Here is a 43,600-nt window from a genome sequence, read left to right on the forward strand (position 1 = left end):
CCGAGCGAACCGAGCTTGGGTACCGTCAGCGCTGCGGCGTCACCCACGGCGAAAACCTCGGGATGGTCGGGGTTGCGCATGTCGGTGCCGGTGAGCACGAAACCGTACTCGTCGGTGATCGCCAGATCCTTCAGAAACGCATGCGGCACCCAGTCGGGCATGAGGATCTTCAATTCGGCTTCCACGCTGTGGCCGTTGGCGAACTCGATGCCGTCGGCAGTGAGTCGCGAAACGTCCTGGGTGTCGGACAGGTATCCGAAACCCATGTCGGTGGCCAGACCCAGGAACTCCTTCACGATCTCTTCACCGGCGTCCTCGGCGATCGTTCCGCCCGGGGTGAACAACGTGATCTTGTGGGCGTCGCCCATCGAGTGCTCACCGAGCCAGTGCGCCATCGACAACGCCAACTCCAGCGGCGGCCCTTCGCAGGCGGCCTCGGCGACCGGCAGCCAGTCGGGCTTGTGCTCGAGGCCCTGGTGAAACCGGGCAGACCCGATGGCGATCGGGCCGCCCTTGTAAGCACCACCAAAAAGCTTGCGCCGCAGTTTATTACCGTAGTGTCCGCTGGAGACGGTGTCGCCGAACTCGCCGAAACCCTCGATCCGGTCATAGGCCAGTTGGTTGCCCAGTGCCACGACGAGATAGTCGTAGGCGATTGTCTCGGGCGCCGAGCCGGCGCGATCGGCCGGAGTGAAAACCACCCGCTTGGCGTCGGGGTCGATGGCGGTGACCGAGGCGTTGATGAACGCGTTGCCGTCGCGGTCATGGAACTGGACGGTTTCCATGTGCATCGTCACCAGCGGATCGTGATCGGCGAACACCTCCATCGGAATGTTCGGCACGAAAATCAGGTACGGGTTGCGGTCGATCACCGTGATGTCGACCGCGTCGCCGCACTGTGCCCGGATAAAGCGTGCGGTGGTCAGCCCCGCGAAGCTGCTGCCCAGGATCACCACCCGAGGACGCGCGCGGCTCATGGCGCCACCGCCCCTGCGGTGCTGTCGTCTGTGACGTCCAGCGTTGGCGTCACGGTCTCAGGCATGTGCATCATGTTCCGACTCCTCAATGTTCACTGATGGCCTCGACGGCTCTTCAATGCCGGACGCCCGAAGCGACTCGTCCGGCACGCATTTCATCTGTGTGTGGGCTAAACGCCGCAGCCCGAAGCCCGCTCGGCCGTAGTGGGGATGCCGAGTCGATGCAGTAGCACACTGGTGGGGCACCATCCCACGGCCGCATCGAGCAGCAGGTTGGCTCCCACGAAACCGGTGAGGATCCTCCACCGGGCCGAATATTTGCGCCCCAGAGCCAGAGTCGCCAGCACCATGGCACCCGCCAACAGGTTGATGGTGCGCTCCAGTGGCCAACCTTGTGGCCGGGGCATTCCGAACGCTCCCCGCTCGATCGGTGCTGTGCGTTGGTCGATCTGCATCAAAACCTCACTCCTCCCGAGTCGACATCACCAACGGGTGATCCGAATTGCCCAACTACCGCCGTCGGCATACCCACGCGAGTACGAAGCAAACCCCAGCCAGCGCCTGTGTCAGCCGCCAATGCGCGCTGAGGGCCAGCTAGCAGATGCGCCGACAGGAGATCTCGCGGGGAAAATGCAAACGCGTCAAGCTTTGCTCTCCAGGTTTTTCACCGCGGCGGGATCGTTGTCGGTGAGTCCGACTCTGGCCGCACCGCCGGGTGAGCCGAGTTCCGCGAAGAAGTCGGCGTTGAACTGGATGTAGTCGGTCCACTCCTCTGGCACGTCTTCTTCGGTATAGATGGCCTCGACCGGGCATACCGGCTCGCAGGCACCGCAGTCGATGCATTCGTCGGGCTGGATGTAGAGCATCCGGGTCCCCTCATAGATACAGTCGACCGGACATTCGTCGATGCACGATTTGTCTTTGACGTCGACACAGGGTTCGGCGATCACATAGGTCACAAGACGTCTCCTAACTTGTTGATTACCAGGACATCCAACGCGGATACGTTGATGTTCGCAGGTCAGCCGTGGGCAGCCCGCAGTAGTTCATCGAGGGTCGCGAGCTTGGCGCGGGGCCGCCCGAACGGCTCACCGGCCGAGCGCTCGTAGTCGTCGATAAGCTGCCAATGCGCACGGGTGACCAGCTGGGGCCGTCACGTGAGGTGCAGGCCGCATTCGGTCTTAGTGAATCCTGCAAACCGACCGCTGCGCTTGTCTTCTCCCGGAGCCGGTTTGGTGGTGTTGGGCGCGCACCCGATCGACGGGTAGCCTTCGTCAACCAGCGGATTGACCAGCACGTTGTGCTCTGTGATGTAGTCGGTCATATCTTGGTCGGACCATACGGCCAGCGGGTTGACCTTCACCAACTTGAACTTTTCGTCGAAGCTGATCAGCGGGGCGTCTGAGCGGGTCGACGCATCGCTGCGGCGCAGCCCGGTCACCCACGCGCGATACTCGGGCAGTGCTTTGGCCAGCGGGACGACCTTGCGCAGCCGGCAGCACTCGTCGGGGTCGGTGTGGCACAGGCTCGTACCCAGCGCCAACACCGAAGGCTCGGGGGTGATGGTCACCATGCGGATGTCGTAAGTCGCCGCGACCGCATCGCGCATGCCGATAGTCTCGGGGAACTCGTTGCCGGTGTCGATGAACATCACCGGCACGCCCGGGCGCACCGTCGCCGCCAGATCAATGAGGACGGCGTCTTGCATGTTGGAGGCGACCACCCATCTTCCGGGAAAGGTTTGATCGGTCCAGCGCAGCAGGTCGATGGCGCCGGCGCCGTCGAGTTCGGCGGCGCCCCGCGCGGCGAGCTCTCGAAGTTCGGCCTCGGTCACCGGGTCATCCGTTGCACTCATCTGATACTCCTGTCCTCATCGAAGATCATCCTCTTCGGCGCGCAACGCCCAGTTCGCGAAACGCTCGCCGGGATCACGCTTGGTGACGAAGTTGAGTAGACCTTGTGCGCACGCAGTTTGCGGCCAAACCCAGCCTCGTGGCCAAGACCTCCGCCCAGGTGAACCTGGAAACCCTCGACCGACCGGTGATCGGCACATCGAGCCCGTCGTTGATGTCGGCCAAGCGGGATTCCAGCTCGCACACCAGCCGACCGAAGGGGTGATACCCACATTGTTCACGCCGTAACCCGCAGCGGCATGAGATTTCCTGGATTCGTTGTCGGTACGGAATGGCCGTCTGAAATCGAAACCTTCCGCCGTTGGCAGTGTTTCGATGGCAATCTCGTTAAGCGGCGTTTGCTTGGCGATGCGATGCGCGACCGCTCGCGAGCAACCGGAAATCGGGCACATGGGATCGCAGCGAAGCCGCGCACCCGGTCCGCCGGCCGGGCCAGCACGACCGACGTACCCAGATAGCTGCCGCCCAGCAGACTCGCCAACCGCCTGCGTCACATGAGACCGGCGGCGTCCATCCCGCGCAGTTCCTTCTTCAGATCGGCGATCTCGTCTCGGAACCGGGCGGCCAACTCGAACTGCAGATCGCGCGCGGCGGCCGTCATCTGCGCGGTGAGGTCCTTGATGAGGTCGGCCAACTCGGCGCGGGGCATGTTGGCGGTGTCGCGACCTTCGAACACGCCGGCGCTCACCGCACGTCCCGGTTCGCCCTGCGCGCGCCGGCCGCGGGATGCGTTGCGGCCTGACCCGCCGATCCCGATGTCGGTGTCGTCTGCCTCGCGGTAGACCTGGTCGAGGATGTCGGCGATCTTCTTGCGTAGCGGTTGCGGGTCGATGCCGTGGGCCTCGTTGTAGGCGATTTGTTTGGCCCGCCGCCGCTCGGTCTCGTCGATGGCCTCTTTCATCGAATCGGTGATGGTGTCGGCATACATGTGCACTTCCCCGGAGACGTTGCGGGCGGCGCGCCCGATCGTCTGGATCAGGCTGCGCGACGAGCGCAGAAACCCTTCCTTGTCGGCGTCGAGGATCGCCACCAGCGCCACCTCCGGCAGGTCCAGGCCCTCGCGGAGCAGGTTGATGCCCACCAGCACGTCGTATTCGCCCAACCGCAGCTGGCGCAGCAGTTCGACGCGGCGCAACGTGTCGACCTCGGAGTGCAGGTAGCGCACCCGGATGCCCATCTCGAGCAGATAATCGGTGAGGTCCTCGGCCATCTTTTTGGTCAGGGTGGTCACCAGCACCCGCTGGTCGGCGTCGGTGCGTTTGCGGATCTCGCCGATGAGGTCGTCGATCTGGCCCTTGGTCGGCTTGACCACCACCTTGGGGTCCACCAGGCCGGTGGGGCGGATCACCTGCTCGACGAACTCGCCGCCGGACTGACTCAGCTCGTAGGGGCCGGGCGTCGCCGACAGATACACCGTCTGCCCGATCCGGCTGGCGAACTCCTCCCAGGTCAGCGGTCGATTGTCGACTGCGGAGGGCAACCGGAACCCGTATTCCACCAGGTTTCGTTTGCGGGACATGTCGCCCTCGTACATGCCGCCGATCTGCGGCACGGTGACGTGCGACTCGTCGATGACGAGCAGGAAGTCCTCCGGGAAGTAGTCCAGTAGCGTCGCCGGCGCCGAACCCGCCGGCCGGCCGTCGATATGGCGGGAGTAGTTCTCGATTCCGGAGCAGAAACCGACCTGGCGCATCATCTCGATGTCGTAGTTGGTGCGCATCCGCAGCCGCTGGGCCTCCAGCAGCTTGCCCTGCCCTTCCAGCTCGGCGAGCCGCTCGGCGAGCTCCTCCTCGATGGTGCAGATCGCCTGGGACATCCGCTCGGGACCGGCCACGTAGTGGGTGGCCGGGAAGATGCGCAACGAGTCGACCTGGCGGATCACCTCACCGGTCAGCGGGTGCAGGTAGTACAGCGCCTCGATCTCGTCGCCGAAGAATTCGACCCGGACCGCCAGCTCCTCGTAGGACGGGATGATCTCCATCGTGTCGCCCCGCACCCGGAACGAGCCACGGGTGAACGACAGGTCGTTGCGGGTGTACTGGACGTCGACCAGCAGCCGCAGCAGGGCGTCGCGGGCCACCTCGGTGCCGACCTCCAATTCCACGGAGCGGTCCAGGTAGGACTGCGGCGTCCCCAGGCCGTAGATGCATGACACCGACGCCACCACCACCACGTCGCGTCGCGACAGCAGCGACGACGTCGCGGAGTGCCGCAACCGCTCGACGTCGTCGTTGATGGAGCTGTCCTTCTCGATGTAGGTGTCGGTCTGCGCGATGTAGGCCTCCGGCTGGTAGTAGTCGTAGTACGACACGAAGTACTCGACGGCGTTGTGCGGAAACATCTCTCGCAGCTCGTTGGCGAGCTGCGCGGCCAGCGTCTTGTTCGGCGCCATCACCAGGGTGGGCCGCTGCAGCCGCTCGATGAGCCAGGCGGTGGTTGCCGATTTACCCGTGCCGGTGGCGCCGAGCAGCACCACGTCGCGTTCGCCGGCCCGGATGCGCCGTTCCAGCTCGTTGATGGCCGCCGGCTGATCGCCGGCCGGCTCGTGCGGACTGACCACCTCGAAGCGCGCCCCGCTGCGCACCACGTCTTCGACCGCGCGGTATTGCGAGTGCGCGACGACCGGGTGCTCGGTAGCAAAAGCCATATGGCCAGGGTAGAGCGCCCCTCCGACATCTGGCCGCGGCGATCCGCGGACGGGTGTCCCGTCGCTGGTCCGGTCCAATGATCAGCTCGTGCCGCGGACCGTTAGGGTCAAACCATCCACGCGCCCAAGCACGAGACGTTCGACCTGATCGCCCGCACCAACACCGACCCCAAGGGCATCGTGCGGGCCGTCGACGAGTACGCGGTGCACCCGTGGGGCCTGTATGTCGCCCGGCCCACCCCGGGCCGGGCCCAGTTCTCCTACCTCGAGTCATGGTTGCTGCCGTCACTGGGGCTGCGCGCCACCGTGTTCCACTTCAATCCCGGCTACGAACGCGACCAGGACTACTACCTCGACGTGGGCGACTGCGTCCCCGGCCCGCAGGTGTGGCATTGCGAGGACCACTACCTCGACATCGAGGTCCGCACCGGGGCGCGGGCGGAGTTGCTCGATGTCGACGAACTGCTCGACGCGGTCCGCCACGGCCTGCTGAGCCCGGAGGCCGCCGAGCGGGCGGTGCGACACGCGGTGGACGCCGTCGACGGGCTGGCCCGCAACGGCTATGACCTGTCCCGCTGGGTGGCCGGCAAAGGCATGCGCCTCACCTGGCGCGGGAGTTCACGATGACTTCCCCGCCCAGCACCGCCAGGACCACTAGCGCCTAGGTCGAGGCCGCCAGCTGACACCGTCGGCCCACGCCCATGCCCGCGGGTAGGCGTCGAAAAGCCAGGGCTGCCTGGCGTCGGCGTAGCGCGCGACGTCCCCGTGCGCGCCGCTCTCGGCCGCACGCGTGACATCCAGGTACTCCTCGCGCACGCCGGGATTGGCCGCCAGCCAGTCGGCGAACAGCAGGGCGAACTGCTGTCCAGGCCACCCGTCCACCCGGATGTGCACGGTGGTCGGCCGGCCGGGATCGGCCGAGCCGTGAAGCCGCTTCTGCCACAGAGCCGGATCGTCGCTGTGATCGAAACGCTCCATGGTGCTGCGAGCCTCGCCGTCGGCGACATCGGCGGTGACGTCCTCGATGCGCGGGTAGCCGGCAGACAACAACGGCTCAGCGAGCTCGTCGGCCACGGCGAGCGACTCGACGGTGATCTGCATGTCGATGACGTCCGTGGCGTACCAGGCGGGATCCCCGGACAACGCCGTGGACCCGACGTGGTCGACCCGCAACGCCTTGTGGCCGCACGTGGTCTTCAGGCGGTTGGCAATCCGCCGAGCCTGTTCCGGCCACGTCGGGTCGGCCGGTACCAACCGCGCGGGGGCGCACACGGTTCGGCGCGCGGTCAGGTTGTGGGCGAACGGCAGGATCCGGTCATTCCAGACGTCGCGAGCCCGTCGCTTCAGGTCCGCCGGATTGCCGGAGTTGTCCAGCCAGACATCGGCGACCGCGCGGCGCTGCTCGTCGTCGGCCTGCGCGGCGATCCGGGCGCGGGCGTCCTGTTCAGCCATGCCGCGCTGCTCCACCAGCCGCCGCACCCGCACCTCGACGTCCGCGTGCACCACGACGACCAGCGGGAACAGCGGCGCCAGACCGGATTCCACCAGCAGCGGGATGTCCTCGACGACGACGGCATCGTCGGGCACCGCCGCGATGATCTCCGATCGCCGCCGGCCGACCAGCGGGTGCACGATCCCGTTGAGCGTCTTGCGTGCGTCGTCGTCACGAAAAGCCTTGGCAGCTAAGGCCGCACGGTCCAGTGCGCCGTCGGGCAGCAGGATGTCCGCCCCGAATGCGTCGACGAGGTCGGCCAAGCCCTCGGTGCCCGGTTCGACCACCTCGCGCGCAACCACGTCCCCGTCGACGATGACCGCGCCGCACTGGGCGAACGTAGCGGACAGCGCCGACTTGCCGGCGCCGATGCCGCCGGTCAACCCGATGCGCAGCATCAGCGAGCGCTGTCAGGCGTTGCCGGCGAGCTTTTCCCGCAGGGCGGCCAACTGGGCGTCGCTGGCCAGCGACCCGCCAGCGGACTTCGCCGAGGACGTACCGGTGCCCGGCGACTGGTCGCCACCGGCGTGACCGGCCTCCTCGGCCGCGGCGAACTTCTCCATCTGCGCGGTGTGCATCTTGTGCTGGCGCTCGGCCTCGGCGTAACGGGCCTCCCACTCGGCGCGTTGCTTGTCGAATCCCTCGAGCCACTCGTTGGTGTCGGCGTCGAAGCCCTCCGGGAAGATGTAGTTGCCCTGCTCGTCGTAGCTGTCGGCCATGCCGTACTTCGCCGGGTCGAACTCCTCGGTGTAATCCTCGTTGGCCTGTTTGAGCGACAACGAGATCCGACGGCGCTCCAGGTCGATGTCGATGACCTTGACCATCGCGTCGTCGCCGACGGAGACCACCTGGTCGGGCACCTCGACATGGCGCTCGGCCAGCTCGGAGATGTGCACCAGGCCCTCGATGCCCTCCTCGACGCGGACGAACGCACCGAACGGCACCAGCTTGGTGACCTTGCCCGGCACGATCTGACCGATGGCGTGGGTGCGGGCGAAGTGGCGCCACGGGTCTTCTTGGGTCGCCTTGAGCGACAACGAAACCCGCTCGCGGTCCATGTCGACGTCGAGCACCTCGACGGTGACCTCGTCGCCGACCTGGACCACCTCCGACGGGTGGTCGATGTGCTTCCAGGACAGTTCGGAGACGTGCACCAGACCGTCGACACCGCCGAGGTCGACGAACGCGCCGAAGTTGACGATGGAGGAGATCACACCCTTGCGGATGGTGCCCTTCTGCAGTGCGTTGAGGAACTCGCTGCGCACCTCGGACTGGGTCTGCTCGAGCCAGGCCCGCCGCGACAGCACCACGTTGTTGCGGTTCTTGTCCAGCTCGATGATCTTGGCCTCGATCTCCTTGCCGATGTAGGGCTGCAGATCGCGGACTCGGCGCATCTCGACCAGCGAGGCGGGCAGGAAGCCGCGCAGCCCGATGTCGAGGATCAGGCCGCCCTTGACGACCTCGATGACGGTGCCCTTGACGGCCTCGTCCTTCTCCTTGAGCGCCTCGATGGTGCCCCAGGCGCGCTCGTACTGCGCGCGCTTCTTGGACAGGATCAGCCGGCCCTCTTTGTCCTCCTTGGTGAGAACCAGGGCCTCGACCTCGTCGCCGACGGAAACGACCTCGCTGGGGTCGACGTCGTGCTTGATGGAGAGCTCGCGGGCGGGGATCACGCCCTCGGTCTTGTAGCCGATGTCGAGGAGGACCTCGTCCCGGTCAACTTTGACAATGGTGCCTTCGACGATGTCGCCATCGTTGAAGTATTTGATCGTTTTGTCGATGGCGGCGAGAAAATCCTCGCTGGAGCCTATGTCGTTGACGGCTACTTGCGGCGAGGTGACGGCGGGACTCGGCATGTGGTGGGTTGCTCCGGACAGGTTGGGTCGTAGGGACAATGTGAGATTTACCCGTCGAGGCTACTCGACAGGGCGCACGCTGGACAAACCGGTTAGTGCCCGCATTAGGTCAGGGGCGCATCTGGTGCCGTCCTCTTGGCAGTGATCCCCCGGGCGCTACATCGAGTCGCTGATCAGCGGCGGTACGTGCCCGCCCCGTGCAGGGCTCCTGATACGACGTGGCGGCCGCCGCCCCGCGCTAGCAGGGCGAAAGCCGGCAAGCAATTGACACTCGACGCGGTAGGTGATGCGCGGCACGATGGCCTTGAGGATTCAATCCTGCTTGGCAAGTCACGACAGCTCCAGTACTTGGAAGCCTGGCCGAACAGCCGCTATCCGCTTGTAGTCGCGGTCCCGGTGCAACACGCCGACCTCGTGGTGGATTGCAGTTTCGGCGATAAAGAGGTCGGGGATCGGCGTTCGGTGCCACATGCCGCGGTGGTGGGCTAGGTCGCGCTGAAGCCGGCGAACTCGCTCGAAGATGTCCGCGGGCGCGCGAAGCACATGGTAGGCACGCAACGACGTCTGCTGGTTGTCGTAGTCTGTCGCCGACCGGGCCGAATACAACCATTCGAGTTCACCGATATCACAGATAGCAAGGTCGGCTAGATCAATGCCCGCTGGTGGCGTCTCGCCGGCGAGGAGTCGCACGTGAGCACTCTTGTCGAGAATCCACGTCGTCATCGCCATGCCTGATCCGACAGCAGCACATCGACATCTATGTGCTTGCCGGCGTGCGCGATGTGCTCGACGATCCGTCCGCGCCTCGCCGCCGCGGAGTCCTCGGCCCGGGTCACCAGTTGACGGAGTGCGCGCTCGACAGTTGCCCGCAAGGTTTCCCCGGTGATGGCCTGGGCGGCTTCTACGAGATCTTCGTCAAGCTCGATTGTGGTCCTTTTTACCGACATGATGTACATATTATCAAATTAGATGTACATATAGCGGTGGTCCCCGTCAGACTTCAGGTTCCGTCCGGCGTGGGGCACCGCGGGCCCGTACGACCCGATCTGGACCCAACGGCCATCCTTCACCGGTGGGGCACCTCCTCGTCGCTGTGAGCCGGTCAACTGTGAGCAGTATCGGCTACGACACCGACAATTTTGCCGGCGCGTTCGGTGCGGGTGAATACCCGCACCACGACTGCGCGATCCTCGTCAGAACCTGGCGATCAGGACGACCCCGCACACCATGAGCGCGCCCCCGACAGCCCGCCAGAGGTTGATGGGGTGGGGATCGAGCCGCAGCCAGCCGAAATGGTCGACAACCAAGGACATGATGAGCGCCGACGTGACCGTGATGCCCATGAACGTTCCGGCCCCGACCCTGTTGACCAGCGTGAGGCCCGCGTAGACCTGGACGGCACCGACGAGCCCGCCGATGACCGCCCACCAGGGCATCGACGCGACGTCCTCGGCGCTCGGCAGCGGCCTGCGCATGATCAGGAACGCCGCCACGAAGAAGACCGTGATCACCGCGAACGACACCGCCGAGGCCAGCCACGGGTTGATGAGATGCTTGAAAAGCTGCCCGTTCATGGCGGCGCCGCAGGTCTGCAACGCGCCGCCGAGAACGATGAGCGGAATCATCCAGATCGGGTTCATGGGGCCCCTAATGCGCGGCGGCATCCCACGAGCGACCGTAGCCCACCGACACCTCCAGGGGGACGTCCAGCGGGTAGGCGCCGCCCATGTGCTCGCGCGCCAGCGCCTCGACCCGTTCGCGCTCGCCGGGGGCGATCTCGAACAGCAGCTCGTCGTGTACCTGCAGCAGCATCCGCGACGACAGGCCGGCCTCCTTGAGCGCCTTGTCCATGCGGATCATCGCCACTTTGATGATGTCGGCCGCGCTGCCCTGGATCGGCGCGTTCAGCGCGGCGCGTTCGGCGGCCTCCCGCACCTGACGATTGCTGCTGTCCAATTCGGGCAGGTAGCGCCGGCGGCCGAACACGGTGGAGGTGTAGCCGTCCTTGCGGGCTTGTTCGACGACGGCGTGCAGGTAGTCGCGCACCCCGCCGAAGCGGGCGAAGTACTGGTCCATCTGGACCTTCGCCTCCTCGGTGGAGATTTTGAGCTGAGCGGACAGCCCGTAGGCGCTCAGCCCGTAGGCCAGCCCGTAGGACATGGCCTTGACCCGGCGGCGCAACTCGGCGGTGACCTCCTCGATCGGCACGCCGAACGCGCGGGAGGCCACGAACGAATGCAGGTCCTCGCCGGTGTTGAACGCCTCGATCAGTCCCTCGTCGCGGGACAGGTGCGCCATGATCCGCATCTCGATCTGGCTGTAGTCGGCGGTCATCAGTTCGGCGAACGGCCCGTCCGGGCCGTTCCCGACGACGAACGCCTCACGGATCTGGCGGCCGGCGTCGGTGCGGATCGGGATGTTCTGCAGGTTGGGTTCGGTCGATGACAGCCGGCCAGTGGCCGCGATCGTCTGGTTGAACGTGGTATGGATCCGGCCGTCGGCGGCCACCGCGTTCAGCAGCCCGTCGACCGTCACCTTCAGCCGGGTGACGTCCCGGTGGGCCAGCAGGTGCTGCAGGAACGGGTGGCCGGTCTTTTCGAAAAGACCCTGCACAGCGTCCGCATCCGTGGTGTAGCCGGTCTTGGTCCGCTTGGTCTTGGGCATGCCCAGCTCGTCGAACAGCACGACCTGCAGCTGTTTGGGCGAGCCCAGGTTGATCTGCTTGCCGATCACGGCGTAGGCAGCCTCGGCGGCGCCGCGGATCTGGTCACCGAACCGGCTTTGCAAATCGTGCAGCATGTCCAGGTCCACGGCGATGCCGGCGCGTTCCATCTCGGCGAGCACCTGCTGCACCGGCAACTCCATGCCGGCCAGCAGTGTGATGGAGTCGATGCGTTCCAGCTCGGCGTCCAGCGCGTCGGCGAGGTCCATCACCGCCCGGGCGCGCACGATCAGGGCCTGAACGGCCTGCTCGTCGACGGCCTCGACGTCATCGAGAAGTGACAGTTGCTGCTGCTCAGCGGTTTCCGAGCGCAGTTCACGACGCAGGTAGCGAAGCGAGAGGTCGTCCAGGGTGAAGCTGCGCTGCCCCGGGCGTACCAGGTAGGCCGCCAGCGCGGTGTCGGAGGTGACACCGCGCAACGTCCACCCCCGGCCCACGAGGTCGTGCAGGGCCAGTTTCGCCTCGTGCAGCGCCTTGGGCTGGGCCGGGTCTGCCAGCCAGGCCGCCAGCGCGGCGTCGTCCTCGGGGGTCATCGCCGCGGTGTCGATGAAGCAGCCTTCCCCGTCGGCGGCGGCGATCGCGAGCGCGGTGGCGTCCCCGCCGTGCGGAAGATGGGTGCCCGCGACGGCCAGCCCGGCCCGACGCCCATCGTGGGCGTGCCCGGCCAGCCACCGCCCCACCGTGCCGGGCTCCAGCGCGCCGCCGTGCACGTCGAAACCCTCGTCGACCTCGGGCTCGACCGCGGCCAGGGTGTCGAACAGCCGGTCCCGCAGCACCCGGAACTCGAGGTCGTCGAAGAGCCGGTGGATGTGGTCGCGATCCCATGGCTGCAGCCGTAGCGTGTCCGGCGTCTGGGCCAGCGGTACGTCGCGCACCAGCTCAGTGAGTTCGCGGTTACGCACCACGGAGGCCAGGTTGGCCCGCAGCGCGTCGCCCACCTTCCCGCGCACCGCATCGACGTTGTCGACCAGGCCCTGCAGCGAGCTGTATTCGGTGATCCACTTGGTGGCGGTCTTCTCCCCCACCCCGGGAATGCCGGGCAGGTTGTCGCTGGGGTCGCCGCGCAGCGCGGCGAAGTCGGGATACTGCGCGGGTGTGAGCCCGTACTTCTCGACGACGGCCGCAGGCGTGAAGCGGGTCAGTTCGCTGACCCCCTTGCGCGGGTACAGAACGGTCACGTCGTCGGTGACCAGCTGCAGGGAGTCACGGTCCCCGGTGACCACCAACACCCGGTAGCCCTCGTCAGCCGCCTGGGTGGCCAGCGTCGCGATGATGTCGTCGGCCTCGAACCCCGGCTCGGCGACGACTGTGATGCCCAGCGCCCCCAGCACTTCCTTGGTGATGTCGATCTGGCCCCGGAATTCGTCGGGGGTCGCCGAACGGTTGGCCTTGTATTCGGGATAGCGCTCAGACCGGAACGTCTCCCGGGACACGTCGAACGCCGCGGCGATATGCGTCGGCGCCTCGGCGCGCAGCAGGTTGATCAGCATGGCGGTGAAGCCGTACACCGCGTTGGTGGTGAGCCCGCCGCGGGTTTTGAAGTTCTCGGCGGGCAGCGCGTAGAACGCCCGGTACGCCAGCGAATTGCTGTCGAGCAACATCAGCGTCGGCCTGGTTTCGTCCTCGCCGGCGACACTCACGAGTCACACTCTAGGCATCCGGGGTGACGCGGCCCCGCCCCGCCACAGAACTGCAACACGTTTCAGTTTCATGCCCGCCCTGGGTACGCTGGCACGGTGTCAGAGGTCATCCGCCAAGAACCGGCGATCGATGGATGGTTTGCCACCGACAGCTCCGGCAACGCCTATCTGATCGGCTCCAGGTGCCCCGACTGCGGCACCTACGTCTTCCCGCCTGCTCCATCGGAGGGCCGGACCGACAACTGCCCCAACCCGGCGTGCACCGGCGACACACTGGAGTCGGTCGCGCTGTCCAGGCGGGGAACGCTGTGGAGCTACACCGAGAACCGGTACGCCCCGCCCCCGCCCTATCCCGCCCCGGACCCCTTCGAGCCGTTCGCCATCGCCGCGGTGCAGCTGGCGGACGAGGGACTGATCGTGCTGGGCAAGGTCGTCGAGGGCACACTGGCAGCCGACCTCAAGGTCGGCATGGAGATGGAGCTGACCACGATGCCGCTGTTCACCGACGACGACGGCGTCGAGCGCGTCGTCCACGCGTGGAAGATCGCGCCCCGATGAGCGTTCCCGAACCCGTCTACATCCTGGGCGCCGGGATGCACCCCTGGGGCAAATGGGGCCGCGACTTCACCGAATACGGGGTGCGCGCCGCTCGGGCCGCTCTCGACGAAGCGGGCCTGGACTGGCGCCAGATCCAGCTGGTGGCCGGCGCGGACACCATTCGCAACGGCTACCCGGGCTTCATCGCCGGGTCGACGTTCGCGCAGAAGCTGGGGTGGACCGGGATCCCGGTCAGCTCCAGCTACGCCGCGTGTGCCAGCGGCTCGCAGGCCCTGCAGAGCGCCCGCGCCCACATCTTGGCCGGCTTCTGCGACGTCGCGCTGGTGATCGGCGCCGACACCACCCCCAAGGGCGCGTTCGCCCCGGTCGGCGGGGAACGCAGGAACGACCCCGACTGGCAGCGTTTTCACCTGATCGGGGCGAGCAACCCGGTGTATTTCGCGCTGCTCGCGCGGCGACGCATGGACCTTTACGGCGCCACGCTCGAGGACTTCGCCCAGGTGAAGGTCAAGAACTCCCGGCACGGACTGCAGAACCCCAACGCCCGGTACCGCAAAGAGGTGTCGGTCGAGGACGTGCTGGCCAGCGCGGTGGTCGCCGACCCGCTGCGGCTGCTGGACATCTGCGCGACCTCCGACGGCGCCGCGGCCCTGGTCGTGGCCGGCGCCGACTTCGCGCGCAAGCACCTCGGCTCGCTCGACGGCGTGCCGTCAGTGCGCGCGGTCAGCACGGTGACCCCGCGCTACCCCCAGCATCTGCCCGAATTGCCCGACATCGCAACGGATTCCACGGCGGTGGCGCCGGCTCCGGAGCGGGTGTTCAAGGACCAGATCCTCGATGCGGCCTACGCCGAAGCGGGCATCGGCCCCCAGGACGTCAGCCTGGCCGAGGTCTACGACCTGTCCACCGCGCTGGAGCTCGACTGGTACGAGCACTTGGGGTTGTGCCCTCGAGGCGAAGCCGAGGCGCTGCTGCGCAGCGGCGCGACGACCCTCGGCGGCAGGGTCCCGGTCAACCCCTCAGGCGGCCTGGCCTGCTTCGGCGAAGCCATCCCCGCCCAGGCGATCGCGCAGGTCTGCGAGCTGACCTGGCAGCTGCGGGGTCAGGCGACGGGCCGGCAGGTGGAGAACGCCACGGTCGGCATCACCGCCAACCAGGGGCTGTTCGGGCACGGCTCCTCGGTGATCGTGGCCCGCTGACCTCGGCCCGCCGGAAGAAGTTCGCCGGCGGAAACTAGTCCTGGGTGTCGAGGGTTTCCAGCACCACTTCGGCGACCCGCTTCATCGTCGTGCGCCGGTCCATGGCGGCACGCTGGATCCACGTGAACGCCTCGGGTTCGGTCATGCCCTGCTTGGCCTGGAGCAGGCCCTTGGCACGCTCCACGAGCTTGCGCGTCTCCAGCCGGTCGGACAACGACGCCACTTCGGTTTCGAGCGCGGTGATCTCGCCGAACCGGCTGACGGCCAATTCGATGGCCGGAACCAGGTCGCTGGCGGTGAACGGCTTCACCAGGTAGGCCATGGCCCCGGCGTCGCGGGCCCGCTCGACGAGGTCGCGCTGGCTGAACGCGGTCAGTACCACGATGGGGGCGATGCGCTTGCTGGCGATCTCCGACGCCGCGTCGATGCCGTCGCGACGCGGCATCTTGACGTCCATGATGACCAGGTCGGGCTTGCACCGTTCGGCCAGTTCGACGGCCTCCTGGCCGTCGCCTGCCTCGCCGACGATCTCGTAACCCTCCTCCCGCAACATCTCGGCCAGGTCCATCCGGATGAGCGCCTCGTCTTCGGCGATGAGCACCCGGCGCGGCACTGCGGCGTGGTGGTCGGTCGTGCGGCCTGTCATGACCGTCATTCTGTCGTGGCCTGCTGTGCTCACCGACGTCGGGGCGTCGAGAACCTGGGGCGGCACCGATCCTCTAGGGTGAGACGCTCCCTTAAGGTAGAACACTGATCTTCGCTGAACGACACGCCCTCGTATCCCAACTGGCAGAGGAAACGGACTCAAAACCCGTCCAGTGTGGGTTCGAATCCCACCGAGGGCACTCGGGCCTCGAAGGCTCGGCCCTGGGCTTTTGCCCGCTACGACGGTTAGGCTTCGAACGTGGTGCCCAAGAAATGCGGCGCCCCACGGCCGTCGGATGGGACGTCGCGACGCCCGGACTGTGTGGCCGCAGTGCGGGCGCAGAACCGCGACCGCAGCCGGCACTACGCCGACAGCGCCGCGCGACGGGCGCGGGTGCTCAAGATCACCGCCGCGCTGGCTGTGCTGGTCAGCGCGAGCTTCGCCCTCGTGCAAGTGCTCAGCGGGACCTGGAGCTGGCAGGTCAGCGGCATCAACCTCGCCGCCGCCGCCGTGTTCGCGTTCGTGCCGTGGTTGCACCGCTTCGGCGACGTGGTCGCACCGCTTACCTTTATCGGCGCGGCCTACGTGTCGGTCTTCGCGACGTGCTGGGACGTGGGCACCGGTTCGGGGTCCCAGCTGTTCTTCCTGGTCGGCGCCTGTCTGGTGGTGCTGATGCTGGGCATCGAGCACATCGTGCTGGCCTCGGGCGTGGCCGCGGTCTCCGCCGGCCTGATCATCGCCCTGGAGTTCCTCGTCCCGGACGACACCGGGTTGCAGCCCGAATGGGTGCAGTCGATGGGCTTCGTCGTCACGTCCGTCGCCGCCGTGGTGATGGTGGTCGTGACCGTCTGGTTCGCCTTGCGTGACACCGCACGTGCCGAGGTCGCCATGGAAGCCGAGTACGAGCGCTCCGAGGCCCTGCTGGCCAACATGCTGCCGGTCAGCATCGCCGACCGGCTCAAAGAGCCCGGGCACGGCGTCATCGCCGACAAGTACGACGACGCCTCGGTCCTGTTCGCGGACATCGTCGGCTTCACCGAACGCGCAAGTAGCACCGCGCCGGCCGACCTGGTGCGCTTCCTGGACCGTCTGTACAGCGCCTTCGACGCGCTGGTGGACAAGCACGGGCTGGAAAAGATCAAAGTCAGCGGCGACTCCTACATGGTGGTGAGCGGCGTCCCGCGGCCTCGGCCCGATCACGTTCGGGCGCTGGCGGATTGCGCGCTCGAGATGTCCGGTATCGCCGCCGGGATGAAGGATCCGCACGGCATGCCGGTGCCGCTGCGGATGGGCCTGGCGTGCGGCCCCGTGGTCGCCGGGGTGGTGGGTTCGCGGCGGTTCTTCTATGACGTGTGGGGTGACGCGGTCAACGTCGCCTCCCGGATGGAGTCCACCGATCCGGTGGGAAGGATTCAGGTGCCCGAATCGATCTACGCCCGACTCAAGGACGAGTTCGTGCTCTACGAGCGCGGGCACGTCGACGTCAAGGGCAAGGGCGTCATGCGCACCTGGTATCTCAGCGGGCGCAAGGCGACTGCCGACAATTCCGGCAATCGTCTTGCGGAGGAAACACACTCGGCACGGGTGTAGGCCGGGTTACCCTATCCTCGAACGGGCGTCTGTGTCAGACTGCGGCCATGCAAACCACTCCTGGAACCATGCCCGTTCCGAGCTTGTTGCCGCATCTGTGGAAATCGACGCTGACATCGGGAATTCTGTCGCTGGTCCTGGGCGGCCTGATCCTGGCGTGGCCGGGCAGAACGGTATTCTTGGCCGCCATTCTCTTCGGCATCTATCTGCTGGTCACCGGCATCGCCCAGGTGATCTTCGCGTTCAGCCTGCACGTGTCGGCGGGGAGCCGTGTTTTGCTGTTCATCAGCGGGACGGCGTCGCTGATCCTCGCGGTGCTGGCGTTCCGTCACTTCGGAAAAGACGATCTGACCGCGATCTGGTTGCTGGCCATCTGGATTGGCATAGGTTTCATCTTCCGCGGTGTCGCCACGTCGATTTCGGCGATCAGCGATCCGAATCTGCCGGGACGGGCATGGTCGATCTTCATCGGTGTGATCAGCCTGCTGGCCGGCATCGTCGTGCTGGCCTCGCCGTTCGCGTCGATCGTCACCCTGGCGCTCGTTGTCGGTGTCTGGTTCGTGGTGATCGGCGTGTTCGAGATCGTGTCGTCGTTCGGCATCCGTAAGGCGTCGAAAAACCTCAGCTCGTGAGAGCCGGCCTACGTGCCGGTGGCCCCGGCGCAGTCCAACTACTACACTCTGTCGTAACCGGCTGACCGGCCCTGGACCCTGCGGGAGATGACTTATGAACGTCGTCGACATTTCACGGTGGCAGTTCGGCATCGTCACCGTGTACCACTTCATCTTCGTGCCGCTCACCATCGGGCTGGCCCCGCTGATCGCCGTGATGCAGACGGTGTGGGTGGCCACCGGCAACACCGCGTGGTATCGCCTCACCAAGTTCTTCGGCAAGCTGTTCCTGATCAATTTCGCCATCGGCGTGGCGACCGGGATCGTGCAGGAATTCCAGTTCGGCATGAACTGGTCGGAGTACTCGCGGTTCGTCGGCGACATCTTCGGCGCCCCCCTGGCGATGGAAGGCCTGTTTGCGTTCTTCTTCGAGTCCACCTTCATCGGGTTGTGGATCTTCGGCTGGAACCGGCTGCCCAAACTGGTCCACCTCGCCTGCATCTGGATCGTCGCGTTCGGCGTCAACGCGTCCGCGTTCTTCATCATCGTGGCGAATTCGTTCATGCAGCATCCCGTCGGCGCGCACTACAACCCGGTGACCAAACGCGCCGAGCTCGACAGCATCGCCGCGCTGTTGTCCAACAACACTGCGCGCTCGGCGTTTATGCATGTGGTCACCGGCTCACTGCTGACCGCCGGCACCTTCGTCGCCGCCGTCAGCGCGTGGTGGCTGGTCCGTTCGCGCAGCGGTACGTCGGCCGGCACGGACGCCGGAGCTGACCGGGTCGCCATGTTCCGCCCGGCGGCGATCCTCGGCTGCTGGGTGGTGCTGGTCGCCACCGTCGGCCTGTTCCTCACCGGGGACCGCCAGGGCAAACTGATGTTCGTCCAGCAGCCGATGAAGATGGCATCGGCGGAATCGTTGTGCGACACCGAAACCGATCCCGACTTCTCCATCCTGACGGTCGGCAGACACAACAACTGCGACGCCGTCAAGGGCGTGATCCAGGTGCCCTACCTGCTGCCGATCCTGGCCCAGGGCCGGGCCGAGGGCGTCACACTGCAGGGGGTGCGCAACATCCAGCAGGACTACCAGAACCGGTTCGGCCCGAACGACTACCGGCCCAACATGTTCGTCACGTACTGGGCGTTCCGCGCGATGATCGGGCTGCTGGCGATCCCGGTGCTGTTCGCGCTGGCGGTGCTGTGGTTGACCCGCGGCGGCCGCAATCCCGATCAGCGGTGGCTCTCGCGGCTGGCGCTGGTGACGATTCCCACCCCGTTCCTGTCCAACACGGCGGGATGGGTGTTCACCGAGATGGGGCGCCAGCCCTGGATCGTCGCACCCAACCCGAGCGGTGACCAGCAGGTGCGGTTCACCGTCAGCCAGGCGGTCTCCCATCACGCCCCTGCGATGGTGGTCACCTCCCTGGTGACGTTCACGCTGGTCTACGCCGTGCTCGCGGTGGGCTGGTTCTGGCTGCTGAAACGCTACGTCACCGAGGGGCCGCTCGAGCACGACGCGGAACCGGCGCCACCCCCGCCACCCGGCAAGGACGAGGTCGCACCGCTGTCATTTGCCTACTAGGCGCCTCAGAGGCCCGGTCCGGAAGGGAGCCCAGTGATGGGACTGCAAGAGTTGTGGTTCGGCGCCATCGCCGCGTTGTTCCTCGGTTTCTTCATTCTCGAGGGCTTCGACTTCGGCGTCGGCATGTTGATGGAGCCATTCGCCCGCTTCGGCATCGGCGACCCCGAACCACACCGCCGCGCGGCCCTGAACACCATCGGGCCGGTGTGGGACGGCAACGAGGTGTGGCTGATCACCGGCGGCGCGGCGATGTTCGCCGCGTTCCCCGGGTGGTACGCCACCTTGTTCTCGACGCTGTACCTGCCGCTGCTGGCCATCCTGGTCGGCATGATCGTGCGCTCGGTCGCCATCGAGTGGCGGGGCAAGATCGACGACACGCGCTGGCGGGTCTGGGCCGATATCGCCATTGCGGCCGGATCCTGGCTGCCCGCCGTGTTGTGGGGCGTGGCGTTCGCGGTCCTGGTGCGCGGGCTTCCGGTGGACGCCGCCGGCCGGATAAATCTGTCGATCACCGACGTGCTCAACGCCTACACGTTGTCCGGTGGGCTGGCGACGGCCGGACTGTTCCTGTTCTATGGGGCGGTGTTCGTCGCGTTGAAGACCTCCGGCGCGATCCGCGACGACGCCTACCGATTCGCGAGGTTGCTGTCGATCCCGGTGACCGTACTGGTCGGGGGTTTCGGGCTGTGGACCCAAGTGGCCTACGGCAAGAGCTGGACGTGGCTGGTCCTGGCGGTCGCGGTGGTCGCCCAACTGGCGGCGGTGGGCCTGGTGTGGCGCCGGGTCTCGGACGGCTGGGCGTTTTCCTGCGTCGCGGTGGTCGTCGCCGCGGTGGTAGTCCTGTTGTTCGGCGCTCTGTATCCGAACCTGGTGCCCTCGACGCTGAACGCGCAATGGAGCGTGACGATCTACAACGCCTCGTCGACTCCCTACACCCTCAAGATCATGACGTGGGTGACGGTGTTCATGCTTCCCCTGACGTTGATCTACCAAGCGTGGACGTATTGGGTTTTCCGGCAACGGATTTCGGCCGAGCGGATACCCGCCTCCGTCGGCCTGGCGAGGCATGGCTCCTGAGCGCGAACGACGCTAAAGCCGCTAAGGGAGCCTCGAGGGGGCCGCTGGACCCGCGACTGTGGCGGGCATCGGGCGCAGTGCGCCGCTACCTGTTCGCGACGGTGGGCTGCGGGGTGGTGATCGCCGGCTGCGCGATCGGCTCGGCGATCGTGCTGGCGCACCTCGTCGCGCGCGCGGTGGCCCATCCCCCGATGACGGCCCCGCGTGGCTGGTTGGGTCCGGTCTCGGTCCTGGCCGCGCTCTGGGTGGTGCGCGCGGTGACCCACTGGCTGCAGGCCCGGCTGGGGCAACGCGGAGCCAGCGCGGTCATCGCCGACCTCAGCGGCCAGGTGCTCGCGGCAGTGACCGCCCGCCAGCCGGCCGAGCTCGCCGTGCAGCGCGACGCCGCCGCGGTGGTGGTCACGCGTGGCCTCGACCGGGTGCGCCCGTACTTCACCGGGTACCTGCCAACCCTGGTGCTGGCCGCCCTTCTGACCCCGGCCACCGTGGCCGTGATCGCCTGCTACGACCTGAAATCGACGATCATCGTGGTGATCACCCTGCCCCTGATCCCGGTGTTCATGGTGTTGATCGGGCTGGCGACCGCGGACCGGTCCGCGGCGGCGCTGACGGCCATGACAACGCTGCAGGCGCGGCTGCTGGACCTGATCGCCGGGATCCCCACCTTGAAGGCTCTGGGCCGCGCCTCGGGCCCCGAACACCGGATCGCCGAACTGGCCGCCGCGCATCGGCGTTCGGCGATGGCGACACTGCGCATCGCGTTCCTCTCGGCGCTGGTGCTCGAACTGCTGGCGACGCTGGGAGTGGCACTGATCGCCGTCGGGATCGGCCTGCGCCTGGTGTTCGGCGAGATGTCGCTGGCGACGGGGCTGACGGTGCTGCTGCTGGCACCCGACGTCTACTGGCCGCTGCGTCGCATCGGCGTGGAATTCCATGCCGCACAGGACGGCAGAGCCGCCGCGGATGCGGCGTTCGCGCTCATCGGCGAAGCGGCCACCCCGGCGCCGCGAACCAGGACCGTGACCGCGCGCGGCGCCGAGATTCGCGTACAGAACCTCAGCGTCGTCGGCCGCGACGGCCGCGCGCCGTGCGAGCTGACCGCGGTGCTCGAGCCAGGCCGGGTGACAGTGCTGACGGGACGCAACGGGGCCGGCAAGAGCACCACGCTGCAGGCGATCGCCGGTCTTACGCTGCCGTCGTCGGGCCGGGTCACCGTCGCCGGAGTCGACGTGGCGGACCTCGAACCGGGCGCGTGGTGGCGGCAGTTGTCCTGGCTGCCACAGCGCCCGGTGCTGGTCCCGGGCAGCGTCGCCGACAACCTGGCGCTGTTCGGACCATTACAGGATAGCGAATCAGCTTGCACTACAGCGGCTTTCGATACCGTTCTGGAAGAGCTGCCCGACGGGATGGACACGACGCTCGGGCGCGGCGGCGTCGGGTTGTCCCTGGGTCAGCGGCAGCGGCTGGGCCTCGCGCGAGCGCTCGGGTCGGCGGCGGCGGTCCTGCTGCTCGACGAGCCCACGGCGCATCTGGACGCCCGCACCGAGGAGCGCGTGTTGCGCGCCATCGTCGAGCGGGCGCGTGCCGGGGTAACCGTGGTGGTCGTCGGCCACCGCGAGCCCGTGGTGGCCATCGGGGACCTGATCGTCGACGTCACCGCCGAGGCCGGGATGCGCTGTGCGGAGGTCTGATCCGCTCCGCATCGCGCTGGGACTGCTGCGCCCGCGTCTGCCCCGCGTGCTGGCGGCGATCACGCTGGGCGTGCTGTCGTTGGGCAGCGCACTGGCTCTGGCCGGTGTTTCGGCGTGGCTGATCACCCGGGCCTGGCAGATGCCGCCGGTGCTGGACCTGTCGGTCGCGGTCGTCGCGGTGCGCACGTTCGCGATCTCGCGGGGCGTCCTGCACTACTTCGAGCGGCTGGCCACCCACGACACGGCTCTGCGCGCGGCGGGCACCGTGCGGACGCAGATCTATCGCCGGCTCGCCGGCGGGCCGGCCGCGGCCGCCACCCGGTGGCACAGCGGCGAGCTGGTGGCGCGCGTGGGCGCCGATGTCGACGAACTGGCCGACGTGCTGGTGCGAGCGCTGGTGCCGATCGGCGTCGCGGCGGTGCTGGCGGTGGCCGCGACCGCGGTGGTCGCGGCGATCTCCCCGCCGGCGGCCGCGGTGCTGGCGATTGGTCTGCTGGTTGCGGGCGTGGTGGCGCCCCGGCTGGCCGGCCGGGCCGCCGCAACCCAGGAGGAGATCGCCCGCCGGCACCATGCCCGGCGTGACGCGTCGGCGATGCTGGCGCTGGAGCATGCGCCCGAACTTCGTGTCGCCGGCGCGCTCGGCGGGGTGATCGTGGAATCGCAGCGCCGCCAGCGCGCCTGGGGTGCGGCCCTCGACGCCGCGGCCAGACCGGCCGCCGTGGCCGAGGCGATGCCCACCGTGGCGATCGGGGCCAGTGTGCTCGGGGCGGTGGCGGCCGGGATCGGGCTGGCCCCGTCGGTCGCGCCGACAACGCTGGCAGTGCTGATGTTGTTGCCGCTGTCAGCCTTCGAGGCGATGACGCCGCTGCCGGCCGCCGCCGTCCAGTTGACGCGGTCGCGGATCGCCGCGCGGCGCCTCCTCGATCTGATTCCCCCGGAGCGACCGAACGAGTGCGAGCGGTCGGCCGCGGCGCTCCCCGTCGGCACTCCCCGGCTGTACGCCGCAGTCCGGTGCGGTCACTCGGCCACGGCGCCGTCGGTCTCGGTGCAGCTCGACCTCTCGCCGGGTGAGCGCGTGGCGGTCACCGGCCCCAGCGGTTCGGGGAAGACGACGCTGCTGATGACACTGGCAGGGCTGCTGCCCCCGCTTCAGGGGCGGGTCGTGCTGGGCGGAACGGAGCTGGCCGAGTTCGACGAGAGCCGGCTGCCCGGGGTGGTCGGATTCTTCGCCGAGGATGCGCACGTCTTCGCCACCACGGTCCGGGACAACCTTTTGGTGGCCCGCGGCGACTGCCGCGACGACGAGCTGATGGCCGCGCTGGATGCGGTCGGGCTCGGCGCGTGGCTGGCCGGATTGCCCGACGGCTTGTCCACGGTGCTGACCGGGGGCGCCGCGGCGCTCTCGGCGGGTCAGCGCCGCAGGCTGCTGCTGGCGCGGGCGGTGCTCTCACCCGCGCGCATCGTGCTGCTCGACGAGCCGACCGAACACCTCGACGCAATCGACGCCGACGGGATCCTGGAAAACCTGTTGAGCCGCCGTCCGGGCCTGTTGGGTCCCGGTCCGGGCCTGTTCGACGCCGACCGGACGGTTGTGGTGGCCACCCACCACCTCCCGGCGGGCGTCCGGTGCCGCCGCGTGGAGGTGACGCCGGCGCGGGCTTGAGAGCAGGTAGCCGCGAACCGTCTATCGGCCGGCGGACGGGAAATACAACAGGACGCCCTCCTGCACCACCGTGGCGACGACCTTCCCCGAGCGGTCGAAGAAATGCCCGGTGCCCAGGCCGCGGGAGTCGGCGGCCACCGGCGAGGACGTCGAATACAACACCCAGTCGTTGAAGTTCACCTGCCGGTGAAACCAGATCGAGTGGTTGGCCGAGGCGGCGAAGATGCGATCGTAACCCCAGGACAGGCCATGAGTGGTGATGACCGAGTCGAGCACCGTGGTGTCCGACGAGTAGACCAGTGCCGCAGTATGCAGTACCGGGTCGTCGGGCAGCCTGCCCAGCGCCTTCTGCCACACGCGGTTGTGGGCAAGGCGCTCACCTTTGTCGCGCATCACCCACGAGGGATCGTTGGTGAAGCGCCATTCGATCGGATGCAGGGCGTTGACGAAGTGCGGAAGGGTTTCCTCGTAGCCCCGCAGCAGCGTGCTGAGCGGCGGCAGCGCGTCGGGTGGCGGCACCTGCGGTGCGCTGACGCCGTGCTCGAGCCCCTGTCCGCCGGACATGTAGGAGATCAGCGCCGACGACAGCAGCACGCCGTCCTGCACCGCGTCGACGCGCCGATTGGCGAAGCGCCGCTCGTCGCGCAGTCGCGTCACGCGGAACTCGATGTCCCGGGCGGTGTCGCCCCCGTTGATGAACTGCACCGCGAGCGCGCTGGGCGGCAGGTCTGGCGAGGGTAGCGTGCGGCTGCCGGCGACCAACGACTGGGCCATGAGCTGCCCGCCGAACGTCCGCATCGGGTTCTTGCTGGGATGCGAACCGACGAACACGTCGTCGGAAACGCGGTTCAGGTCGAGGACCGCCAACAGTTCCTTGAAATCGGGCGCATCGTTCGTCGCATCGCCGGCCGGCACGGGCTCTCCTTCTGGCTCGACATCCCTGTGGGTAGAGCTGGATTCCCTTGCCCGCCTCCTCCTCGGGCCGCTACGCGGCCCGCATCGTCGGCGGGCTAGACGTCATCCTCCCCGATCCTGTGCACATGAATCAGGTTGGTCGAACCTACCGTGCCAGGCGGGGCGCCGGCGACGATCACCACCAGGTCTCCGCGCTTGTAGCGGCCGAGGTCGAGCAGTGATCTGTCGACCTCACGAATCATGCCGTCGGTGGACTTCATCATCGGGACGATGAACGTCTCGGTGCCCCACGTCATGGCGAGCTGGCTGCGCACCTCGGGCCACGCCGTGAAGGCCAGCAACGGCAGCGGGGTGTGCAGGCGTGCCAGGCGCCGCACGGTGTCACCGGACTGCGTGAATGCGACAAGCGCCTTGGCGTCGAGGCGCTCGCCGATGTCGCGCGCCGCATAGGAGATCACCCCGCGCTTGGTCCGCGGCACATGAGTCAGCGGCGGGGCGGCCGTGGAGTTCTCCTCGACGGCGCACACGATGCGCGACATCGTGCGCACGGCCTCCAGCGGGTGTTTGCCCACCGATGTCTCTCCGGACAGCATCAGGGCGTCGGCGCCGTCGAGCACGGCGTTGGCGACGTCGGAGGCCTCGGCTCTCGTGGGCCGCGAATTCTCGATCATCGAGTCCAGCATCTGGGTTGCAACGATGACGGGTTTGGCGTTCTCCCTGGCCATCTGAATGGCCCGCTTCTGCACCAGGGGGACCTCTTCCAACGGCAACTCGACCCCCAGGTCGCCGCGGGCGACCATGATGCCGTCGAACGCCAGCACGATCGCTTCGAGGTTGTCGACGCCTTCGGGCTTTTCCAGCTTGGCGATCACCGGCACCCGCCGGCCGAGCCGATCCATCACCTCGTGCACCAGCTCGATGTCCGACGGCGAGCGCACGAAAGACAGCGCGACGATGTCCACGCCGAGGCTCACCGCAAAGGTGAGGTCCTCGATGTCCTTTTCCGAGAGGGGCGGCGCGGACACGCTCATGCCGGGCAGCGACATACCCTTGTTGTTGCTGACCGGGCCGCCCTCGACGACCGTGCAGACCACGTCGTCGCCCTCGATCGTGTCGACCATCAGGCCGACCTTGCCGTCGTCGACCAGCACTCGGTCGCCGACCGCGGCGTCCTTGGCCAGTCTCTTGTAGGTGGTCGACACCCGGTCGTGGCTTCCATCGCAGTCGGCCACGGTGATCCGCACCGTTTCCCCTGCGGCCCAGTAGGTGGGCCCGGCGGCAAAGCGTCCCAGCCGGATCTTCGGGCCCTGCAGGTCGGCGAGCACGCCGACCGCGCGGCCGGTGGCGTCCGAGGCGGCCCGCACCCGTTCGTAGGCGGCTTTGTGATCCGCGTAGTCGCCGTGGCTGAAGTTCAAACGGGCGACGTCCATTCCGGCTTGGACCAGCGCGAGAATCAGCTCGTCGGATTGGGTTGCAGGGCCAAGGGTGCAGACGATCTTCCCGCGTCTACTCACGCCGACTCAGCATAGTCGTGCCGATGACAGCGAGGTTGACCGCACGGTGGCGGCCGGCCGGCCACCCGGGAAATTCCGACACCGCGCCCCCTAACCGCCGGCAACGCCGGGAATCAGCGGGAATCCGGGAAGGTTTCGCACCACCGTCCATACCGCCGCGATGAGCGTGATGGTCAGCACGGCTGGTACCGGCAGTGGCTCCCTGCGGTGCCGGCGACGGAGCACGATCCATGCGGCCAGCACCGGGATACCGATGAGCGCGAAGGCGTTGTCGTTGAGGCCGGCCACGAGGTCGCCGTGCAGCACGTCGTGCGTCATCCGCAGCCCGCCGCACAGGGGACAGTTCCAGCCGGTCAGCGATTTGAACAGGCACGGCGGGTAGAGCGAGTTCGCGTGGTGCGGGTCGACGAGGCCGACATAACCCAGTGCGCCGGCGAGGACCGCGGCGGCGCCTGTCATGGTGTACGGGCGCACTCGGCACGGGCCGTGCCCACGACACGTACCCGCCCGCGTCCCCGGATCAGGTGCCGTCACGCAACGGCCGGCCCTGCGGATCGCTGACCTTGCCGGTCAACATCAGTACCGCATCGACGATGCCCCGGATGACAGCGCCAAGCCCGCACGTTGCCAGGCCGACGATCATCTGTGCGATCCCCAACCGCGTCTGTCCGAGGTAGATGCGGCCGATCCCGACGAAGCCGAGCAGTCCCAGCACCTGAAGCAGGCCCGCCACGACTTTCGATTTGTCCGGTCAGGGGGTGTCCGGTCAGGGGGTGTCCGGTCAGAGGGTGTCCGGTCAGAGGGTGTCCCCCGAAGGGCGCCGACGGGTCGAAGTAGGGTCCGCGCGCCGGGTAGCTCTGGCAGGGCGCACAGGGCGGCGGGTACCCGGGCGGCGGCGGCGGTGGCGCCCCGGAGCCTGGGTCGCGCCACGACGGATCGGTCACATGTGCAGCATGCCAGATGCGACGGGCCGGGGGGCGCCGTCCACATCCGCCACACGGGTACCTGGCAGGAGCCGGCGCACTTTTTGTTTTGCCCGCCTCGCAGCGACAGCGTGCAACCGGCCCGGGCTTTGTCGCTCGAAGGCGGGCACAACGGACACCACCTGGCCCCGGTAACGGATGCGACTGGTGTGACGAAAGCTGTGGCGGCGCGGGCGCGATCCGCGGCCTGCCGGCCTTTGCCTGCCGGCCTTTGCCTGCCGGACTTTCGGTGGCGTCGCCGTCGCTATCGGGCGGAACGCCGGATCCGGGGGCGAAGCGCCCACCTCCGCCGCGTTTCCCCGGCGGGCTCGCCGGCCGCAGGCGCCTCGACGGGCGTTTCGGTCGGTGGTTCCTCTGTTACTCCTGCGGCAGCCGGTTCTTCCGCGTCGGCTTCGACCTGCTGGGCTTCCGGTTCCTCGGCTTCCGGTTCCTCGGCGGGCTCGGCTTCCGGTTCCTCGGCGGGCTCGGCCCCCTCTCCCGCGTCGGGGGGGGCGCTCTCGTCCGCCGTGCTGACCTGAACCGTCTCGGCCGCGGGCGAAGCGACGGTCGAAAGCTCCTCCGTCCGCAAGGTTTCTGGCTCCGGCCCGTCGGCCGCGAAATCCTTGCCGCCCAGGCTGGCTGGATCCTCGCGGCCCTTCGGCGCCAGCATGATGTAGACGACGGCACCGACGAAAACGAACGTCGAGGTGAACGAATTGATCCGGATGCCCGCGATGTGAGTGGCCGGGTCGTCACGCAACAGCTCGACGCAGAAGCGACCGACGCAGTAACCCGCCACATAGAGGGCAAACAGCCGGCCGTGACCAAGCCTGAACCATCGATCCACATAGATCAGTGCCACGAAAACCACGAGGTTCCAGAGCAATTCGTACAGGAACGTCGGCTGCACGACCAAGGCCACCTGGCCCGTCGAGACTCCGTCGAGCGAATGGGTGTCGATGTATCCCGACGGTTCGCGACGGTAGAAAATCTCCAGCCCCCACGGCAGCGTGGTTTCCCGGCCGTAGAGCTCCTGGTTGAAATAGTTGCCCAGCCGGCCGATGGCCTGCGCCAGGACGATTCCCGGGGCAAGCGCGTCCCCGAAGGCCGGCAACGGAATTCGGTGACGCCGGCATCCGATCCAGGCACCGACGCCGCCGAGCGCAACCGCACCCCAGATGCCCAAACCGCCGTCCCAGATCCGCAACGCCGCCCCGGACCCGGCGCCGCCGGGTCCCCAATAGGTCCGCCAGTCGGTGGCCAGGTGGTAGAGCCTGCCGCCGACCAATCCGAACGGCACCGCCCACAGTGCGATGTCGTAGACCACACCGCGCTCGCCGCCCCGGGCCGCCCAACGCCGGTCGCCGATCAGCAGCGCGGCCACGATGCCGGCGATGATGCACAGCGCGTAGGCGCGCAGGGGCAGCGGCCCCAGATGCCAGACGCCCTGCGGGGGGCTGGGGAGGAATTCGGGCAGCATCGTCATGACCGAGGCGCCCTCGTTCTGACACCGGCGGCGAGCTCTTCGGTCAACGCGCGCAACGCAGGCAGACCGTCGGCGAGCGCTGACACCAGCGCTGATCCGACGATGACGCCGTCAGCGTAGCTGCCGATCTGGGCGGCCTGTTCCCATGCCCGCACCCCCAGGCCCACGCCTACGGGTATGTCCGACACTGCCTTCACCCTGTTCACCAGCTCGGGTGCGGCGTGCGACACCGCGTCCCGCGCCCCGGTCACGCCCATCGTCGAAGCCGCGTAGACGAATCCGCGCGACGCCTCCACCGTGGTCACCAACCGCTCCGACGTCGACGACGGCGCAACAAGGAATATGCGATCCAATCGATGCTCCTCGGACGCCGCCATCCACTGCCCGGCTTCGTCGGGAATTAGGTCGGGAGTGATGAGACCATATCCGCCGGCCGAGGCCAGATCGCGCGCGAACGAGTCAATCCCATAGCGCAGCACCGGGTTCCAGTAGGTCATCACCACGGCGTGCCCGCCGGCCCTGCTGATCGCCTCGACCGCCGCCAAGGTGTCCCGGACCCGCACTCCCCCGCGTAGCGCGGCCTCGGTGGCCTGTGCGATCGTCGGGCCGTCCATACCGGGATCGGAGTACGGTACGCCCACTTCGATGATGTCGCAACCGGATTCGACCAGCGCGATCATCGCGGTCACGGACCCCGGCACGTCGGGATAGCCGGTGGGCAGATAACCGATCAGCGCGGCGCGGGCGTCCGCGCGGCACGCGTCGAAGATCGGACCCAGCTTGCTCGCTTCGCGTTGTTCCACGGTCATTGCTCGCCGGGCTCCAACAGACCGAACCATTTCGCGGCCGCCTCGACGTCCTTGTCACCGCGACCCGACAGATTGACGACGATGACGGCGCCCGAACCCAACTCGGGTCCCACTTGCAACGCACCCGCCACCGCGTGTGCGGATTCGATGGCCGGGATGATGCCTTCGGTGCGGCACAGCAACCGGAACGCCTGCATCGCCTCGGAGTCGGTGATGGGCCGGTATTCGGCGCGCCCGGTCTCCTTGAGATGCGCGTGCTCGGGGCCCACGCCCGGGTAGTCCAGACCCGCCGAGATCGAATGGGATTCGACGGTCTGCCCGTCTTCGTCCTGCAACAGGTAGGAGAACGAACCCTGGAATGCCCCGGGCGAACCTCCGGTGAATGTCGCTGCGTGCCTGCCGGTTTCGACTCCCTCACCGGCCGCTTCGAAACCGATCAACCGCACACCCGGGTCGTCGATGAAGGGGTGGAAGATGCCGATCGCATTGGATCCGCCCCCCACGCAGGCCACCACCGCATCCGGCAGCCGGCCAGCCTGCTGCTGAATCTGCATGCGCGCCTCCATGCCGATGATCCGCTGGAAGTCACGCACCATCATCGGGAACGGGTGCGGCCCGGCCGCGGTGCCGAAACAGTAGTACGTGTCGTCGGCGTTGGTGACCCAGTCCCGGAACGCCTCGTTGATGGCGTCCTTGAGTGTCCGGGAACCGGTTTCGACCGAGACGACCTCGGCGCCCAGCAAGCGCATCCGGGCCACGTTGAGTGCCTGACGCGCGGTGTCGACGGCACCCATGTAGATCACGCACTCCAACCCCAGCAGCGCGCATGCAGTGGCCGTCGCGACCCCGTGCTGCCCTGCACCGGTTTCGGCGATCACCCGGCCCTTACCCATCCTGCGGGCGAGCAGGGCTTGGCCCAGCACGTTGTTGATCTTGTGAGATCCGGTGTGGTTCAGGTCTTCCCGCTTGAGAAAGATGCGCGCCGCGCCGGCATGCCCGGACAGGCGAACGGCCTCGTACAGCGGTGATGGCCGGCCGGTGTAATGCGCCTGAAGGTCATCCAGGGTGTCCAGGAAGTCGGGGGTGACGCGTTCTTTTTCATAAGCCGCGGTGACCTCTTCGACGACGGCCATCAACGCCTCGGGCAGGTATCGGCCTCCGTAAACGCCGAAATGCCCGCCCGGATCGGGATCGTGCCGGGTGGTTTCGCAGATTGCCGCACTCATCACAGGGAGGTCCGGCCTGGGCATACCGGCCATCACCAGGGCTCGACGCGCGGATGACTCATCGCGTTCAACGTGTCTAGCGAGCCGGTTTCGGACAGGACGGATGGGTGCCCGCGGTGACCAGGTCGGCAACCGCGGCGCGCGGGTCACCGCTTTTGACCAGACCTTCGCCGACCAACACCGCATCGGCGCCCGCGCCGGCATAGGCCAACAGGTCCCCGGTGCCGCGCACACCGGACTCGGCGACCCTGATCACGTCGCTGGGCAGCCCGGGCGCGATGCGCGCGAAGCAATCCCGGTCCACCTCCAGCGTGGTGAGGTCGCGGGCGTTGACACCGATCACCTTGGCCCCGGCCGTCAACGCGCGGTCGGCTTCTTCCTCGGTGTGCACCTCCACGAGCGCCGTCATACCGAGGGATTCGGTACGGTCCAGCATCGAGACGAGCGCCGACTGGTCCAGCGCAGCCACGATGAGCAGGAGCATGTCGGCGCCGTGAGCCCGCGCCTCGTGGATCTGATAGGGCTGTATCACAAAGTCTTTGCGCAGGATCGGCACCGAGACGGCGGCCCGCACCGCGTCGAGGTCGTCGAGCGAGCCGGCGAAGCGCCGCTCCTCGGTCAGCACGCTGATGATGCGCGCGCCGCCGTCCTCGTAAGCCCGGGCCAGTTTCGCCGGATCGGCAATGGTCGCCAGGGTGCCCGCCGAAGGGCTGGCGCGCTTCACCTCGGCGATGACGCCAATGCCGGGCTGACGCAAAGCGGCCATCACGTCGAGCGGCGGCGCCGCCGCCGCGGCGGCGGCTTTGACCTCCGACAGGCCGATCAGGGCTTCGCGCGCGGCAACGTCGGCCCGGACTCCCTCGAGGATGGAGTCGAGCACGGTTGCCGGACTCATGCCTGTCGTTTCCTTCCCACTGTCATCCGGCTGTTCATGACGGCGCCCAGCCGATTCCGACGACGTCCATGAAGGGTAGCGGCCGTGCACGTGCGGTACATCACCGCCCCTCGCTGTCCGAGCCGCGGGCGCGTGCCGTGGGGTCACGGCCCTCGTCAAGCGCATCCCAGATCATCCGTTCCGACATCTCCGGTGTGTCCGGCCCCTCCGACGTCGCCCCTTCGGCACCCTCTCTGCGCGCCAGCGACCGTCGCGTCGCGGGCGCGGCGTATTTCGTTGCGCTCGAACGGATCGATCCCGAACCCACGGCCGACCGCATCAGCAAAGCCGAGGCGATCAGCGTGCACACGGCGGCCCCCACCGCGACCGCCGCGCCCCCGTACTGCCGCTGGCTCCCGACCAGGGCCATCGTCGGGACGTGCGCCAGATCGGCACCGCGCACCGCGACGTCCGGGACGACCCACAGGCTGACACCGAGGTAGCCGACCGCCAGGCTGGCCGCGGCCAGCAGCGCCGCCAACACGCGCAGCACCCACCCGCGCACCGCGAGCACGGCGACGGCCGCCGCCAGCATCAGCAGCGCCAGCGGCAGCAGTGCCGTCGACCACACCGCGCCGGTCAGGATCACCTGCTTGGGTGGGCCCAGGTCGTCGAACGAGCGGACCTCCACCCACGGCAGCCGCGACGCCGCCCACAGCGCGCCGGCCGCGACCACCAGCAGCAGCTGCGCGATCCGGAGCGCCAGCCGGGCCCGCCGGTCACCGGTCATGTCGCATCGGGAGCGGTCAGCGTCTCGGCGGCGGCGATCGCATTGAGCACCGCGCGCGCCTTGTTGGACGCCTCGGTGTACTCATAGGGCCCGTTGGAGTCGGCCACCACCCCGCCGCCGGCCTGCACGTAGGCGGTGCCGTCGCGCATCAGCGTGGTGCGGATCGCGATCGCGAAGTCGGCGTTGCCGGCGAAGTCGAGGTAGCCGACCACTCCGCCGTACAAGCCGCGGCGCGTCTTCTCGACCTCCTCGATGAGTTCCATCGCCCGCACCTTCGGCGCCCCGGACAACGTGCCCGCCGGGAAGCAGGCCGCACCGCGTCCAGGGCGGTCCGGTGCTCGTCGAGCATGCCGGTCACCGTCGAGACCAGGTGCATCACATGGCTGTAGCGCTCGATGTGGCTGTAGTCATCGACCCGCACGGTGCCCGGGACGCAAACCCTGCCGAGGTCGTTGCGGCCCAGGTCGACCAGCATCAGGTGCTCGGCGCGTTCCTTGTCGTCGGCCAGCAGCTCCTTTTCCAGCAGCTGGTCTTCTTCCTCGTTGTCGCCCCGCCACCGCGTCCCGGCGATCGGATGCGTTGTCGCCCGGCCCTCCGCGACGGTGACCAATGCTTCGGGGCTGGATCCGACGATCGAAAAATCCGTTGCGCCATCGCTGTTCGGGACATGCATCAGGTACATGTAGGGACTGGGGTTGGTGGCTCGCAGCATCCGGTAGACGTCGACGGGATCGACGCCGGTGTCCATCTCGAAGCGCTGGGAGGGCACCACCTGGAATGCCTCTCCGGCCGCGATCTGCTCGACGAGGTAATCGACGATCTTGCCGTATTCCTCGACGGTGCGCTGCGCGCGGAACCGTGGTCGGGGCCTGCCGAACGTGGCGACCGTCGACGGCAGCGCCTGGCCCAGCGCCTTCGTCATCACGTCGAGCCGGCCCACCGCGTCGTCGTAGGCCTCGTCGACGTGCTCGTCGGTGCCGTTCCAGTTCACCGCGTTGGCGATCAGCGTGATGGTGCCCTCGTGGTGGTCGACCGCGGCCACATCGGTGGCCAACAGCAACAACATGTCGGGCAGGTTCAGATCGTCGGCGGCCAACTCGGGCAGCCGTTCCAGGCGCCGCACCAGGTCGTAGGCGAAGAAGCCGACCATGCCGCCCGACAGCGGCGGCAACCCGGGCAGTGCGCCGGTGGCCAGCAACCCAAGCGTGGTCCGCAGCGCCTGCAGCGGGTCGCCGCCGGTGGGTGCGTCCCTGGGCACCGCGCCCAGCCACACCGCTTCGCCGTCGCGCACGGTCAGCGCCGACGGCGCCCCCGCCCCGATGAACGACCACCGCGACCACGAGCGCCCATTCTCGGCGGATTCCAGCAGGAAGGTGCCCGGTCGGTTGGCGGCGAGTTTGCGGTAGGCCGACAGCGGCGTCTCGCTGTCGGCCAGGACCTTGCGGGTCACCGGAACCACGCGGTGTTCTGCCGCCAACCGGCGGAAATCCCCCCGTGAGGTGGTGGCGGCGAAGTCGTCGTGCACCGGACTATCCTCCCAGACGGGTTGCGGGCGGCCCGCGAGCGTAACGCCACGGCGCTCCACGGCCCGATTTTTCGCCGTGCCGTTACGCCCGCGAGCGGTAGCGTGACGAGCATGAAACCTGGTGACACCGTGGCCGACTTCGAACTTCCCGACCAGACGGGAACGCCACGCAAGCTCAGCGCCCTACTTTCCGACGGACCGGTGGTGTTGTTCTTCTACCCTGCCGCGATGACGCCCGGCTGCACCAAGGAAGCTTGCCATTTCCGTGATCTTGCCGCCGAGTTCGCCGCGACCGGGGCCTGCCGCGTCGGCATCAGCGCCGATCCCGTCCACAAGCAGGCCAAGTTCGCCGAGATGCAGAAGTTCGACTATCCGCTGCTGTCCGACGTCGACGGCACGGTGGCCGCGCAGTTCGGCGTCAAGCGCGGTCTGCTGGGCAAGTTGATGCCGGTCAAGCGCACCACCTTCGTCATCGACACCGATCGCACGGTGCTCGACGTGATCGCCAGCGAGTTCAGCATGGACACCCACGCCGACAAGGCGCTGCAGACGCTGCGGTCGCGGTCGTAGCCCCGGTGGCGCGGGGAGACGCAAAAACTCAGGGGATGACCGACAGGAACACGTAGGCGGCCAGCAACACCAGGTGCACCTCACCCTGCAGCCGGGTGGCCCGCCCGGGCACCACCGTGAGCACGCTGATCACCACCGTCAGTGCGAGCAGCACCAACTGGGTGGCGCCCAACCCCAAGAGCAGCGGCCCCTGCAGCCAGATCGACGCCAGCGCGATGGCCGGGATGGTGAGCCCGATGCTGGCCAGCGACGAGCCATAGGCCAGGTTCAGACTGGTCTGGATGCGGCCCTGCCGCGCCGCGCGCGCCGCCGCGAGCGTTTCGGGGAGCAGGACCAGGGCGGCAATCACCACCCCGACGAACGACTGCGGGAAGCCGGCCGCCGACACCAGGTGCTCGATGGTCGACGACTCTTCTTCGGCCAGCCCCACCACCGCGACCAGCGCCACCAGCAACAGGCCCAGGCTGCGCAACGCGGCCGCGGTGCTCGGCGGCTCGGCATGACTCTCGTCCTCGAAGAAGCTCTTCTGGCCTTTTTGGGTGACCGGCAGGAAGAAGTCACGGTGCCGCACATTCTGCGTGAACACGAAGAGCAGGTAGAGCCCCAGCGAGGCGACCGCGGCGAACGCCAACTGGCCGGGAGAGAACGCCTGTCCGCCCCGGGTGGTGGTGAACGAGGGCAGTGCCAGACTCAGTGTCGCCAGTGTGGTGAGCGTGGCCAGCGCCGCGCCGCTGCCCTCGGCGTGGAACAAGGTCACGCCATAGCGGCGCGAGCCGAGCAACAGCGACAGGCCGGCGATCCCATTCGTGGTGATCATCAACGCGGCGAACACGGTGTCGCGGGCCAACGTCGACGTCTCGTGCCCGCCGGACGCCATCAGCGTGATGATGAGCGCCAGCTCGATGGTCGTCACCGCCGCGGCCAACACCAGCGAGCCGAACGGCTCGCCGACGCTGTGCGCGACCACCTCCGCATGGTTGACGGCGGCCAGCACGGCACCGATCAGGAACACCGCCAGCAGCGAAGCAAGCACCGGCCCGATTTCCGCGCCCCAGCTCAGCGCGAGCGCGAGCGCGACGACGGAAAGCACGGGTACGACCACCGTCCACGACACGCGTTTCGACATCGCCCGTCATTGTCGTCGAAATTGGCCCGGAATGCGCGCGCTGCCGCCCTCGGCGCGGTCGTCTACGCCGGTCGAAGCACCGCGACGAGGAAGTCCGAGTCTTCGCTGAAGGGCCGCAGATCCCAGGTGGACAGCAACAGGTCGGGAGTGAGCCCGGCAGCCGCCGCGTCGTCGAGGAACTGGCCGAACGCGTAGTCGCGCCCGGCGCCGAAGCCGATCACGGCGCGGCCGTCACACCCGAGGTGGGCGCGCACCCGGCTCAGCACCCGGACGCGGGTACCCGGGGCCAAAAATGCCATGACGTTGCCGGCCATGACGATGGCGTCGAACGGCTCGGCGATGCCGCGCGCGGGCAGGTCGAGTTCGGCGAGGTCGCCGACCAGATAACGGGGCCCGGGATGATCCTGCTCGGCCGCCGCGATGAGCACCGGGTCCACGTCGACGCCGACGACGTGGTGGCCGGCGGCGGCCAGGTACCCGCCGAGTCGCCCGGGTCCGCAGCCGGCGTCCAGGATGCGGGCGCCGCGGGGCACCATCGCATCGACGAACCGGGCCTCGCCGGCCAGATCCTCGCCGGCGCGGGCCATCGAACGGAAACGTTCCACGTACCAGTGGGAGTGTTCGGGGTTGGCCGCGACCTTGCGCATCCAGATGCTTTGCTCGCCCATACGGTCATTGTCGGCCATTGTCGCAACACGGACCCGGAAGGCGAACGCCCGTTGCCGCGATCACCGCGCCCAACGGACTCGACACCGTGTCGCGTCAGCCCTCGGGCTCCAGCAGCACGTCGGCGTCGAAACAGCTGTGGTCGCCGGTGTGGCAGGCGCCGCCTTCCTGGTCGACCGTCAGCAGCACGGTGTCGCCGTCGCAGTCCAGGCGCACCGCGTGCACATGCTGCGTGTGGCCCGAGGTCGCGCCTTTGACCCACTGCTGGGCGCGGGAGCGCGAATAATAGGTGGCCTCGCGGGTTTCCAGAGTGCGCGCCAGCGCCGCGTCGTCCATCCAGGCGACCATCAGTACCTCGCCGCTGCCGCGCTCCTGCACGACGGCGGCGAAAAGGCCCTCGGCGTTGCGTTTCAGGCGTGCCGCGATCGCGGGGTCCAGCGTCATCGCACGACCACCCCCGCTGCGGCCATCGCCGCCTTCACCTGGCCGATCGTCAGCTCGCGGAAGTGAAAGACGCTGGCCGCCAAAACCGCATCCGCGCCGGCCGCGACCGCGGGCGCGAAATGCTCGGCCGCGCCGGCCCCGCCGCTGGCGATCACCGGCACGGTGACCGCCGACCGGACCGCGCGCAGCATCGCCAGGTCGAACCCGGCCTTGGTGCCGTCGGCGTCCATCGAGTTCAGCAGGATCTCCCCCACCCCCAGATCCGCCCCGCGTGACGCCCACTCGACGGCATCGATGCCGGTACCGCGGCGGCCCCCGTGAGTGGTGACCTCCCAGCCCGACGGGGTGGGCACCGCTCCCGGCGGTACCGTGCGGGCGTCGACCGACAACACGATGCACTGCGAGCCGAACTGCCTTGCCATCTCTTCCAGCAGGTCGGGCCGGGCGATCGCGGCGGTGTTCACCGAGACCTTGTCGGCACCCGCGCGCAGCAGGGTGTCGACGTCCCCGACCGCGCGCACCCCGCCGCCGACCGTCAGTGGAATGAACACCTGCTCGGCGGTGCGGCGCACCACGTCCAGCATCGTCGCCCTGCCCGACGACGACGCGGTCACGTCCAGGAAGGTCAGTTCGTCGGCGCCTTCGGCGTCGTAGGCCGCCGCCAACTCCACCGGATCGCCGGCGTCGCGCAGGTTCTCGAAGTTGACGCCCTTGACGACACGTCCGGCGTCGACATCCAGGCACGGGATCACCCGCACGGCAAGGCCGCTACCCGCGTCCATCTCAGTAATCCTCCGGTGTGCCGGTGGCGCGCAGGATCTCGAGTATCTCGCCGTGCGCGCCCGGCGCCGCGGCCAGCGCCGACCGCGCCGCGGGTGTCCACGCCTCGCCGGCGAGGCTGGTGACGATGCCACCGGCGGCCCGCACCAACGCCACGCCGGCGGCGTGGTCCCAGATGTGGTCCCCGAAACTTATTGCCCCACCGAGAATCCCGTCGGCCACGTAGACGAGGTCGATGCCGGTGGAGCCGTGCATGCGCAGCCGCGACGACACCCGGCTGAGGTTCTCCAGCACGGCCATCCGATACCGTCCGGGGAAACGCCCCCGCGCATCGGCGGTGAACGTGCCCACCCCGACCAGGCTGTCGACCAGTTTGGTGTCGACCAGCGGAGGCTGCGGCACACCGTTTTTCAGCAACGGACCCCCGGCGACGGCGGTGTAGCGATCGTCGACGAAAGGCAGCCAGGTCAGGCCCGCCACCGGTTCCCCATCGTGCAGCAGGGCCAGCAGGATGGCAGCCATCGGTGACCCGGCGGCGTAGTTGAAGGTGCCGTCGATCGGGTCCAGCACCCACACCCACGGCTCGTCGACGTCGGTCCCGCCGAACTCCTCGCCGTGCACCCCGATCCCAGTGGTCTCGACCAGCGCAGCGACCACCTGTCGCTCGATCGCCAGGTCGATCTCGGTGGCGAAGTCGTTGCCCTTCTTGGCAACCGCCGAATCGGCCCGGTGGCCCTCCAGAAACTGCGGCACGGCGGCGTCGAGGATCACCGACGCCTGCGCGACCAGCGCGGTGAGATCCATCGCAGACCCTAGCCTCGCACCGCGGCCAGCGCCTGAGGCAACGTGAACCGCCCGGCGTAGAGGGCCTTGCCCACGATGGCGCCCTCGACGCCGCGACGGGTCAGGGTGGCGATCGCGCGCAGGTCGTCCACGCTGGCCACGCCACCGGAGGCGATCACCGGGGCCTCGGTGTGCTCGGCGACGCGGGCCAGCAGGTCCAGGTTGGGCCCGCCCAGCGTGCCGTCCTTGGTGACGTCAGTGACGACATAGCGTGAACATCCTTCGCCGTCGAGGCGTTCCAACACTTCCCACAGATCGCCACCGTCGGTCTCCCAGCCGCGACCGCGCAGCCGGTGCCGTCCGTCCTCGATCTGCACGTCGAGCCCGACGGCCACCTTGTCGCCGTGCTCGGCAATCGCGCGGGCGCACCACTTCGGGTTCTCCAGCGCCGCCGTGCCCAGGTTCACCCGGGCGCAGCCGGTGGCCAGGGCCGCGGTCAGCGAGTCGTCGTCGCGGATGCCGCCCGAGAGCTCCACCCGAACGTCGAGCTTGCCCACCACCTGTGCGAGCAGGTCGCGGTTGGAGCCCCGGCCGAAGGCGGCGTCCAGATCCACCAGGTGAATCCATTCGGCGCCGTCGCGCTGCCAGTTCAGCGCCGCGTCCAGCGCCGAGCCGTACTCGGTTTCACTGCCCGCCCTGCCCTGCACCAGGCGAACGGCACGGCCGTCGACCACGTCGACGGCGGGTAACAAAATCAGCGGCATCTCTACAACCCCTCAACCCAATTGCTCAGCACGGCCGCGCCGGCATCCCCGCTCTTCTCGGGGTGAAACTGGGTGGCGCACAGCGCACCGTCCTCGACCGCGGCCAGAAAAGGCGCCCCGTGGGTGGCCCAGGTCGGCATCGCATCCCGGGTCCCCTCCCAGCGTTGTGCCGCGTAGGAGTGCACGAAGTAGAACCGGGTGTCGGCATCCAGGCCCTTGAACAGCGCACTGCCCGGCGCGGCATTCACCACGTTCCAGCCCATGTGCGGGATCACCGGGGCGCGCAGCCGGATGACCTCCCCCGGCCATTGCCCGCAGCCCTTCGTCTGGACCCCGAACTCGATGCCGCGGGCGAACAAGATCTGCATGCCGACGCATACCCCCAGCACCGGTCGGCCGCCCGCGACCCGATCGGCGATGATGCGCCGGCCGCCGATCCTGCCCAGGCCGTTCATGCAGGCCTCGAAGGCACCGACGCCGGGCACCACCAGCCCGTCGGCCGCCGCGGCGGCACCCGCGTCGGAAGTCACCTCGACCGACGCGCCGACCCGTTGCAGCGCGCGTTGCGCCGACCGCAGATTGCCCGAGCCGTAGTCCAGGACCACAACAGATGGCTTCGTCACAGAACGCCTTTGGTGGACGGCACACCCGACACCCGGGGATCGGGCTCGACGGCCTGGCGCAACGCGCGGGCAACGGCCTTGTACTGCGCCTCGGTGATGTGGTGCGGGTCGCGCCCGTAGAGGACACGCACGTGCAGCGCGATGCGGGCGTTGGCGGCCAGCGACTCGAACACGTGCCGGTTGGCCACGGTGTGGTAGGGCACCGAGCTACCCGCAATGGTGGTGCGCAACAGGTGATCCGGCTCCCCGGTGTGCACGCAGTAGGGCCGCCCGGACACGTCGACCGCGGCGTGGGCCAGCGTCTCGTCCATCGGGATGAACGCGTCCCCGAAGCGGCGGATGCCCTTCTTGTCGCCGAGCGCTTCGCGCAGCGCCTGGCCCAGCGCGATCGCGGTGTCCTCGATGGTGTGGTGCCCTTCGATCTCGACGTCGCCCTTGGTGCGCACGGTCAGGTCGAAGCTGGCGTGGCTGCCCAGCGCCGTGAGCATGTGGTCGTAGAACGGGACACCGGTGTCGACGTGGACCACACCGGTGCCGTCGAGGTCCAGTTCGATGACGATGTCGGATTCGCGGGTGCGACGCTCGATGCGCGCGCGGCGGGTTTTCCCAGCGTTCTCGGTCGCGGTCACGGTGCTCCTACGGGGGTGACGGGCGCCAGTTCGGTGGCGGCGATGTGGGCACTGGCCCGCAGAAACGCGTCGTTCTCCTCGGTCAGGCCCGTGGTGGCGCGCAGGTAGCCGGCGATGCCGACGTCGCGGATCAGCACGCCGGCGTCCAGGTAGCGCTGCCAGGCGCCCGGTGCGTCGGCGAACTCCCCGAACAGCACGAAGTTCGCGTCGCTCGGTATGACGCGGAAACCCATGTCGCACAATGCTTTCGCCACACGCTCCCGCTCGGCGATCAGCGCGGCGACGCTGCCCAGGGTGTCGTCGGCGTGCCGCAGCGCGGCCCTCGCCGCGGCCTGGGTGACCGAGGACAGGTGGTAGGGCAACCGCACCAGCAGCAGCGCGTCGATCACCGCCGGTGTGGCGACCAGATAGCCGAGCCTGCCGCCGGCGAAGGCGAACGCCTTGCTCATGGTGCGGGTGACGACCAGCCGCGTCGGGTACTCGGCGACCAGCGACACCGCGCTGGGCTGCGCGGAGAATTCGCCGTAGGCCTCGTCGAGGATCAGGATGCCCGGCACCACGTCGAGCAGCCGCCGCAGGTCGGGCAGCGAGATGCTCTGTCCCGAAGGGTTGTTGGGGCTGGCGACGAACACGACGTCGGGCTTGTTCTCGGCGATCGCGGCGACCGCCGTGTCCAGGTCGAGGCTGAAGTCGTCGGCGCGGGGCGCCTCGATCCATTCGGTCTGCGTGCGGTGCGAGATGATCGGGTGCATCGAGTAGGAGGGGACGAACCCGATCGCGGTGCGGCCCGGCCCGCCGAAAGCCTGCAGGAGCTGCTGCAGGATCTCGTTGGAACCATTTGCCGCCCAGATGTTTTCGACGCCAAGCCGGATACCGGTCTGGGCGGTGAGATAGCCGGCCAGGTCGCGGCGCAGCGCCACCGCGTCGCGGTCGGGGTAGCGGTGCAGTGCGGCGGCCGCCGCACCCACCGAGCGCGTGACGTCCTCGACGAGCGCCGCGGTGGGCGGGTGCGGGTTCTCGTTGGTGTTGAGACGCACCGGCACCTCCAATTGTGGTGCGCCGTAAGGCGATTTGCCCCGCAGGTCCTCGCGCAGCGGCAGGTCCTCGAGCATCGGCTGCTCGGGCGTGCTCATCGCTCGAACCTCCGCCGCACCGCCACACCGTGGGCGGGCAGGTCCTCGGACTTGGCCAGCGTGACCACGTGCCCGGACACGTCCTTGAGGGCCGCCTCGGTGTAGTCGACGACATGGATGCCGCGCAGGAACGTCTGCACCGACAGGCCGCTGGAGTGCCGCGCACTGCCCGCCGTCGGCAGCACGTGGTTGGACCCGGCGCAGTAGTCGCCGAGGCTCACCGGCGCGTACGGGCCCACGAAGATGGCCCCGGCCGAACGGATCCGCTCGGCCACCCGGGCCGCGTCGGCGGTCTGGATCTCCAGGTGTTCGGCGGCGTAGGCGTTGACGACGTCGACCCCGGCGTCCAGGTCGTCGACCAGGATGATCGCCGACTGGGGTCCGCCGAGGGCGGTCGTGACGCGGTGGCGGTGCACCGTGGTTTGCAGCTGGACGGCCAGTTCGGCGTCGGTGGCGTCGGCCAGGCCGGTGCTGGGGGTGACCAGCACGCTGGCGGCCATCTCGTCGTGTTCGGCCTGGCTGATCAGGTCGGCCGCCACGTGCGCCGGGTCGGCGGTGTGGTCGGCGAGGATGGCGATCTCGGTCGGCCCGGCTTCGGCGTCGATGCCCACCTGGGAGCGGCAGAGCCGCTTGGCGGCGGTGACATAGATGTTGCCGGGCCCGGTGATCATGTCCACCGGCGCCAGCTCGGTGTCGCCGCCCGGCGACGATGCGGACCGCGTGCGGTCCGGGGAGAAGCCGGGCCATTCGGCCCCCGTGTCGATGCCGCCGTAGGCCAGCAGCGCCACCGCCTGCGCGCCGCCCACGGCCCACACCTCGTCGACGCCCAGCAGCGCGGCCGCGGCCAGGATGGTCGGGTGCGGCAGGCCGTCAAAACGTGCCTGCGGCGGGCTGGCGACGACCAGGGAGGCGACGCCGGCGGCCTGTGCGGGCACCACGTTCATCACCACGCTCGACGGGTATACCGCGTTGCCGCCGGGCACGTACAGGCCCACCCGCTCGACCGGGACCCACCGCTCGGTGACCGTCGCGCCCGGCCCCAGCGTGGTGGTCACGTCAGGGCGGCGCTGGTCGGCGTGCACGGCGCGGGTGCGCTCGATCATCACCGCCAGCGCGTCGCGGACCTCGGGCGCCAGGCCGGACAGCGCCGCCTCGAGCGCGGCGGCGGGCACCCGGACCGCCGCAGGCCGCACGTGGTCGAACGACGCTCCGTAGTCCAGCGCCGCCTGCGCGCCGCGCTCGGCGACGGCCGCCACGATCGGGCGGACCGTCGGAAGAACGGACTCCACGTCGGCGCCGCCGCGCGGCAGCGCCGCCCGCAGCCGGGCAGCCGTCAACTCCGTGCCCCGCAAGTCGATGCGGGCGATCACAGGTGTCGGCGTGGCAGTCACATCGCCCATTGTCCCAGAGCAACTCAAGTCGTTATCCGGCCGGTACAGTGCCGGTGAACACCCGCTTCGGAAAGGGAGCCGCAATGTCCGCAAAGGATCATCCCAACAACGCGCCGGGCGTCCCGATGGTGTTCCCGCCCTGGTTCGAGCGCTTCCAGATCAAATACTTCAACCCGGCGGTCAAGCCGTTCGCGCGTTTTCTGCCCGCAACGGCGACCATCACGCATCGCGGGCGCACGTCCGGCAAGCCCTACGAGACCATCATCACGCCCTATCGCAAGGGAAACGTGCTGGCGATCGCGCTCGGCCACGGCAAGACCAACTGGGTCAAGAACGTGCTGGCCGCCGGCGAGGCCGACGTGCGGTTCAGCCGCAACCGCGTGGTGCACCTCACCAATACGCGGATCCTGCCGGCCGGTTACGAGGGGCCCGACGTCGACAAGCTGCCGCGGATGGCGCGCATGCAGTTGCGCCGGATCGGGGTGTTCGTCGGCGATATCGCCTGAGGCCGTGGGCGTTCCGCGCGTCGAGACATAAGCCAGCGCGAAGCGCATCGGCGTGTCGTGTGCGTGGTGTATGTGTCGCGACAGAGCGAGCGGGGCGGGACGGGGCCTGGGCGCGAACCCTACATGTCCAGGCCGATGTCGAGCACGCGCACCGAATGGGTCAGCGCCCCGACGGCCAGGTAGTCCACCCCGGTCGCGGCGTAGGTCGCCGCGC

General features: G+C 68.4%; 41 protein-coding genes, 1 tRNA gene and 4 pseudogenes. 12 read left to right on the plus strand and 34 right to left on the minus strand.

The window, feature by feature from the left end; all coding sequences use genetic code 11:
• The 6 genes and pseudogenes from AC2VOK_RS05395 to uvrB form a co-directional block, all read right to left on the minus strand.
• On the minus strand, positions 1–977 hold a 977-nt coding region (locus AC2VOK_RS05395; RefSeq protein ID WP_428899562.1), incomplete at its 3' end, for an NAD(P)/FAD-dependent oxidoreductase.
• 170 nt (positions 978–1,147) lie between these two features.
• Positions 1,148–1,432 (minus strand): YgaP family membrane protein, encoded by a 285-nt coding sequence (locus tag AC2VOK_RS05400; RefSeq protein ID WP_343709415.1) that lies wholly within the window; start codon positions 1,430–1,432, stop codon positions 1,148–1,150.
• Positions 1,433–1,618: 186 nt separating this feature from the next.
• A complete protein-coding gene (gene fdxA / locus AC2VOK_RS05405; RefSeq protein WP_343709416.1) occupies positions 1,619–1,936 on the minus strand; it encodes a ferredoxin in 318 nt (105 codons plus the stop codon).
• A 194-nt stretch (positions 1,937–2,130) separates the two neighbouring features.
• Complete coding sequence (locus tag AC2VOK_RS05410) at positions 2,131–2,832, minus strand: phosphoadenylyl-sulfate reductase (RefSeq protein WP_428899563.1); 702 nt, start codon at positions 2,830–2,832, stop codon at positions 2,131–2,133.
• 15 nt (positions 2,833–2,847) lie between these two features.
• A pseudogene (locus AC2VOK_RS05415) lies at positions 2,848–3,023 on the minus strand (nitrite/sulfite reductase); the annotation flags it as partial.
• A 357-nt stretch (positions 3,024–3,380) separates the two neighbouring features.
• Entirely contained in the window at positions 3,381–5,537 is a 2,157-nt protein-coding gene (uvrB, locus tag AC2VOK_RS05420; protein ID WP_428899564.1) for an excinuclease ABC subunit UvrB, read from the minus strand.
• Positions 5,538–5,717: 180 nt separating this feature from the next.
• On the opposite strand from uvrB, the gene AC2VOK_RS05425 reads away from it, so the two are divergent.
• Positions 5,718–6,164 (plus strand): ribonuclease FAU-1 family protein, encoded by a 447-nt coding sequence (locus AC2VOK_RS05425; RefSeq protein ID WP_428899565.1) that lies wholly within the window; start codon positions 5,718–5,720, stop codon positions 6,162–6,164.
• Between the two features lie 27 nt (positions 6,165–6,191).
• On the opposite strand, the gene coaE is transcribed toward AC2VOK_RS05425, so the two are convergent.
• The 6 genes from coaE to polA all read right to left on the minus strand — a co-directional run bounded on the left by coaE (position 6,192) and on the right by polA (position 13,208).
• On the minus strand, positions 6,192–7,427 hold the full coding sequence (gene coaE, locus AC2VOK_RS05430) for a dephospho-CoA kinase (protein WP_428899566.1): 1,236 nt from the start codon (positions 7,425–7,427) through the stop codon (positions 6,192–6,194).
• A gap of 12 nt (positions 7,428–7,439) precedes the next feature.
• Positions 7,440–8,885 (minus strand): 30S ribosomal protein S1, encoded by a 1,446-nt coding sequence (gene rpsA, locus AC2VOK_RS05435; protein ID WP_428899567.1) that lies wholly within the window; start codon positions 8,883–8,885, stop codon positions 7,440–7,442.
• Between the two features lie 330 nt (positions 8,886–9,215).
• A complete protein-coding gene (locus AC2VOK_RS05440; RefSeq protein WP_421530032.1) occupies positions 9,216–9,608 on the minus strand; it encodes a PIN domain-containing protein in 393 nt (130 codons plus the stop codon).
• Positions 9,605–9,832 carry a type II toxin-antitoxin system VapB family antitoxin gene (locus AC2VOK_RS05445; RefSeq protein ID WP_428899593.1) on the minus strand — a complete coding sequence of 76 codons (228 nt, stop codon included), beginning with the start codon at positions 9,830–9,832 and terminating at the stop codon, positions 9,605–9,607. The genes AC2VOK_RS05440 and AC2VOK_RS05445 overlap by 4 nt, the downstream gene beginning before the upstream one ends.
• 246 nt (positions 9,833–10,078) lie before the next feature.
• Positions 10,079–10,525 carry a DMT family transporter gene (locus AC2VOK_RS05450; RefSeq protein WP_428899568.1) on the minus strand — a complete coding sequence of 149 codons (447 nt, stop codon included), beginning with the start codon at positions 10,523–10,525 and terminating at the stop codon, positions 10,079–10,081.
• Positions 10,526–10,532: 7 nt separating this feature from the next.
• Entirely contained in the window at positions 10,533–13,208 is a 2,676-nt protein-coding gene (gene polA / locus AC2VOK_RS05455) for a DNA polymerase I (RefSeq protein WP_428899594.1), read from the minus strand.
• Between the two features lie 135 nt (positions 13,209–13,343).
• On the opposite strand from polA, the gene AC2VOK_RS05460 reads away from it, so the two are divergent.
• Positions 13,344–13,805, plus strand: coding sequence for a Zn-ribbon domain-containing OB-fold protein (locus tag AC2VOK_RS05460; RefSeq protein ID WP_428899569.1), 462 nt, complete (start codon positions 13,344–13,346; stop codon positions 13,803–13,805).
• Positions 13,802–15,004 (plus strand): lipid-transfer protein, encoded by a 1,203-nt coding sequence (locus tag AC2VOK_RS05465; RefSeq protein ID WP_428899570.1) that lies wholly within the window; start codon positions 13,802–13,804, stop codon positions 15,002–15,004. The genes AC2VOK_RS05460 and AC2VOK_RS05465 overlap by 4 nt, the downstream gene beginning before the upstream one ends.
• Before the next feature lie 34 nt (positions 15,005–15,038).
• Here the strand turns inward: AC2VOK_RS05465 and AC2VOK_RS05470 are convergent, their stop codons facing one another.
• On the minus strand, positions 15,039–15,650 hold the full coding sequence (locus tag AC2VOK_RS05470; RefSeq protein WP_428899571.1) for an ANTAR domain-containing response regulator: 612 nt from the start codon (positions 15,648–15,650) through the stop codon (positions 15,039–15,041).
• Between the two features lie 125 nt (positions 15,651–15,775).
• Here AC2VOK_RS05470 and AC2VOK_RS05475 point away from each other — a divergent pair.
• The 7 genes from AC2VOK_RS05475 (at position 15,776) to cydC (ending at position 23,870) form a co-directional block, all read left to right on the plus strand.
• Positions 15,776–15,849: transfer RNA gene (locus AC2VOK_RS05475), tRNA-Leu, on the plus strand.
• Positions 15,850–15,908: 59 nt separating this feature from the next.
• On the plus strand, positions 15,909–17,240 hold the full coding sequence (locus AC2VOK_RS05480) for an adenylate/guanylate cyclase domain-containing protein (protein WP_428899572.1): 1,332 nt from the start codon (positions 15,909–15,911) through the stop codon (positions 17,238–17,240).
• 29 nt (positions 17,241–17,269) lie between these two features.
• Positions 17,270–17,872 carry an HdeD family acid-resistance protein gene (locus AC2VOK_RS05485; protein WP_428899595.1) on the plus strand — a complete coding sequence of 201 codons (603 nt, stop codon included), beginning with the start codon at positions 17,270–17,272 and terminating at the stop codon, positions 17,870–17,872.
• A 94-nt stretch (positions 17,873–17,966) separates the two neighbouring features.
• Positions 17,967–19,439 (plus strand): cytochrome ubiquinol oxidase subunit I, encoded by a 1,473-nt coding sequence (locus AC2VOK_RS05490; RefSeq protein ID WP_428899573.1) that lies wholly within the window; start codon positions 17,967–17,969, stop codon positions 19,437–19,439.
• A 36-nt stretch (positions 19,440–19,475) separates the two neighbouring features.
• Positions 19,476–20,516 (plus strand): cytochrome d ubiquinol oxidase subunit II, encoded by a 1,041-nt coding sequence (gene cydB, locus AC2VOK_RS05495; protein ID WP_428899574.1) that lies wholly within the window; start codon positions 19,476–19,478, stop codon positions 20,514–20,516.
• A 101-nt stretch (positions 20,517–20,617) separates the two neighbouring features.
• A complete protein-coding gene (gene cydD / locus AC2VOK_RS05500; protein WP_428899596.1) occupies positions 20,618–22,207 on the plus strand; it encodes a thiol reductant ABC exporter subunit CydD in 1,590 nt (529 codons plus the stop codon).
• Positions 22,194–23,870: a thiol reductant ABC exporter subunit CydC gene (cydC, locus tag AC2VOK_RS05505; RefSeq protein ID WP_428899575.1), complete on the plus strand. Its 1,677-nt coding sequence runs from the start codon at positions 22,194–22,196 to the stop codon at positions 23,868–23,870. The genes cydD and cydC overlap by 14 nt, the downstream gene beginning before the upstream one ends.
• Positions 23,871–23,891: 21 nt before the next feature.
• On the opposite strand, the gene AC2VOK_RS05510 is transcribed toward cydC, so the two are convergent.
• The 10 genes and pseudogenes from AC2VOK_RS05510 to AC2VOK_RS05555 form a co-directional block, all read right to left on the minus strand.
• On the minus strand, positions 23,892–24,785 hold the full coding sequence (locus AC2VOK_RS05510) for an acyl-CoA thioesterase II (protein WP_428899576.1): 894 nt from the start codon (positions 24,783–24,785) through the stop codon (positions 23,892–23,894).
• Between the two features lie 95 nt (positions 24,786–24,880).
• Positions 24,881–26,299, minus strand: a complete 1,419-nt coding sequence (pyk, locus tag AC2VOK_RS05515; RefSeq protein ID WP_428899577.1) for a pyruvate kinase — start codon at positions 26,297–26,299, stop codon at positions 24,881–24,883.
• A 90-nt stretch (positions 26,300–26,389) separates the two neighbouring features.
• Entirely contained in the window at positions 26,390–26,758 is a 369-nt protein-coding gene (locus AC2VOK_RS05520) for a DUF2752 domain-containing protein (RefSeq protein ID WP_428899578.1), read from the minus strand.
• A 61-nt stretch (positions 26,759–26,819) separates the two neighbouring features.
• Positions 26,820–27,254, minus strand: a pseudogene (locus AC2VOK_RS05525) (NINE protein).
• Positions 27,255–27,526: 272 nt separating this feature from the next.
• The gene (lgt, locus tag AC2VOK_RS05530; protein WP_428899579.1) at positions 27,527–28,747 is read right to left on the minus strand and encodes a prolipoprotein diacylglyceryl transferase; all 1,221 of its coding nucleotides are present in this window, start codon (positions 28,745–28,747) and stop codon (positions 27,527–27,529) included.
• Positions 28,744–29,556 (minus strand): tryptophan synthase subunit alpha, encoded by an 813-nt coding sequence (gene trpA / locus AC2VOK_RS05535; RefSeq protein ID WP_428899580.1) that lies wholly within the window; start codon positions 29,554–29,556, stop codon positions 28,744–28,746. Before trpA ends, lgt begins: the two co-directional genes overlap by 4 nt.
• The gene (trpB, locus tag AC2VOK_RS05540; RefSeq protein WP_428899581.1) at positions 29,553–30,815 is read right to left on the minus strand and encodes a tryptophan synthase subunit beta; all 1,263 of its coding nucleotides are present in this window, start codon (positions 30,813–30,815) and stop codon (positions 29,553–29,555) included. The genes trpA and trpB overlap by 4 nt, the downstream gene beginning before the upstream one ends.
• A 43-nt stretch (positions 30,816–30,858) precedes the next feature.
• The gene (gene trpC / locus AC2VOK_RS05545; protein WP_428899582.1) at positions 30,859–31,677 is read right to left on the minus strand and encodes an indole-3-glycerol phosphate synthase TrpC; all 819 of its coding nucleotides are present in this window, start codon (positions 31,675–31,677) and stop codon (positions 30,859–30,861) included.
• 100 nt (positions 31,678–31,777) lie between these two features.
• On the minus strand, positions 31,778–32,446 hold the full coding sequence (locus AC2VOK_RS05550; protein WP_428899583.1) for a TIGR02234 family membrane protein: 669 nt from the start codon (positions 32,444–32,446) through the stop codon (positions 31,778–31,780).
• Positions 32,443–33,971, minus strand: a pseudogene (locus tag AC2VOK_RS05555) (anthranilate synthase component I). Before AC2VOK_RS05555 ends, AC2VOK_RS05550 begins: the two are co-directional and overlap by 4 nt.
• 111 nt (positions 33,972–34,082) lie before the next feature.
• Here AC2VOK_RS05555 and AC2VOK_RS05560 point away from each other — a divergent pair.
• A complete protein-coding gene (locus AC2VOK_RS05560; protein WP_428899584.1) occupies positions 34,083–34,541 on the plus strand; it encodes a peroxiredoxin in 459 nt (152 codons plus the stop codon).
• Positions 34,542–34,569: 28 nt separating this feature from the next.
• Here the strand turns inward: AC2VOK_RS05560 and AC2VOK_RS05565 are convergent, their stop codons facing one another.
• The 10 genes from AC2VOK_RS05565 to hisD all read right to left on the minus strand — a co-directional run bounded on the left by AC2VOK_RS05565 (position 34,570) and on the right by hisD (position 42,859).
• On the minus strand, positions 34,570–35,667 hold the full coding sequence (locus AC2VOK_RS05565; RefSeq protein ID WP_428899585.1) for a calcium:cation antiporter: 1,098 nt from the start codon (positions 35,665–35,667) through the stop codon (positions 34,570–34,572).
• 62 nt (positions 35,668–35,729) lie between these two features.
• On the minus strand, positions 35,730–36,335 hold the full coding sequence (locus AC2VOK_RS05570) for a class I SAM-dependent methyltransferase (RefSeq protein ID WP_421530004.1): 606 nt from the start codon (positions 36,333–36,335) through the stop codon (positions 35,730–35,732).
• Between the two features lie 94 nt (positions 36,336–36,429).
• Positions 36,430–36,777, minus strand: coding sequence for a phosphoribosyl-AMP cyclohydrolase (gene hisI, locus AC2VOK_RS05575; protein WP_428899586.1), 348 nt, complete (start codon positions 36,775–36,777; stop codon positions 36,430–36,432).
• Positions 36,774–37,559, minus strand: a complete 786-nt coding sequence (hisF, locus tag AC2VOK_RS05580) for an imidazole glycerol phosphate synthase subunit HisF (protein ID WP_428899587.1) — start codon at positions 37,557–37,559, stop codon at positions 36,774–36,776. Before hisF ends, hisI begins: the two co-directional genes overlap by 4 nt.
• A 1-nt stretch (position 37,560) precedes the next feature.
• The gene (locus AC2VOK_RS05585) at positions 37,561–38,361 is read right to left on the minus strand and encodes an inositol monophosphatase family protein (RefSeq protein WP_428899588.1); all 801 of its coding nucleotides are present in this window, start codon (positions 38,359–38,361) and stop codon (positions 37,561–37,563) included.
• Between the two features lie 8 nt (positions 38,362–38,369).
• A complete protein-coding gene (gene priA, locus AC2VOK_RS05590; RefSeq protein ID WP_428899589.1) occupies positions 38,370–39,104 on the minus strand; it encodes a bifunctional 1-(5-phosphoribosyl)-5-((5-phosphoribosylamino)methylideneamino)imidazole-4-carboxamide isomerase/phosphoribosylanthranilate isomerase PriA in 735 nt (244 codons plus the stop codon).
• Between the two features lie 2 nt (positions 39,105–39,106).
• A complete protein-coding gene (hisH, locus tag AC2VOK_RS05595; protein WP_428899590.1) occupies positions 39,107–39,727 on the minus strand; it encodes an imidazole glycerol phosphate synthase subunit HisH in 621 nt (206 codons plus the stop codon).
• Positions 39,724–40,356, minus strand: coding sequence for an imidazoleglycerol-phosphate dehydratase HisB (gene hisB / locus AC2VOK_RS05600; RefSeq protein WP_428899591.1), 633 nt, complete (start codon positions 40,354–40,356; stop codon positions 39,724–39,726). Before hisB ends, hisH begins: the two co-directional genes overlap by 4 nt.
• Entirely contained in the window at positions 40,353–41,489 is a 1,137-nt protein-coding gene (locus tag AC2VOK_RS05605) for a histidinol-phosphate transaminase (RefSeq protein WP_428899592.1), read from the minus strand. Before AC2VOK_RS05605 ends, hisB begins: the two co-directional genes overlap by 4 nt.
• Positions 41,486–42,859 carry a histidinol dehydrogenase gene (hisD, locus tag AC2VOK_RS05610; protein WP_428899597.1) on the minus strand — a complete coding sequence of 458 codons (1,374 nt, stop codon included), beginning with the start codon at positions 42,857–42,859 and terminating at the stop codon, positions 41,486–41,488. The genes AC2VOK_RS05605 and hisD overlap by 4 nt, the downstream gene beginning before the upstream one ends.
• Positions 42,860–42,963: 104 nt before the next feature.
• Between hisD and AC2VOK_RS05615 the strand changes: the two genes are divergently transcribed.
• Positions 42,964–43,386, plus strand: a complete 423-nt coding sequence (locus AC2VOK_RS05615; RefSeq protein ID WP_428899598.1) for a nitroreductase family deazaflavin-dependent oxidoreductase — start codon at positions 42,964–42,966, stop codon at positions 43,384–43,386.
• 119 nt (positions 43,387–43,505) lie between these two features.
• Here the strand turns inward: AC2VOK_RS05615 and AC2VOK_RS05620 are convergent.
• Positions 43,506–43,600 (minus strand): annotated as a pseudogene (locus AC2VOK_RS05620) (carboxylating nicotinate-nucleotide diphosphorylase); the annotation flags it as partial.

It is taken from the genome of Mycobacterium sp. TH-M116, assembly GCF_057473685.1.

Coding starts and splice junctions, on each gene's coding strand:
- AC2VOK_RS05400 (WP_343709415.1), bottom strand. CDS start 1,432: ATGCAGATCGACCAACGCACAGCACCGATCGAGCGGGGAGCGTTCGGA.
- AC2VOK_RS05410 (WP_428899563.1), bottom strand. CDS start 2,832: ATGAGTGCAACGGATGACCCGGTGACCGAGGCCGAACTTCGAGAGCTC.
- uvrB (WP_428899564.1), bottom strand. CDS start 5,537: ATGGCTTTTGCTACCGAGCACCCGGTCGTCGCGCACTCGCAATACCGC.
- coaE (WP_428899566.1), bottom strand. CDS start 7,427: ATGCTGCGCATCGGGTTGACCGGCGGCATCGGCGCCGGCAAGTCGGCG.
- rpsA (WP_428899567.1), bottom strand. CDS start 8,885: ATGCCGAGTCCCGCCGTCACCTCGCCGCAAGTAGCCGTCAACGACATA.
- AC2VOK_RS05440 (WP_421530032.1), bottom strand. CDS start 9,608: ATGACGACGTGGATTCTCGACAAGAGTGCTCACGTGCGACTCCTCGCC.
- AC2VOK_RS05445 (WP_428899593.1), bottom strand. CDS start 9,832: ATGTCGGTAAAAAGGACCACAATCGAGCTTGACGAAGATCTCGTAGAA.
- AC2VOK_RS05450 (WP_428899568.1), bottom strand. CDS start 10,525: ATGAACCCGATCTGGATGATTCCGCTCATCGTTCTCGGCGGCGCGTTG.
- polA (WP_428899594.1), bottom strand. CDS start 13,208: ATGTTGCTCGACAGCAATTCGCTGGCGTACCGGGCGTTCTACGCGCTG.
- AC2VOK_RS05465 (WP_428899570.1), top strand. CDS start 13,802: ATGAGCGTTCCCGAACCCGTCTACATCCTGGGCGCCGGGATGCACCCC.
- AC2VOK_RS05470 (WP_428899571.1), bottom strand. CDS start 15,650: ATGACAGGCCGCACGACCGACCACCACGCCGCAGTGCCGCGCCGGGTG.
- AC2VOK_RS05490 (WP_428899573.1), top strand. CDS start 17,967: ATGAACGTCGTCGACATTTCACGGTGGCAGTTCGGCATCGTCACCGTG.
- cydB (WP_428899574.1), top strand. CDS start 19,476: ATGGGACTGCAAGAGTTGTGGTTCGGCGCCATCGCCGCGTTGTTCCTC.
- AC2VOK_RS05520 (WP_428899578.1), bottom strand. CDS start 26,758: ATGACAGGCGCCGCCGCGGTCCTCGCCGGCGCACTGGGTTATGTCGGC.
- lgt (WP_428899579.1), bottom strand. CDS start 28,747: ATGACGATGCTGCCCGAATTCCTCCCCAGCCCCCCGCAGGGCGTCTGG.
- trpA (WP_428899580.1), bottom strand. CDS start 29,556: ATGACCGTGGAACAACGCGAAGCGAGCAAGCTGGGTCCGATCTTCGAC.
- trpB (WP_428899581.1), bottom strand. CDS start 30,815: ATGGCCGGTATGCCCAGGCCGGACCTCCCTGTGATGAGTGCGGCAATC.
- trpC (WP_428899582.1), bottom strand. CDS start 31,677: ATGAGTCCGGCAACCGTGCTCGACTCCATCCTCGAGGGAGTCCGGGCC.
- AC2VOK_RS05550 (WP_428899583.1), bottom strand. CDS start 32,446: ATGACCGGTGACCGGCGGGCCCGGCTGGCGCTCCGGATCGCGCAGCTG.
- AC2VOK_RS05560 (WP_428899584.1), top strand. CDS start 34,083: ATGAAACCTGGTGACACCGTGGCCGACTTCGAACTTCCCGACCAGACG.
- AC2VOK_RS05565 (WP_428899585.1), bottom strand. CDS start 35,667: ATGTCGAAACGCGTGTCGTGGACGGTGGTCGTACCCGTGCTTTCCGTC.
- AC2VOK_RS05570 (WP_421530004.1), bottom strand. CDS start 36,335: ATGGGCGAGCAAAGCATCTGGATGCGCAAGGTCGCGGCCAACCCCGAA.
- hisI (WP_428899586.1), bottom strand. CDS start 36,777: ATGACGCTGGACCCCGCGATCGCGGCACGCCTGAAACGCAACGCCGAG.
- hisF (WP_428899587.1), bottom strand. CDS start 37,559: ATGGACGCGGGTAGCGGCCTTGCCGTGCGGGTGATCCCGTGCCTGGAT.
- AC2VOK_RS05585 (WP_428899588.1), bottom strand. CDS start 38,361: ATGGATCTCACCGCGCTGGTCGCGCAGGCGTCGGTGATCCTCGACGCC.
- priA (WP_428899589.1), bottom strand. CDS start 39,104: ATGCCGCTGATTTTGTTACCCGCCGTCGACGTGGTCGACGGCCGTGCC.
- AC2VOK_RS05605 (WP_428899592.1), bottom strand. CDS start 41,489: ATGAGCACGCCCGAGCAGCCGATGCTCGAGGACCTGCCGCTGCGCGAG.
- AC2VOK_RS05615 (WP_428899598.1), top strand. CDS start 42,964: ATGTCCGCAAAGGATCATCCCAACAACGCGCCGGGCGTCCCGATGGTG.